The sequence below is a fragment of the Pseudomonas sp. CC120222-01a genome (genome assembly GCF_003097235.1).
In the GTDB taxonomy this organism is placed as follows: domain Bacteria; phylum Pseudomonadota; class Gammaproteobacteria; order Pseudomonadales; family Pseudomonadaceae; genus Aquipseudomonas.
Genome location: NZ_QEQQ01000024.1, coordinates 1 through 55,455 on the forward strand (window position 1 = coordinate 1; position 55,455 = coordinate 55,455).

The following is a 55,455-nucleotide window of genomic DNA, read 5'->3' on the forward strand; positions in this document are numbered from 1 at the left end:
CTGTTCGGGCAACCCGTTCTTCCTGGAGTCTATCCGCAGACAGAATCAGTTGCGCCGCTTCATGGCCTACAAAGCCAACGTGGACAGGCCACGCTGATCCAGCAATGCCGAGAACACATCGAACTGCTCGACCTGATCGAGTCCGGTCAGCGCGAGCAAGCCGCGCAGTTCCTGCGGTCACACCTGGACCATGTCAGCAGGCTGAAAGCGGCGCATGAAGCCAAGTCTTCGACATGAGCAGCATGTGCGCAGTTTAAAACTCGATCGTCACCTCATTTCGAAGCGGCGCGGTTCGCCCGCCAGCACGCGCATGCTGCCATCCACGGCAGAAGACGGGTCGTAGGTGCGATCGAACACATTGCGCACCCCGAACGCCACTGACGTGTCCGCACCCGCCATCTTTGGCAGGTCGAACTTCATCGACAGATCGGTAACGGTATAGGAAGGCAGGTGATAAGAGTCGGCGGCGTCACCTGCCCGCTCGCCTGAATAACGCACCTGACCACCAAAGGCCCAGTCGCGCTAATCATCCAAATAGCAGCACCTGCACGCGAAGCTCTATCCGAAACCAGACTCCCCCAAAAATAAATATTCTGTTAATATGAAAAGAACCGCACCGTAACATTACAGCGCGGTACACTCACATCAGTTAGCCTGACGAGCAATATCTGGCCGCTTGGATTTGACTTTGGTCAATACCGGAACTACTCGGTGATGGGTCGATTGCTCATAAGCATACGCATAACCCAATAGATCAGCCTCGCTCCACATGGGCCCCATGAATAATAAGCCGAACGGCGATCCATTTTTGTACTGCCCCGCAGGAACCGTTACACCCGGAGAACCGATGATGTTAATTTCCGAAACCGCAGTTTCTGGATATCTCGATTGTTCGTACACCGTTGGGATCTCGGCTGACGACTGGGGGTAAACGAGGAGATCCAAATTGTGTTTTTTGAACGCTCCATTATAAGCGGCAAGATATGCCTCTCGAAGCTGATAAAACTCCGACAGGTCCGGTGGAAGCGCTGGCTCTTTCAGCGATTTTGCCAACTCAGGAAGCACTGTTGGATACCAGCCAAGCGGACCCTCACTTGAGAACGGATCGACCTTGAGGATGGCTTTCAAGCTCTCGATAGAGTGCGCAGCAGCACTGGGTCCAAGTCGTTGGAGATACTGCTCGAAGTCATAAGCCAGGGACTCAGTACCACGAGGATCATACTCAACATTGGGCATCGCCAGTGAAGATATATTACTTCCAGCAAACGGATCTTCAACGACTACGGCGCCCTGTGCTCTCAGCTCCTGAATAGCCCTCTGATAGAGCGCTCGTGTTTCATTAGAAAGCGGTTTGGTTCTCCAGCCAGGGCCATATAAGCCCACGCGCACCCCCTTCAATGCCGTAGTGCTCAGCTTCGATGTGTAACCCTTCGCCGGCACCATGCCGATAGCTGCTACTGTTTTTGCATCCGCGGCAGAGTAACCAGCCAGGACATCTAGTAAAATCGCTGCGTCCCTGACAGTTCGTGCATGCGGGCCAACGACATCACGGGTGGATCCAGCAAGTGGGGCAACGCCAGTGTTTGGAACCAGAGCAAATGTAGGTTTGACACTAACCAAGCTCTGAGCACTGGCCGGGTTCTGAATCGAGCCACCCGTCTCTTCTGCTAGGCCCACTACCGCAAAATTTCCCGAGATCGCTGTGGCGGTGCCGCTGGAACTCGCTCCTGGAGCGATTTCCTTATTTACGACGTTGTAAGTGGGGCCGTCCCAGCTGGTATTGGCACGTGTGGCGTCGTTACTGAAAGCGGGAATATTGGTCTTGCCGAGAATGATCGCACCGGCCTGATGAAGCCTGGTGACCACTGGAGCATCATGCTCAGGGATCAGGTCTACTCCGCCAGTAGCGCTCGAGAGGGGTGCCCAGCCGACCGTGGACGGCATGCCCGCTATATCGATCGCCTCTTTCACAACCACTGGCACGCCTGCAAGCGGCCCGAGCGCCTCACCTGAGGCACGGCGCTTGTCAATCGCACGAGCCGTCTCCAGAGCTTTTGAGTTCATTGAGGTGAACGCGTTGTAGTACGGTTCGTAGATTTTAATGCGATCCAGGTATGCCTTGGTTAACTCTTCCGATGTGAACTTCTTTTCAGCAAACCCGGCCTGAACGTCATCAATGGTTAGTTCAACAACATTAAACTGGGCCGCTCCAACGTGGGGCACAACGCTCAAAAATAGTGCAGCAGCTATGGCACTACATTGCTTGATGGTGATTTTTTCAGGCCGAGCGCTACACCGCATAATGGCCAAGCTTGGATGATTAAGCATTAAATTTTCCTTTGCAGGGATAATTGCCACGCGGGCGCTTGATGTGAGAATTACACCCACACCACCCTTCGATCTACAGAACCTCAGGCAGGTATGAGCCGCAGGCAAGATATAGGCATTAAAGATACAGATAAGCCTGCAAAGGACGAAAACTCTATCCATGACCATGGACAGTTAAATGAGGCGGAAAGGGGTTCCATGCACAATCTGAGCCATCACAACCTGAAGCCTGCAACGAACCTTAAAAATCGACCGTCCCAACTTTATTAAACCACCAACCCCTTAGACTATTAACGAAAAATGAAAACTACATTCACCCTATAAACGAAATCCACCTCACACCAAGAACAACATTTAATGGAAACAACAAAAAACAAGTGAACTTTTCATCAAAAAACATGCGCCCAACAAGGCACTATTTCCTGAAAGCCCAGCCAATGACCTATACATTTATGAATCACCTAAAACACCGACACACTTGCCTCTTACCAAGCGACCGGACAGCAGCAACTGATTGAGCTTAGAGATCTCTCTAACACCAATTCAACGACAAACTCCTAATAGCAAACAAGTTCAACCATCCAGCACCTACTACACTCTCAGTCCTAAACTCGCTCTAACTGACACGAGCCGGACTGGATTGCCAAACAAGCTAGCTAAGTAAAATCCACAACCCCCGCATATCTGCAACGAGGACTACGGACATCCAAACCCTTATAGAGCACCCGCACATAACCTGGAGCACGCTAACATCAGCGCTTATTTCTCATGATGATAGGCAAGCAAGAAATTGCCCCAATCGATGCAATTATCGTGATAGTGATAGCTACTAAGTGCATATTGGGAAGTAGATGCCCACGTACTGCTGAAAAATCAATGTTTCCGAGCAGCGCTGCGGCGATAGCGAGCGACAGTGCACCTCCAATCTGCAAGCTTGTGTTGACCAGTCCAGACGCCAATCCCTGTTCGCTCTCAGCTACACCTTGCGTACCCTGGATATTGATGGCACCGAAGCAAAGAGCGAAGCCTACAAGAACGCACAGAACCGTCGGCAGCATGAAACTCCAATAGGGCATGCCCGGTTCAATCCTGAGTAGTAACAAGAATCCAATCGCCAAGAGAGACATTCCCATGCATATGGATACAGTGGTGCCTAGAGAGGAAAATATCTTTGCGAGAGGCTTGGCGAGCAATGGAACAGGTGCACTTGATGGCAGGAACGCCAACGCGATCATCATAGGTGACCACCCAAGCGACTCCGACAGGTAAAGGGTCATTACAAATTGGTACGCCATGAAGCTCCCTATTAACAACACGGCAGCGAGGTTTGCGTGCACCAGCGACGGATCATTCAATATTCCTAAGCGGATCATGGGATAGGGATGCCGCTTCTCTATGAGAACGAAACTCACCAACAGCACCAGACTCACTCCACCCATGATCAGAGTATGAGCCGCGAACCAGCCTGTCTCAGAAGCCTCTACTAATGTATAAACCAGAAGCAGCAATCCTCCCGTCAAGCTAATAGCGCCGAGAAGATCAAATTGCTTCAGCGACAATCGCTGACGTTGTGCCGAAGGAATCAGCTTGAGGCCTGCGAAGAAGAACAGCAGAGAAATAGGCCCGGGTGCAAAAAGGGTCACACGCCAGCCGATCTCGGTGAAAATGCCACCAAGGACTAGGCCCATCCCGAATCCAAGCGTGCCCATGATGGCATAAATCGTAAGCGCTTTAGATCGTGCGGGGCCCTGAGCGAATGAGGTGGCGATAATAGACATCCCTGCAGGAACGGTAAAACCAGCTGCCACCCCCTTGATGAACCTCAGTACTACGATGCCGACTATGTCATCGAGCATCGCACTGGCGACTGACGCGACTCCAAAGGCAGCCACTGCAACCAAAAAGACAGACCGCCGCCCCAGTAAGTCAGAGGCTCGACCACCCAAAAGTAAAAATCCGCCATAGCCCAGGATGTAGCCGTTGACCACCCACTGCAGCGAGGCCGTCGACAAGCCTAGCTCGGATCCCATCGAAGGCAGTGCGACGCTTACCATGGAAAGGTCAGCAGCATCCAAAAAAAGAGCGCCGGACACCAAAAGGAGCAATACCCACGTGCGCACTCCCCAGTCCGTTGAAGTTATCGGGACCTGTCCACTCATCCCGCTGGTCGATAAATCTAGCTGCATGGCATACCGCCCTCTAGTGACATGAGAAAAGGCGCAGCATAAACGTTCGAGCAAATGGAATAAGCCAGCGAAACTCGAACACTTAATCCATACGGGTAGACAATTGACTTGCAGGTTCCTCCTCTGTGGATGAAGACAGCTCCTAGGTACCAACGCACGGCTCGCCCTACAGAGCTAGCCAGCGCCATCCATCAGCGATACTCGGCGAAACGCTCGATCAACCAATCCAAGAAAACTCTCAACCTGGCATTTAGCTGTTTGGTTGGAGGGTAAATGACCGAGATCGGCATCGTCGAACTCGTGAACTGCTCAAGAACGGGTACAAGCTCACCGCTTGCAAGAAAGCGGCTAGCCACGGACATGTACGTCTGCCCGACCCCCATACCATTTACGATCATGCCTATCTGAGCAGCACTATCATTCGCAGCAATATCGAACTTTACAATTTGCTGCTCTCTACCGCGGTTTCGGAAGCGGAGAGGCCATACCTCCCCATTAGCGGCGCTGAAGTAGCCGACAACCTGATGGTGGCTCTCTAGCTCGGCAGGGGTTTGTGGTACGCCATACTGCTTGAGATACTGAGGACTCGCACACGTGATCAGGCGATCTCGGTAGAGTGTCTTGGCCACTAAGGAAGAATCTGCTAACTTACCCGCTCGAATAACGCAGTCAACTCCCTCCTCTATCAAGTTCACAGGCCGGTCACCAATTCCGAGTGCTAACTGGATATGCGGGTAGCGCTCGCGAAACTCTTCGAGAACAGGTATCAGCACGAAATTAGCCATCGAAGAATGGAGATCGATTCGAAGTCGTCCCCCCGCAGCGGCGCCCATGTCCCGCATAGCTCCCTCAGTCTCATCCAGCTTAGCGACCAGCTGACTGATCCTCCGGTAATACTCAGCCCCCTCAACCGTCAGCGTTACCGAACGGGTCGTACGTTGCAGGAGCTTTGTGCCGAGGTGTTCCTCCAAATCTCTAACTGCTTTGCTCACTGTCGAACGAGGCATAGACAGATGAGCAGCCGCTTTGGTGAATGACCGCGTCTCCACGATGCGCTGAAAGGTGCGAATGGCAACCAAATGATCCATGGGTGGCTCCTAAGTCGTTTACCGTGATTGTGCATCAGGATGGAAAGAGAAGGCGAAAAATTCGGGATTATTCGGAGCAGATTTCTCGCTAGTCTACGATCACCCCTTATACATTCCTGGAGCCCCTAAATGACTGCTTTTGTCGATACCAAAGCTGCACTGCTAGAACAACGCTATGGAGCGAATCAGCAGAAGCCGACCAATATCATTTGGACACCTCAGGTAGAGGCGATGCTGAGCCATAAATCAGTTCGGACATTCCTCCCTGACGCACTACCTGACGGTGCGCTCGAGACGATGGTGGCCAGTGCTCAGTCAGCATCAAACTCCTCAGGCTTTAATCAATGGAGCGTTGTCGCAGTCACGGATCGGGAGCTAAAACAGAAATTGTCGAACACCATCGCGCGCACCGTCCCAACAGATCGCATCCCGTGGATCGAAGAGGCCCCCGTGCTTCTGTTGTGGGTTGCAGATCTATCTCGAAACGCAGAGATCACTCGTGAACAAGGTAGCGAACCAGTGGTATTGGAATACCTCGACTCGTTCCTCATGGCTTCGATTGACGCTACCCTGGCTGCCCAGAACGCTTCGCTTGCTGCGGAATCCATAGGACTCGGTATCGTCTATCTGGGAGTGATGCGCAACGCTGCGAAAGAGGTTGCCGAGATCGTAAATCTGCCGAGCAACAGCTTCGTGACCTTTGGTATGGCAGTAGGGCATCCGGACACAACACGAACCAGCAGCATTCGTCCCCGCCCTGCTCAGCCCGTCGTCCTGCATCACAATAGCTATGAACAAGGCCGCTATCGAGAGTACGTAGACGGGTACGAGGACGCTTGCCTTGCATTCCGTACCAAACAGGAAATGAAGCCAAAAACTTGGCGAGGTGCGGTACATGAGGGTGCTACTAGCATGAGCTACATGGGTGGTCGCGAAAACCTACGTGAAACTGTAATAGCTCGCGGATTTAAACTTCGCTAACGTCTGGCCAAAGCCATTAAATAAGACAACCCACAAACTCGCCCGATTCGTGACCAGCTATTCATCACTAGACCACCTAGCTAGTTGAGCTGGACTTTTCGCAGAAGCTCAAGAAGACTGCTTGCATCAAAAGTGTTTACCATTAAAACTTGATGCAAGCATTACTTACCCACGGACGGACCTGAAATCGATCAAATTATCGAACTTGATTATTGACAAGAAATTGACAGACATCTTTTACAATACGCCTTAAGCAGGAACTAAAACGATAACCTTGATAATGCAAACGACCCTCAACCCTTAGGCAAGCCCCGTACCCACGGTAGACTTACACGCTTCAGGCCCCAGCGCTTGAAATTGAAAACCCATATAACAAAACGCGATTTTTATATCACTTAAAGTCACACCATGCTTTGTGACATTCAGCATCTCGCAACGAAACCAAATGGCATTCTAAGTGTCAACTTAATTGGATCCAATATAAGGGTTCATTGGCTCGTTTGACAGCGGCTTGGGAGAGCCATTGCCAGCGATTCTAGGATGAACGCAGCAGGAGGCTGTGTGCCATGATCTCAATCAGAAGCTCATACCACCCTATCGAGGCCGCAATCCTTTGGTGTGACCTCGTAGACTACGAAGCTGAAATCCTGCGTGTCGACCTCTCTCTACCCGGCAGCCTACTCAAGCGCTTTCCTCAATGGCCGCTTCTGGAAAAATCAACGGAGTGCATCTACGACGCCATCACCTGTGGCGACCTGCCCGCAACCTATCTTGGGTACCCTGTCACATTAGCCAACCATGTGCATCGTGAGTACTGCTGCATTCGACGTGCCGACCTGCTGGTTTGGTTCTTACGCAACTTCCCAGATCAGAAGCCCGCGTTCCTGTTTTCTTCGAATTTGAATCATGCGGAATGCATCAGCTTGAACGCGCATTTGGTTCAGCAAGCAGATCTCCAAGCGTCAGAGCGCATCATCAAAAGTCTGCAGGAAGAACTCAAAACTACCACCGATGAAATGACCGCACTCATCAAACTAAACAATGAGCTTTCAGCGCGACTTGAGGCCTGCGGGATTCCCTCCGAGCTGTCCGAAGGTACGCACAATCTGCTCGTCGGTGCCGTACTGGAGGTCACACTGGGTAAATCGAAAAGCGGCCAGCGTCAGTCGATATACCCAAGTCAGACAGCACTGGTTGAGGCCATTACCATGCGTTTTCCGGGAATGGGTGGCCTGAGCAAACACACCATTGATCGGAGATTTGCCGACGCTCGCCGTCATTTGGCCCAAGTCCTGCGGGGCTGACGTTGTATAGCCAGGCAATGCCGAGCATTGCCTGGCAATGATTTTCGCCCGTTACCGGCCTTCACTGACTGTCACATCCCACTACGCGCCACCCGGTGCTACGGAGTGACATCATGCAACCGACTAGCCCTACCCTTCTGCCAACTGACCGCCACATCATGCGCCGCGATGAAGTGGAGCAGAAAACCGGCTTCAAGCGTTCGCACATCTACAACCTGATGAAGGCCGGCCAGTTCCCGCAGTGCCGGCGCATCGGCACTCGTGCCGTCGGTTGGGACTCACTAGAGATTGAACAGTGGGTCCAGGACCGACTCTCCAGCGGAGACTGAATCATGGACGTTCTCTCGCTGATCTCGACCAAGGGCGGCGCGGGCAAGACCACCGTCGCCGCGAACCTCGGCGGTCTGCTCGCCGATGCCGGTCTTCGTATCCTGCTGCTTGATCTCGACAGTCAACCCACGCTGTCCAGCTACTACGCCTTGCGCGAAACCCGAGAGGCTGGCAGTTACGAGCTCATCGCGCAGCGGCTCACGGCACCTGAGCAGGTGATTTCCGCCACCGTGATCCAACACCTGGATCTGATCGTGTCCAACGATCGCGCTGGGCACATCAGCCCCCTGCTGCTACACGCGGCCGATGGTCGTCTGCGCCTGCGCAACCTGCTGCCGGCCTTTGAGGATTACTACGATGTGCTGATCATCGATACTCAAGGTGCACGCAGCGTGGTCGTGGAGATGGTCATCCTCGCCTCCGATTGCGCCCTGTGCCCGGTCCCACCGGAAATGCTCGCCGCGCGCGAGCTGCGCCGGGGCACGCTGGGGCTGTTTGACGAGTTGGAACCGTATCGCTACTTGGGTGTTGCCTTGCCGTCGGTGAAGCTGCTGCTCAACCAGGTTAATGCCAACCGTCGTGACACCCGCTTGATCATGCAGAGCCTACAAGCCTCCTTCAAGGACGATCCCCATATCAGTATCTGCACCACGGTGATTCCCGACCGTGTGGCCTACACCAATGCCGCCTCGCTGGGGCTACCTGCCCACCGTGTCGAATACACACCGCCGCCTGGCAGTCGTAGCCCTTGCGCCGCGGAAGTCATGCGCGCCCTCGCAGTCGAATTGTTCCCGCAGTGGGCTGAGCGGGTGGTCGCCTCAAGCGCGCATAAACCCGGCGAATCGCCAGTTCTCGGCCGCCGACTGCGCCGTCGCGGCTGACTGGGGGGATAAGTGATGAAGCCGCCAACGTCCGAAGACATCACCCGTCAACTGGAGCAATCGTACTTTCCGCAGAAGCCTGGCCGTGAGGCTTCACCGGCGCCAGTCGGCGACACACCCATAGTGGTCAGCCTCGAACAACTGCGCCCTTACGAGCTCAACCCGCGGGTCGTCCGCAATCCCCTGTATGACCAGATCAAGGCGTCGATCCGCGAACGTGGACTGGACCAGCCGCCTGCGATTACCCGCCGCCCGAATGAGCCGCACTTCATCATTCGCAACGGCGGCAACACACGCTTAAGTATCCTTGGCGAGCTCTGGCAGGAAACCCGTGACGAGCGCTTCTTTCGCATCCACTGCCTGTTCCGCCCCTGGCAATCCGAGTCGCATGCATTGCTCGGGCACCTAGCCGAGAGCGATCTGCATGGCCAGCTCACGTTCATCGAGCGTGCCCTCGCGGTGGCGAAGCTCCAAGACATGTTCCAGGTGCCGGGCACTCCCCTCAGCCAGCGTGAACTCTCCACACGGTTGAGCCAGGGCGGTTACCCGATCTCGCAATCACATATCAGCCGCATGTTCGATACGCTTGAACATCTGCTACCGGTCATTCCGCAGGTGTTATATGCAGGCCTGGGCAAACCCGCCATTGGACGCCTTATCAATTTGAGACGCCGGGCGGAGACGATCTGGAACCAGCATCTGGGGGATCCCCAACACTTCGCGCTGCTGTGGTTTGAAGTGCTGTCTGCGTTTGACAGTGAAAAGCCCGAGCTAGATTCGAGTGAGCTGCAGGACGAGCTGATTGCCAGAATGGCAGTCTTCTTGAAGCAAACACCTCGCTTGCTTGCATTGGAGATGCATCAGGATCCTCGACGCTCATCACCTCCTGCGGACATGCCTCAGGCGCTCAAGCAGGAGACACACGCCGAGTCCTCTCCGCCATCAGCTGCCATCAAGGACACGCCAGAAACTGCCCGTGAGCTGCCCGTAGCGGACCCGGAGAGCAGCACCGATTACAGTTCAACAAGCCCGGAGCTCCGCCTACCCACTATCCGCGAGGCGTTGAGTGGTGACGAGCCGCTTGTCGCGGCCCCGCCAATAATCGTTGCGATCAGCGAATCACCTGCGGGCTCGCTCTCATCCTCTGCCCCAACTCTGGATGACATCAATGCCTTGCGTGAGCGGTGTGCCGCGCTGGCGACGGACTTAGCCACGTATGCTGATGCCAGTGCCATGGTCTGCCCGCACAACGACGGCTTGGGTTTCACCCTCACGCTCGAACACGGCGAAGACCTCAGTCCCCGGCACACCGGCATTCAGCTGTTGCTTTCCGCAGTGCTGCGCCTGCAGGACGACGTGACCTGGCAACAACGCCAGCAGCTACCGGCCGCGCTATTTGGCCAGTTGTTGATAGGCGCCTACGACCTGCCCTTCGCCGAACGCCCTGCTCTGACCGTGGGCCTTGAGCGTCTGCCCGATGCCCAGTTGGAGCAGCTGTACTCCCTGATTCGCCACGCCCGGCAGTTGATCGAGCTGACACTGTCGTCCACTCGTTAACGTGAGGAGCCACCTCATGAGCACGACCTTCAATCTGTTGAACCATGCGATGTTGAATCAGGTGCTGCATGAACTGCGCCATGGCCGCCTGCAGCGCTGCAAAGCGCTGGGCCTGGCCGACGAAGACATCGAGGTCCTGCAATCATTGCCGCCGACCACCCTGTCTCACCTGGCGCACTCTTCGATCGCCTGGGTTGAGGTCAAGGTCGATATCACCGTGTTGCGCCGGCTGATTGTCCAGGCCGAACGTGACGAGCAGAACGAACGCTTGATCAACCGTGCGCTCAAGCTCGGGGCCAGCTCCAACATCATGTACCGCTGCTTTGGTCTGGACCACTCGGAAACGGCGCTGCGCCGTCGCGTGCTGAAAATCGAGACCCATCGCGGCCGGCCCGTTCAGCTCAGCGAAGCTCAGGAACATGCCGTCTGGAATCGCTGGAGCCAGTTGCGCACCGAAGATCCCGACAACGACCCACTGGATACCATGATGATGCTGGCTGAGGAACAACACATCAGCCTGACCCTGGTCTGGCAGCAAATCGAGCTGTACGGAGGAACGCCATGCTGAGCTTCTACGACGTTGACTGGCAGGATGTCGTGCGCCAATGCTACGAAGCCCTTCGCCGCCGCAATGAGTGGCAAGCGGCACAGGCCCGACAATCAGCCGCTGCTGGGGAGCCAGCACTACGCACGATCTACTACGGCGACAACAATCCGTTGCCGCACGCATTACTCTTTGATCGTCGACTGACCCCGCTGGAGCGCAACACGTGGCAGGTGCTGCGCTGGCTGATCACCGAACGCCAAGTCAAAACGCCAAAGTATGAGGACCTGCAGCCATATCTGGCAACCAGCCCCTGCGGCAACCAGGCATCGCGCGAGACCATCGCCCGCGCACTCAACGTCCTGCGCACCACCCGCTGGCTGAGCTTGGTCGACCGCTCGCGTGATGCCCAGGGCTGCCTGCGCGGGTGCGTCTATGTCCTGCACGGAGATCCATTGACCCCAGCCGAGCAGCTAGAACTGGATGGCGGCTACGTAGCACTCCTGCACCAGAACCTCAGCCACGCCACCAAGGGAGTGCGTGATGTAACACAGCATGTGATCGAAGAAATCCAGGCCGACCCGCAGGTGGCTCAGATTGACAAGGACAGGCTCGGCTCATTGCCGCCACCGCAGCAGGGTGCACTGGCGTTAATGAACCAAGGGGCGGATGCAGAAAACTCCGAACCAGGCCAGCGCCACCCTATTCGGAATTCTCAGCCTTCGGCCACCGATCCCGAACCCTGCAGCAATGCGCCGGTTTCGGCTGTGGTTCGGAATGCCGACGCCGGCCGTACAGTACAGAAAGACCAAAGCAAAAAAAGTACGGTACTGGCGCAGGTCGAATTTGGCAGGGCACGTTGGCCGGAGGATTTACCGCTGAATGCGAACGAGCGGCGCATGGCCACCCAGGCAATGCGCCAGCTCGAACCCGAGCAGCAACAAGCAGTGATCAATGAAGCCGCGGTGCGCTGCGCCCGCGGCGAGATCCGAAAACCGGTCGCCTACCTGATGGGCTTGATCAAGCGCGCCTGCCAAGGCGAATTCACGCTGTGGGCGGCTCGCACAGAGACCACAGCCTCCACGACCGCGCCGTCGCGCAAACCGAGTCTCACACTCCCAGAGCCACCCGCCGAGCGAACCAAGCGCAGTGGTCAGCGCACCGCCTCCCCCCTCGCCCTTTCCTGCCTGGAGGAACTCAAACAACGTTGCCGCGGCATCGGCACAGCGACCTAGAGAGTGGAACTCAGTGGACTTGATGCCAATGCCATCAAATCCAGGGACGTCCACCGCCTGAAAATGCGAGCAAGTCAGCTTCGCGTTGATCCGCGTCCAATGCCAAGGATCAGCCCATCGTCGGCGTCATTCCGACGGGGAGGTAACTGGCGATGGCCGATCACTACCAGCTCAACCTGGGCTCACTGCGCAGCAGCATCACCCTCACCCTGCACACCCATCACGCGGCGCGGCTGTGGCAAGGCCGCATGGGCCGCGAAGGGGTGCACCCGATCATGGGCATGGCCGGCTATATCGGCGTTACCAACCTGCTCAAGCATGCCAGCAGCCAGGATGATCCGTTTGCCGACTGGTTCATGCTGCAACTGGAGGACAAGCTGCTGCAGGCCAAGGCCGAAATGCGCGCGCTGACCAAACAGGTCAGTCGAGTGGAGCGCGCCCTGCCCACCCAGATCGATATCGGCGAAAACCTCAACATCCACCCGGTCACCCTGCCGCTGTTCATCGGCAGCCAGCTCGGCTTTCTCGCGGTCTACCTGCTGACCGACTACGACACCCTGGTGCGCCGCGTATTGCTCGCCCACCACACCGCGTTGATCGGTCGTCCTGACATGGAAACCTGGATCGATCGCGGCGCCCACGAGCTGCGCAGCCTGTTCGGTGTGGCCCAGCGCTATCGCCTGGCGGGCGTGAGCCGGGATGACATGGCCGCCAACAATGCTCGCGCCCGTGAAGCTATCGACAAGTTCGGCACGCCCCCGCGCAAAGTGCTCGAGGGCAGCCACCGCTCCCAATTCGCCCCACCGATCACACGAGGCACTAGCGCCCCGACTCCCGATGAGCTGGGTGATCCAGATCAATCGATTCAACCAGAGGCCGAAGCCCTCCCGACACCGGATCAACCCTCCGATGGGAGTGAGCCATGACCCTTGCCGATGCGATTGCCCGACGGTTGTCAGCAGATGCCTATCGCGAGCTCGCACAAGGTGCCTCCCTAAAAGGCCTTTTAAAGCCTTTTAAGGGTAAGGGGGAGCTGCAGCAGTTCGCCGAGTCGATCCTGCGCCTGCGCACCCAGGTCGCCGAGTTGATGGCCGTGATGCTGGCGATCATGGCGCAACCACCCTTCACGTTGCTGGACCTGCGATTAGTCGTGCAGCACAGCGCGACGGGCACCGATTTCCTGCGCTGGCGCAGCCCGGACTTTCAGCGCATGGGCGTACAGGTGTGGCAGGAGACGGTGGTTCAGCCGCATCTGCACCCTGAGCTGCGGCAGGCGCTCTACCAGCTGGAGACCAACCGCGTGGTGCTGAACCTTCAGATGAGCAGCCTGCAGTCGCTGTATCGCCAAGCCATTACCGGTGTCAGCAAGCTCCAGGCCGCTGAGCTCGCCCTTTCCCGTTCCCCCACCGAGGAGTAATCCGCATGAGTACTTTGTTTGTTGGTGAAGGCAACATCGGCAGCGTCCCCGAGTTTCAGGAGTTCAACACCAACCCGGATGAACCGCGGCGCCTGCTGCGGCTCAACGTCTATTTCGACAACCCGGTCCCACGCGAGAGCGGTTACGAGGACCGCGGGGGGTATTGGGCGCCCGTCGAGCTCTGGCACCGCGATGCCGAACACTGGAGCACGCTGTTCCAGAAAGGCATGCGCGTCCTGGTCGAGGGCCGCACGGTCAAGGAGGAATGGGAGGACAGCGAAGACAACGCGCGGGTGACCTTCAAGGTCGAAGCGCGGCGCATTGGCATCTTGCCGCACCGCCTGGCCTCCGTGACCATGCGTGAGAAAGCCCAGGACAAACCCAGCGCCAATGGTAAAGGCGGCGGCAAGAAAGCCCCGCGCAAAACCGGGTGACCTATGGAACTCAGTGGAACCACCGGTCACTGCGCGATTTCGCAGGGACTACGCCGCTCACCCGGCGGGCAGTATTGCACCTTGTAGCACGTTCAACTTCGCCGGGCTCTCCCACGCCGCCCACTCTCCAGCAACTGCTTCACTTCTGCCAGGCACTGGTCCAGGGCAAGGAATGCCCGCCAGTGAGCCGGGTCTTCCTGCACCCAGGCGATCAACTCGGCTCGCACTCGCGGGTTGTCGGGTTCCAGATGGGTGGCCATGAACAACTCGTAAGCCTTGATCGCTAACTTATCTGCCTCGCTCTGGTGTGATCCGTGCAAGTTGATGCCTCCGTGTGGACGGGTCGGTCATACACTTATTTTTGGTGATACGCCTCATAAGGTTGTCAGTCAACTCTTTGAGTCGTTCATGTCTATGGGTGGGTAGTCAACCATATGGGTCGAATTGGAGAGCGCCCCGTTGCCCGTCAAAGAGCCTAGCCCACATCACATTGGCCGCCAGCTGCAGAGGTACCGTCGCGACCGTGGCCTGACCCAGGAGCAGGTCGGCGAGCATCTTGGCATTACCGGCGAGGCCGTGTCGCGCCTCGAGCGTGGCCTGGTCGAGCTCTCCGTGACAAAGCTGCTGCAGCTGGCTGACTTGTACGGCTGCCCGGCCGACGAGCTGCTCTTGGCCATCAGCCCTCGCCCCCAGGACCAGGGTCAGCAGATCACCTCGATCCTCAAGGAGCTGGGCGATGCCGATAAGCAGTTCGCCTTGGAGTTTCTGCAGACCCTGGCGAGCCATCTCGCGCAACGCAAGTAACGTCTAGCCAGCCGCTGTACTGGCGAACTGATCTGGCCAACTTCGGCTTTTCCCTAGCGTTCCTCATCCATACCCCCACCCTGTCGGTAGCCACCGAGAGGGTCCGCGTATGCGCCTGTTCATTTGCGAGAAACCATCCCAAGCACGCGACATCGCCCGGGTGCTACAGGCCAACCGGCGGGGCGATGGCTGCCTACAGGGCCAGCATGTCACCGTCACCTGGTGTGTTGGCCACCTGTTGGAAACCGCCCCACCAGACGCCTATGGCGATTACAAACGCTGGTCTTTGGACGATCTGCCGATCATTCCCACCCGCTGGCAGCTGGTGCCCAAGCCAAAGGTCGCCAGCCAGTTGAAGGTGATCAGTCAGCTGCTGCGCACGTGCGCCGAAGTGGTCATCGCCACCGATGCGGATCGCGAGGGTGAGATGATCGCCCGGGAGATTCTCGAGCGCTGTCAGTACCAGGGGCCGATCCTGCGCCTATGGCTGTCCGCCCTGGATGAATCTTCGATTCGCCGGGCGCTGGCCTGCTTGCGTCCGGGTGAACAGACCTTGCCGCTGTATCACTGTGCGCTGGCCCGATCCCGCGCGGACTGGCTGGTAGGCATCAACCTGAGCCGACTGTTCACCCTGCTCGGCCGCCGCGCCGGCTTTGATGGACTGTTGCCGGTGGGTCGCGTGCAGACCCCGACCTTGCGCCTGGTGGTCGAGCGCGACCGGGCAATCGCGAGCTTTGTGCCGCAACCCTTCTGGAGAGTTGACGCTCAGCTGGAGGCTGACGGCGTCAGTTTCAAAGCTCAGTGGCAACCTCCCGCGACGGTCGGCGATGACGCTGGCCGCTGCCTCGATGAAGCGGCCGCTAAGCAAGCCGCGCTGCGCCTTTGCCAACAGACGACGGCGCGCGTTCAGACCATCGAGGTTGAGCAGGTCCGCGAAGGCCCGCCATTACCATTTGACCTGGGCACGCTGCAGGAGGTCTGCTCGGCCAAAATCGGGCTCGGTGCCCAGGAAACCTTGGGGATCGCCCAGGCCCTGTACGAAACCCACAAAGCCACGACTTACCCGCGGACCGATTGCGGCTACCTGCCCGAGACCATGCTCGATGACGTGCCGCGCATACTCCATGCCCTGGTCGCCGCCAGCCCTTCACTAGGGCAGGCGATTAAGGGGATCGACCCCTGCCGTCGCTCCCGTGCCTGGAACACCAGCAAGATCACCGCGCACCACGGTATCATTCCTACCGCGATTACCCTTGACCTCACACAGCTTTCCGAACCTGAACGGGCGGTCTATGCGCTGATCCGTGCCCGTTACCTCGCCCAGTTTCTCCCTGAGCATGAGTACCTGAAGACCCAGGTGCTGCTGCAGTGCCAGGCCGACCCGCTGCTTGCGCGCGGCAAGCAGATCCTAGCCCGCGGCTGGAAAGCGGTGATCAACGAAACCCACGGCAATGAGCCCGGCGAACAGACTCAACGCCTGCCCACACTCCGCGAATCCGCTTCGGTGGCGTTGACGGACGCTGCTGCCATTGCCCAGCGCACGCAGCCGCCGAAAGCCTACACCGAAGGTACTCTGGTCAAGGCGATGAAGACTATCGCCAACCAGGTGAACGACCCGCGGCTCAAGCAGAAACTCAAGGACAGTTGCGGCCTCGGTACCGAAGCCACCCGCGCGGCGATCATCCAGGGCCTGATCGACCATGGGTATCTGATCAAGAAAAAACGCAGCCTGGCCGCCTCGGCCGCGGCCCACACCTTGATCGAAGCGGTGCCACCGGAAGTGGCCGATCCGGTGCTGACGGCGCTGTGGGAACAGGCACTGGATCGCATCGAATCGGGCCAGTTGAGCGTCGAGAATTTTCTCGCCAAGCAAGCCGAGTGGCTGACCCGGTTGGTGCGCAGTAACGCCTCGCTCACCCTGCGCACACCACCCAGCAAGGGTCCCTTCTGTCCGGTGTGCCGCAGCGCCATGCGCCAGCGCAAAGGTCGCAGCGGCAGCTTCTGGTCCTGCATCCGCTACCCGGAATGCAAGGGTACCAAGCCGGTGGCGAGACCCAAGCGGGCGAAAAACGCATGACTTGACGGCACACCACAGCGCTGGTGTAGTGATCAGGCCCCTCGCCGCTTGGCGACCCCAGACCGATTCGCTCCGGGCAGTTCGGTCAGACTCGTTGAGTTCGGAGCCACCCTCACTGCTTCTTCGGATGCCTTCTCAGCGTTCCAAGTCCTCTCGGCGGATGACCCGTGCAGCTTTGCATTAGGCTGCACGGGTCATCCGCTTCGGCGACGATGCTCAGCCCCGGTGCCCGCCGGCGAAATACTGGGCACCTTTTGTGCGCGGATGCGTGCCAGTTGATTCCGACCCAGGCCACGACAAGGGTCGGTTGATCCAGGTGGATCGGCAGCGGAGATTTAGCGACGAACTCCGGTGCCACATCGCCGGGTCAAAGGTGGTCCAACTCTTCTTAGCCTGATGACCGTCGGGCTATTTTTTCGCCGCTGAAAATCCACTAAGGACCACCCGCTTCCGCTCCGCCAGACCGCCTACATTCCTCGGTTGACGCGCCTTTGGCAGCGTTTTATAGATGAGTTGCACGCCGCTGTCGTTGACAGCCCCCAGGCAGCCAGGACCTTCAAGGCTGCGCCCGCTTCGGGTGGTTCTCCCCAAGTGCGACTCGCGCTCGGCAGCTCGCACGGTCATCGCCCCATCGATGATGAGCGCCCGCCACACCGATCACGTTTTTGCACCTCTCCCTTGCGGAACTCACCAGCCGCCAGGGCCGGTGGATATCCGCGTTTCTGCTGAACAGGAGCTCCACCATGACTACTGCAAGCAATAACGCCCCCACCACCTACTTCAACCTCCACACCCAAGGCATCGGTTACCTCAACCGTGTTCGCGAAGTCCCGGTCCGCCGTGGACAAGCCTTCATGGCCTGTGACATCGCGGCCTTGCACGGTGCCTCGGACGACGTCGAGTACACCCGCTTCGATTGCAAGGTCGCCAGCGGTGAAGCCGACCGGCTGATCCGTGAGCACCTGGAAGACGTCCGCGCGGAACGCAAGGTACTCATCGCGTTTCGCATCGGCGATCTTTGGGTCGATCCGTTCCTGTACGAGAAAGGCGAACGCAAGGGGCAACCCGGCGCCAGCCTCAAAGGCCGCCTGATCTTTATCGAGTGGATCAAGGTCGATGGCCAGTTCAGCTACCGTGCGCCCGCCCGCTCCGACGCTGTCGCCGCTGCTGAGGGAACTGAGCACGCGGAGACGGATGGAGATAAGGCAGACACTGACGCTGACTCCGATCAAGGTCAGCCAACTCCGACCGCCGCGCGCAAACCCACCACAGCCCATCAGTCTGCCTGAGGCAGTTTGACCACCAGCAACTGGCGCTCCCAAGAGCGCCTGTTGCTCATTCACGTCCGAGGTCGCCATGGAAAGCTTCTGGCTCTGTGAGGACTGCCTGCAGGCGGTTGCCTACGACGACTTCAGCGCGCTGTCGCTCTACTACAGCGAGGCTGAAGTAGAACAACGCATCACTCTTATGCGCAACGAACTGCAGGCCTTGCTGCCCCTAAGCGCCGATTTCGATCCGCACACTGGCGCAGGCATTCAGGCCTTTTCCACCCACCCGTGCGAGGGCTGCCATAACCCGCTGCACGGTGCCCGTCATCGTTTTACACGTCTGTGACTCACCTCTCTCATTTGCCTGGGGCACTCCCCCAGGGGGCGCTCCGTCTCCCACGAGGAATTGCCATGAACATTGCCCAAAACCGGGTCGAGCGTCTCGACCCTACATTGGCCCAGCGTGCCCGCGAGGATGCGCTGCTAACCGAAGCACTGGAAGTGCTGGATCAACGTTACTTCCAGCGCGGCGAGCAACTGATCACGCCGTGCGATGCAGCGTCCTATCTGAAACTGCAGCTCGCACCCTATCACCATGAGGTGTTTGCGCTGCTCTGCCTGGACTCACAGCATCGAGTGCTCAGCTTCGACATCCTCTTCACTGGCAGCATCGACGGCGCCTCCGTGTATCCGCGCCAGGTCGTCGTTAAAGCACTCGAGCACAACGCTGCTGCGGTGATCTTCAGCCACAACCACCCCTCCGGCTGTTCGGAACCGAGCGGCGCCGATCGGGTGCTCACCAACCGCCTGATCGAGGCCTTGGCCTTGGTTGAGGTGCGTGTGCTGGACCACATCATCGTGGGTGAAGGCACGCCGCTATCGCTGGCTGATTACGGCTGGATCTGACCATCCCCACCACTTGAAGGGTCACCGCCTGTACGGGGTGACCTTCGCATTTTGGAGCGCCATAATGTCCACTCCTCTTCGCAATCCATTCCTCCGCGGCTTCCAGGACCTGAGCTACGAACGCGTGGTGCAGATCAGCTACGCTGACGATTGCCCGCCCTGCTACCGATCCCTTCACCCTGCGCTGCATGACCTGCCGGATGACGGCATCAATTTCCAGCCGTGCCTGTTCGATGATGACTTCGCGGTGATTACTGACGGCGAAAGCGTGCCCGAGTTTGTCCGCATGCAGTGCCCTGCAGACGGCACCGTCAGCCAGGTGCTCTACCAGGTCACAGGCCTGCATCATGGCCGCCGGAAGCACGTCAGCGACCTCCCCAGCGAGGAAGCTGCACAGGACTTGATTGAGCAACTGTCCTTCGCCACTGGGCACTACAGCCGCAGCTGGGAGATCAGCAGTGCGCACCTACCAGCAGATGAGTTCGAGTTCCTGCAGGTGTGCGCCTGGTGTCGTTCACCGTCGGGTTTCTTCGAGTGCTTCGAGCTGAGCAGCAACAACGCGGTGGGCTGCAAGCTGTACTCGACGCCCTGGCTCAAAAACATTGCCGCGGGCGGCAGCTACTGCAGCACCGAGGAAGTGACTGCACGTCTGCGCGCAGATCACGTGCCACCGGTGCTGCTGCGCCTGCTGTTACTGGCCGGTGAGGCCGACACCCGCCTGCTGATCTTCGACCCCGATGCAACGCCACTTTCCGAGTTACCCATGTTCACCGACGATTGACCTCAAGGCGCCTCCGGGCGCCTTTTTCATGGTTGCGCCAGCATAATTCAGTCGGCGAGATTCGATTTTTCAGTGGGGGCGCGCGCTGGCTTTTCGCCAAGGTGACGGCATCTTTTGTCGAGACCTGGTCATGCATACCCCCACGCTCTTCACGCTCGGACTGATGCTCACGTTGCTGGGCTGCAGCACGCCGCCACCGGTGCACACCCCTGCACCACCCGCACCCGCCCCGCCCCCAGCGGCCAAGCCAAAGTCCCCTCTACCCGCCTGGGTCCGACAGGACCGCTACACCCTGGCCAGCACCCGGCCAACGCTGGAGCAGCGCCAACCGCTGTATCAGCTGATCAACGTCCAGATCGCACCCGCGCTGCACGCGACGGTCGGTGAAGCGCTGCACCACGTGCTGCAGCTCTCCGGCTTCTCCCTCTGCCCCGAAAGCCCCGCTGTAGCTCGGTTGTTTCGTCGACCCTTGCCTGCCGTCCATCACGACCTCGGACCGATCTCGCTGCTGGATGCCTTGGCCATCATTGGCGGCCCCGCCTGGCGACTCGACATTGATCCGGTCGAGCGGAGCGTGTGTTACGCCCTGCGCCTTCCCCCGCCCGAACCACCCTTTTCGACACTGGAGATCGCACCATGAAGGTTCACCACTTTCAGGCCTTGGTGATCGGCGCCCTGTGCCTGGGTGCTGCCGTCCTCGCGGCTGAAACCTACAACCAGCACCAGCAACTGGCCGAGCTGCAGAGCGCCGCACGCAATGCGCCAGCCGACCCCAGCCCGTCACTGCGTCGCGACATCGGTGAATTGCGCACAACGCTGTCCACGCTGTCGCCTCAAGTCGCGGCCCTGAAAGACGCCCAGCACCAGCACACCAGGGCACAGGCAACGCTCGGCCAGCAACTCGACGAGCTGACGGCTTCCATCAGGGTCCTGCAAGCGGGACAGCCAGGGCCGAGTAGCGCCGATTTGAGCGCCTTGGACCATCGCATCGGCGCGGCAGAAGTGGTGCTCGAGAAACTGTCGAGCGCCCCTAGGGTGCCGGCCGCCGCTGCGTCCCCAACTGCCCCCGTCAGCGAAAAATCAAAAGCCAAGGCACCGCAGCCGCCCTTCACCCTGCAGGGTATTGAGACGCGCGGCAGCATCCGGTTCGTGGCCGCCCTGCCTGCCGGCGCCCACGCACTATCCACCGTGCACCTGCTCCAGCCCGGTGACAGCTTGAACGGCTGGCAACTGCGGGAGATTCGCGAGGACCAGGCCGTGTTCTACGTCCCCGGCCACGGCGATCGGACCCTGCCCATCCCATGAGGAGGTGAACGTGGATAGGTTTTCCGCGGTTGCGCTCATCCTGCTACCGGCTTACGTGTTCGCCGATCAGGGCTCGAGTGTCGTTAAGCATGTCGACGCTCAGGTGCAGTTGAGCGAACAGTCGCCGCTGGCACGGCAGGCGTCTGCAGCAGACCAGGCCAAGGCCTGGGGCCTGACGGATGACGAATGGGCCACGTTTGAGCGCCTGCAGACCGGCCCCCGCCATTACTGGTCTCCGCAACTTGACCCGCTCACCACCCTGGGCGTCGAGGCCAACTCGGATCAGGAGCGGCAACGCTACGCAGAGCTGCAGGTCCGTCTGGAAGCCAGGCGTGCCGAGCGCGAACTGGCCTACCAGAAAGCCTACACCGCTGCCTGGGCGCGGCTGTTTCCGGGTCTGCAGCCCGTGCAGGGAATGAGCGACGATGCCAGCCCCTCGAGCAGCAGCCGCACGGCGCTGTTCGTGGGAGACAAATGCGCCGCCTGCGTGACCAGCCTTCAGCAATGGCTGAAGGCCGGGGCCCGGCTGGATGTGTACCTGGTCGGCAGCCAAGGCAACGACGCGCGATTGCGCCAATGGGCGCAGGCTGCAGGCATTACCGCCTCACAGGTCAGCGGCGGCCAGGTCACCTTGAACCATGACCGCGGCCGCTGGTTTGCCCTGGGCGCCAGCCGGCCCCTGCCAGCCCGCTATCAGCAGGTGGACGGAAAATGGCAGCGCATCGACTGATCCTAGCCCTGGCGATGGTCGGCGCCAGCACCGCTCACGCAGGTGTTTTGCCGCCGCCGGCGTATCAATCGGCGGCCGCGCATGCCGGTATCCCCGCCTCGGTGCTGTTCGCCATTGCCTTGCAGGAAAGTGGCACGCCGCTGCGCGGGCAGCTCATGCCTTGGCCCTGGACCTTGAATGTCGCGGGGTCACCGCTGCGGTTTGCCCGACGCGATGAGGCGTGTACCGCACTGAGGGAGGCGCTCAGCCGCCACGATCCCAAGCGCATTGATGTCGGGCTGGGACAGACCAACCTGGGATATCACCCCGACCGCTACCCCAGCCCCTGCGATGCCCTCGATCCCCGCGCCAACCTCGCGGTCACCGCCGAGCTGTTGCGCGCGCACTATGCCGACACTGGTGACTGGGTTGTCGCCGCCGGCCGCTATCACCGGCCTGCCGGTGGTCCTCCGGCAGCGCGCTATCGCCATCAGTTCACCCGTCACTGGCAGCGTGTCCAGCCCATCGCGACGGCACCCGGACGGACACAGCCATGAGTTGCTTGCGCTTGGTGGCCCTGGCCCTCTTTCCGTGGCTGTCGTTTGCCGCAAGCGCTGATTCCAGCAGTCTGCCCGCCCCCACCACGCTGAACTGGGTGCTGCCGGTGCGCAGCGCTCGCCTCTCGCCCGGAATCGTGCCGCCCAGGGCATTGAGCCTTCCCAGCATGACGCCGCTATTTCTGGTTGGGCAGGACGCGGCTTCCCTGGAGTGGCTGTCGCGACACGCCCAGGCGCTACAAGACTTAGGCGCCAACGGATTAGCGGTCGAGGTAGACGATGTACAGGCGCTGCGTCGCATCCAGACGGCAGCGCCTGGGCTGACTATCTGGCCAGTCAGTGGTGACGACATCGCCGAGCGGTTGGAGCTGGAGCACTACCCGGTGCTGATCACGCCCACCGGCCTGGAACAGTGAGGGCACATCATGAGCGAGCACGCGATGGAATCCCTGCTGCGCCCGGCGGTGGAACTGTACACCGTGGGTATCTGCACCGGCGCCGGAGCCTTGTGCCTGCACTCGCCCTGGGCCGTGGCCCTGTCGCCTGAGGTAGGGACTGGCATGGCACTGGCCTACACTGCGTTCGGCCTGAAGCGACTCAACGAGGCACGGATTGTCCTGCGCTACCGGCGCAACATCCGCCGCCTGCCCCGCTACTCGCTGACCAGCCGGCAGATCCCGGTGAGCAGCAAGCGCCTGTTCATGGGCCGTGGCTTCCGCTGGAGCCGCCTGCACACGCAGCGCCTGCTCGAAGCTCAGGACCCGGCGCTGGCCCACTATGTCAACCAGTCGGCTGCCCACCAGTGGGCGCGGCGGATGGAGCAGCTGCTGGAGAAGGCTCCACCGGGGCTGTCGCTGCTACCTCGTATGACCGCCTGGGACAGCCCGTTCAACCCGGTGCGTCCGTTACCGCCGGTGGGAGGCTCGCCATTACTACACGGCGTCGAGCCGAAGGAACAGGAAGCCAGCCTGCCGCTGGGTGAACGGGTCGGACATACACTGGTGCTGGGTACCACACGGGTGGGCAAGACGCGCCTGGCTGAGGTGTATATCACCCAAGACATCCACCGACCGAGCCAGGAAGTGGTCATCGTCTTCGACCCCAAGGGCGACGCCGACCTGCTCAAGCGCATGTACATCGAGGCGCGGCGCGCCGGCCGTGAGCACGAGTTCTATGTGTTCCACCTGGGCTGGCCGGAGATCTCCGCGCGCTACAACGCCATCGGCCGCTTCGGGCGCATTTCAGAAGTGGCCACCCGGATCGCCGGCCAGTTGAGTGGCGAGGGCAACTCGGCGGCCTTCCGCGAGTTCGCCTGGCGCTTCGTCAACATCATCGCGAGGGCGCTGATCGAACTCGGCCGCCGCCCGGACTACCTGCAGATCCAGCGCCATGTGGTGAACATCGATGCGCTTTTCATCGAGTACGCCCAGCATTTCTTCGCCAGGCATGATCCACTGGCCTGGGAAGCGATCGTGCAGATTGAAGGTCGCCTGAACGAGAAGAACATTCCGCGGCACATGGTTGGCCGGGAAAAGCGCGTGGTCGCCATCGAGCAGTACCTGACCGCCAAGCGCATCTTCGACCCCGTCATGGACGGACTGCGCTCGGCCGTGCGCTACGACCGCACCTACTTCGACAAGATCGTGGCCTCATTGCTGCCACTGCTGGAAAAGCTCACCAGCGGCAAGACCGCACAGCTGCTGGCACCGAACTATTCCGATCTGGATGACCCGCGACCGATCTTCGACTGGCTACAGGTCATCCGCAAGCGCGGCATCGTCTATGTCGGCCTCGATGCCTTGTCGGATGCTGAAGTGGCCGCCGCCGTCGGTAACTCGATGTTCGCCGATCTAGTCTCCGTCGCCGGCCACATCTACAAGCACGGCATCGATCACGGCCTGCCAGGCTCCTCCAGCGCAGCGGATAAGGTGTCCATCAACCTGCACGCCGATGAGTTCAACGAACTGATGGGCGATGAGTTCATTCCGCTGATCAACAAAGGCGGCGGTGCCGGTATCCAGGTCACCGCCTACACCCAAACCCTAAGTGACATCGAGGCGCGTATCGGTAACCGCGCCAAGGCCGGTCAGGTCATCGGCAATTTCAACACCCTGCAGATGCTGCGCGTGCGAGAAACCGCGACCGCAGAGCTGCTGACCAACCAACTTCCCAAGGTCAACGTGCAGACACGCACCCTGGTCTCCGGCGCGACGGACACTGCCGATCCTGATGCGCGTACCGACTTCACCTCCTCCTCGCAGGACCGGGTCACTACCACTGCCGTGCCATTGATCGAACCGGCGCACATTATCGCCTTGCCTAAGGGGCAGATGTTCTCGTTCCAGGAAGGCGGACAACTGTGGAAGGTCCGCATGCCGCTGCCCAAACCGGCCAGCGATGATGCGATGCCGGCGGACCTTCAGACCCTGGCTGCACGCATGCGCGAGTCCTACAACGTCAATGCAGGGAGTTGGTGGAGCAGCGCGGGAGGTGCCCCCACGGCCGATTTCGATCCCGAGATACCTCCACTAGGGCGCAGGCACGCGCCTTAAGCGAGCGAGTACTGCGGAGCCCCCTATGCCGACCACTCCAGCCAGCCAACATCCTGCGCAAAGACGTCCGGGGTTTATCTTCGGCACGCTTGAGCTTTGTCTACGGCTGCTCGGTTTGCTGTTCGCTTCGCTGATCTTCTCTATCTTCCTGGAGTTCGCGGGCATGTTGTGGTTCTGGCCCGAGCAGGGCTGGCATCACAGCCATGCCATGTGGCTCAGTGAGTTGGGATGGCTCAGCGATCATTTCAAAAACTCGCTGCTCGTGGAGAAGCCCGCGCAAGCCACCGCCAAAGTCCTTCAGCACCTGAACGAATGGGTCGTGGTCCGCTCCGGCTGGTCGCAATCTGCCACCCAACTGAAACTGATCAGTAGAGAAGCGACAATGCAGGGGCAGTTCGCCCAAGCCTACGTTGTGGTGGAAGATTACCTACTGGCAGCGCTGTTCACCGTATTCACATTTGTAGTGCGCCTAGCCGTACTCACCCTAGCCATGCCGCTCTTCCTGCTCGGCGTGATCACGGGTGCCGTCGATGGTTTGATGCGCCGCGACCTCCGCAAGTTCAGCGCCGATCGCGAGAGCAGCTTTGTCTACCATCGTGCGAAGCGAACCTTGTTGCCATTGATGGTAAGCCCTTGGGTGATCTACCTCTCCCTTCCCACCTCAGTAAATCCCAATTGGGTGCTATTACCATGCGCTGCGTTGCTTGGGTGGATGGTGTCAATCACGGCTACAACCTTCAAAAAATATCTCTGACTTTCCGCTACCGACCCAAGACGTTATTGAGTTTGACTTAATTTTTGTAGTAACGGGCTTGCACCGCGAAGCTGCCAGCCCATGAAATGAGCTGTTGTGCACCGCCTTCGCCCGTGATTGCGGGCAAGCCTCGCTCCCCAAGAACTTCTTTGAAGCAACAATTACAAGCGTTTGAGAGAATCCTCCAACCTGGCGAACCGGTATGATTCGCTGATCTGACCATCAACTTTGAGCGCGGCGCGATTGCGCTCGGCCTGCTCGCGAATGGCCTCGGTGATGTTGGCGTTTAGTTCCAGCTGGCGCGGCATGAAATCGACATCGGTCTCCTTGACCGGCACCGCAGTCTTTTCCATCTGGGCGATGCTTTGCTCGGAGAGTTGTGCCGGGTGGATGATCCGCTGCACATCCCGTTCACTGCGCCGGTTGTTGCTCCTGATGGTGAAATCCGGCGTGGCAACCCGCCCCGTCGGGCTGTACATCACCGCCGTCACCAAGCGGTCCAGGGCGCAGTCCTCTTCCTTGCGCCGATGGGTGATGTCGCGCAGCGGGCGCTCCGGCAGCGCCAGGCGCGTGATACCGAAATCGTTCAGGGCGCCGAGCACCTCACGTGGGTCGGCAGACACCTGCACCTCGCGCCGGGGTGGCCAGAAATCGAAGTTGCCGTGCCCTCCCCACCAGCCCCCCACGTGGATGGCGAACATCTCCGGATAGATCTTGCGTTCGGTGCGGCGAACCGGCTTGGAATCATAAAAGCACATGCATGCCAGCTGGATCAGGTGGGTGGCGCCGAGTGCTGCCAGCGGTTCGTAGATCAGTACCCCGAGACGGTCATGGGCGTTCCACTGGGCAAATACATCACCACTGCTGGCAGGCTTGCCGTCCAGCTCTACATCGTAGAAATCGGTTCTCAACGCGTCGATAACATGCATAAGGTTTCCTCGTGGATGGGCGTTCAGCTCAGGCCGGGATGATGCACTGCACTTCACCCGCTTCGATTCGCACGGCGTAGGTTTTTAGGGCGCATTCGGCCGGCCCCTCGAGAACCGCGCCGCTCTGGATATCGAACCGCGCGCCGTGCAGCGGGCATTCGATCTCAGTCCCTTCCAGCCAGCCGTCCGATAACAGCGCATAGGCATGCGGGCAGACATTCTCGGTGGCGAAGTAACGGTCTTCGACCCGGTAGATGGCGATCATCCTGCCATCGACCTCACAGGCGAATGCTGAGTCAGGTTGCACGTGCTGCGCATCGCAGACTTTGGTCCAGACAGCGTCCATAAGACAACCCTCCGTTAAACGACAGATTCCATACTCAGGCTTTGCGCCGACGCCAGGGCCGACGCATAGATATCGGCCAGCGGCTCGTTGCGCTTCATCCCGCGCCTGATAGCCGAGATGTCCCGGTTGCGGTTGGCACCGATGGCGCAGACCAGTCGATCATCGAGGCTCCAGCCCAACGCCAGCCATTGGTTAGCATCGGGGTCACCGAGGCAGGCGTACTTGTCAGCCAACTGCGGGATACCCAAGCACTGGAGGGTGCTGCTGTACTGGTCGGACCACAACCAGGGCATCTCGCCATAGGCGGCCGCTGCATCGCCCGCGGCGGCGCGGCCGGCCACGCTGCCCTGCTCTCCGGCGGCCGTCCAGGACTCGGAGCGGGTGCGCACACCGAGCTGCGTCACCGTGTAGCGAGTGACCTCGCCGGCTGCGAAAATCGCGGGGTCCCGGGTTGCACAGGCGCTGTCGACGAGGATGCCGTCGTCGACGTCCAGGCCACAGGCCTGAGCGAGCTCCGTATTCGGCTGTACACCGATGCCCACCACCACGACATCGGCGTGCACGGGGCCGGCAGAGGTTTGCACCAGGGTGTTGCCGGAGGGGCCGGGTTCGATCGCGTCGACCTTCACGTGCAGCAGCACATCCACCCCGTTTTCGGCATGCAGCGTCCGGGCCCATCGGCTCAGCACCGCGCATCCCGTGCGCGCCAGCAACTGCGCTTGCGCCTCGATGACCGTCACCCGGCACCCACGCTTGCGAGCGGCAGCGGCCACTTCCAGGCCGATGAACCCGCCACCGATGATGACCACCCTGGCCTGGTCGACCAGCAGGCTGCGCAGCGCCCGCGCATCCTCGAACGTCCTCAGGTAATGGACCGGTGCCTGGGCCACTTCGCCAGAAAATGGCCTGATGCGCGAACCAGTGGCGATCACCAACTTGTCATAGCCCAGCGAGACGCCGTTATCGAGCCGCACACACGCTGCCCGGCGGTCGATTTCACCCACCGAGGTGCCGCCCATCCACTCCACGCGCGGCTCGCTGTACAGGCCCTCTCCTGCGAGCAAGGCCGGCAATGCGGCGTTGCCAGCCATGAAGCCTTTGGACAGATCAGGCCTGTCATAGGGCAGCCGAGCCTCGTTGCTGACCAGCGAAAGCCGCGCTAGCGGCCTGCCTTGCAGAATGCTTCTTGCCGCCTGATGGGCGGCCGGCCCACCACCGACGATGACGAACTGCTCCATGGGATCCTCCCGACGCTACAGGTTGAAACGACTCTAGCGAGCCGGCAGCTGTACTACAATGCACACATTTTCGCGATTGTAAGTAGTACAGATGGGGAGGTGACATGCAGCGTTTCAGAGCGCTCGCCGAGTTGCTGCGCAAGCGCATCGATGCCGGCCTGCTGGTGCCGGGCGACAAGCTGCCGTCCCTGCGCCGCCTGGCCAGCGAGACCGGCTGCAGCGTGGTCACGGTGTACCGCGCCTACGAATTGCTCGAGTCCCAGGGCCTGTGCCAGTCCCGCGACCGCTCCGGCTTCTACCTGTGCGATACGGGCAAGGCCAGCTTTCATCGCTTCGCCCAGGACATGCCGGTCATGCCGGCTGACAACGTGCGGGCGCTCGACGAGTCTCTCGCGCGCCCGCACTTCTACGCACAGGCCTCGGCGGCCACCTTGCCGGCGGACGACTGTGTCGACAGCGAGGGACTCAACAAGCTGTTGCGCCGCGCGTTGCTGCAAACACAGCCAAGCCCGCCACACGCGGCTGACGGCCATCCGGCACTGGTCGCGGCCCTCCTGCAACGGGCCGGGCGCAGGGACCTCTACCACGAGCCGGAGCAGGTGATCGTCACCCGCTCGGCCATGGAGAGCTTCAATCTGTGCCTCGACAGCCTGCGACAGAGCTGCGCCCCGGTGCTGGTGGAAAGCCCATCGTTCCACCCGATACTTGAAAGCCTGCGCCACCGGGGCATCAAGGCCCTGGAAATCTACTCGCACCCGCAGCAGGGCATCGACCCTGAACAGTTCGAGCACATCCTCAAGAGCACCGACGTGAAGCTGTGTGTGCTGATGGGCTGCAACCGCTTTCCCACCGGCGTGACCTACAGCCGGGATACCTTGGGGCGCCTGGTGGCCGCCGCGCGGCGGCACGAGGCAATCATCATCGAAAACGACATGACCGCTGAGCTGGGGTATGGCGAGCTGCGCAGCCCCTCGCTCGGCGAGTTCGACAGCGACGGCAGAGTCGTGCAGTTCGGCGGCACCACCTCATACCTGTCTTCTGCCTTCGAAATCGGTTGGGTCATGGCCGCAAGGCATGCGCCACAGTTGAGTGCCAACCGCCACCTTGGCGCCACTCACTTGCCACACCCGGCGATTCAGGGTGCGCTTGCCGAGTACCTGAAAGGGCGCAAGATCGAGCGTGACATGCGTGCAACTTGCCGCAAGCTGATACAGCGGATGGACCAGGGCATCGCGCTGCTCAAGGACATGTCAGCTGGAAAGGTAGCGGTCTCCGCTCCCGACGGTGGCTACATGTGCTGGCTCAGGGGCCCGCGAGGCTTTGACTCGATGAAGTTGGCCATGACCGCCACCCGCAACACTTTCGCCTTCATCCCCGGCCCGTTCTTCTCGCCAGCGGGGGCGTTCTCAAATTTCATGGCACTCAACTTTTCAGCACCATGGACACCTGAACGAATCGCGCAACTGCGACGGCTCATGGACAGAGTGTACGGCCAGCAGGAATGAACATGGCCCGAAGTGCACAACACTTCGACCTTGCTGATCCAGATTGGATAGTCGTCCCTACCTGTCAAAATGAGAAGGTGGGCGGTCGAGCAGCTCGAGAGGCAGGAGCAACTCAGCGAACAACCAAACTTTATATACAGAACGTTCAACCAATGAGCTCATTACGACCCTCGGAGATGAAATCAGAGACCTGGAACAAGATGAGTGCATTCCAGGTCTTCGGGCTAGGTTGGGCGATGAGCCTATGACCGTTAGTGGGGCTCATGTACTTCGGAGCTCCTCCGCAATAGCGCCAAGAGCCAAGCACGCGGACGTGATGCAAACGAAGCTTCCCTTTTTAGACTGAGACATCTCGCCCCTGCTAGCGACTGCGCTGCCGGTGCGATAAAACCGACCCCTCTGCATTCCCTTTAGCGCAAGCCAGCGCTATCCCAATTGATCATGGTGAAGACCAGTTACTCAGCTGGAATTCACCATGATGCTTTCACCCTACCCCTTGCTCATAACCTACCTGGTTGCCCTTACGGCCGCTGCTCAGGACGTGCACGAGCGCTTGGATCTAGGACTGTTGCAGCGGCAGATCGACGCCATCGAGCTCTTGGCTGATCGAGCACGTAGCAGTGCTACCGGTACTGACCAAGTTCGTTATCGCTTCGACTACCCCAGGTTGACTGCAGACTTGGAGCGCGTTCGGCACGGGATCAGCAAATACCTGTCCCCCTCACGCGCACAGCCGGCCGATCTGGTCGAGCTGACCGGTGATTACCGGGCTGAAACACCTGACTCGGGCCCTCCCCATGAGCATGACTGACGCCCAACTCAGCGCGTTCTCCGCCGTGGCCGGGTTTACGCCGCAACTCAGCTCGGTGCTGTGGCGCTCATCGGTGTTGGTGCTCGCGTTGCTCTGGTGTACCTGGGCACTGTGGACCGGCTACCGCGGTTGGGCGGCCGGTAACCTCAATTTTGGAGCGCTCGGCGGCAGCACGCTGCGCCTAGCCCTCGCCCTGATCGTGCTCATGTTTTTCATGCTGTCGTAACCCGGAGACCTTGCCATGAAACTCTTACGCCATAGCCACCGTCCGCTTCTCCTGCTGCGCGATACCTATTCGAAAGCCGTGTGCGGCAGCCTGGTACTGCTGAGTTCGACGTTTGCCAGGGCCGACCTGCCGACCATGGAGGCGCCCTCCCGGGGTGAAGGTTCAGGGCTGATCGATACCATCAAGAACTACGCCTACGACGGCGGCATCCTGCTCGGCCTGTTGATCGCCACCCTCGCCTTTCTCGGCGTGGCCTGGCATTCGCTCACCGTCTACGCCGATGTGCAGAACCAGCGCAAGACCTGGAAAGACCTCGGTGCCGTGGTTGGGGTCGGCGCGCTGCTGGTGGTGGTGATCCTGTGGTTCCTCACCAAAGCCGCGACGATTCTGTGAGGTCCTCATGTCCGACGTCCCTGCCACGCTGCCTGACGGCACACTGACCTTCCTCCCGGAACGCCTCAACCGTGACCCGGCCGTCCTGCGCGGCCTCACCAACGACGAGATGTGGGTCGCCCTGATCGTTGGTGCCGCGCTGGGCGTGATCCTCGGTGCACCGCTGGCGGTGGCCACCGCCTCCATCGCGACTTTACCCACCTGCATGTTCTTGTGCACGGCGTTGGTGTTGCTCGGCGGCGGCAAGCTGCTGCGCCGGGCCAAGCGTGCCCGCCCCGAAACCTGGTTGTACCGGCGCCTGCAGTGGCAACTGGCGATGCATTGGGGAATCGGCACCCACCAGTTGATCCTGCATTCGGGGCCATGGAGCGTACGCCGGACTCGCCGGCACGTGAGGACTACGTCATGAGCCGCTTCCGCAACAAGGTGGATGCGCAGCAGGCGCATATTTTCAGCCTGCGCCTGGCCGTGGCAGTCCTGGCGCTGCTGTGCGGCGGGCTGTGGTACGGCTGGCAGGCCGCGCCCTCCGAGCTCACCGTTCACGTACCGCCTGATCTGCGCTCGGGCAGCACGCGCAAATGGTGGGACGTGCCGCCGGAAAACATCTACGCCTTCGCCCTGTACATCTTCGGCCAACTCAACCGCTGGCCTACCGACGGTGAGGTCGACTACCACCGTGCCATTTTTGCCCTGCAGCCTTACCTGACGCCGGCGTGCAAGACGTTCTTCGACGGCGACTTCGAATATCGCAAGGCCGCCGGCGAACTGCGTGGCCGGGTGCGCGGGGTATACGAGGTGCTGGGCCGCGGCTACAGCGACGACCCCGACCTGCGGGTGAAGCAGCTGGATAAGCACAGCTGGCTGGTCAAGCTCGACCTCAATGCCGACGAATACTACGCCGCCGAGCCGGTGAAGCGCGTGGTGGTGCGCTATCCGCTGCGGGTGGTGCGCTTCGACGTCGACCCTGAACGCAACAAATGGGGCCTGGCCCTGGACTGCTACGAAGGCACACCGCAGAAGCTGACACTGCCGGGAGGTGCGTAATGATGCGTGTCTTGATCCTGATTCTAGTGATGGCCAGCGGCTGGTGTTCTGAGGTCGGCGCCGTCGAGGTCAAATACTGGGACCGCCTGCCCTTGGCCGTTCCGCTCACGGTGGGCCAGGAGCGGGTCCTGATGCTGGATGAAGATGTTCGTGTCGGACTGCCCAGCGCGATCGCTAGCAAGCTTCGCGTGCAGTCGGTCGGCGGGACGGTGTACCTGCGCGCCGCGGAAGCGCTGCCCCCTACCCGGCTGCAGCTGCAGTCGGTGAAGACGGGCGACATCATCCTGATCGATATCGAGGCGCTTGAGGGCAGCGAGGCGCTGGAGCCGGTCAAGATCGTGGCCCAGGCGCAGTCGCCGGACATGGAAGTCGCGAAGGATGCCGCACCCGCGGCAACGCCAATCCCGGTGGTGCTTACCCGCTATGCCGCACAGAACCTCTATGCGCCTCTGCGTACCGTGGCGCCCTTGCCCGGTGTGCGGCGTGTGCCGCTGACCGACTCCATCGCATTCAGCACCTTGCTGCCCACCGAGCGGGTTTCGATCAAGGCGCTTGCTGCGTGGCGGCTGGGCGACTACTGGGTAACGGCGGTAAAGATCGTGAATCGCGGGCCCGGCAAGGTCGCGCTGGACCCGCGTCACCTGCAGGCCACGCTGTACGCCGCAACGTTCCAGCACCCGGACCTTGGCCTCGCCGGCACGCCTGAAGACACCACCGTGGCCTACCTGGTTACCCGCGGCGGGGGCTTGAAGCACGCGCTGCTGTTACCCCTGCCAAAACCGGAGGCTGACGACCATGAAAGCTAACGGCCTGCTGAAGTGGTTGGTGCCCGGTATCCTGCTCGGCATCGTGCTGATCATCGGCAAATCTTGGGTGACCACGCCGGACGGCCAGCCCGCTCATGATCCGGACAAAACCACGCTCAGCGCGGAACAGGCCAAGGCCTTGGGCATCGCGGGCGACACCCCGCGCGACACCGTGGCCACTCTGATCGGCCAGGTCAAGGCGATGCGCAGCGAGATGCAGACGCTGAAGAAAGGCAACGATGCGCTGCAGACCGAAAACAATCGGCTGCGCTCGCGCGAAGGCAATATCGACACGCGCATCCAGAGCACTTTGAGCAGCGTCACCCAGCAGGTCACCGAGCAGCGCCAGCAGGCCAATGATGCCCGGCAGAAGGCCGAACAGCAGCACCGCGAAACTCAGGGCCTGCTATCCAAGCTCAAGGACCAGCTCACCAACAAGCCGGCCGCGAAGTCGGATCTCCCCGAAGGCTTTGGCCTTGAGCCCGGCGACGAGCAACAGTTTTCGGGTGCGCAATCAGCGCCTGACGCCGTGCAGTGGATCGAGCCGTCGAATGCGCGTACCGGCCAGGACGACGCCAGCAAAGCTGACGGTGCGCTGTCATCGCTGACGTCGACGTTCAAGGACCTGCACGGCCTGGACAACAACGCCATCGACCGTGGCCAGGACCGCTTGCGTGCCGTCGCCAAAGGCGAGCGTGACCTGGAGAACGCTCAGGACCGCGCCGAGGGAGCCAGGCCCGTCTACACCCTCCCGGAAAACTCGACACTGATGGGCTCGATCGCCATGACCGCGCTGATTGGCCGGGTCCCAGTGGACGGCACCGTGAACGACCCTTATCCGTTCAAGGTACTGGTGGGCCCGGACAACCTCACCGCCAATGGCATTGACCTGCCGGACGTGGTTGGCGCGGTCATGAGCGGCACCGCTGCCGGCGACTGGACGCTGTCCTGCGTGCGCGGCCAGGTCGAGTCGATCACCTTTGTCTTCAGCGACGGTACCGTCCGCACGGTGCCACAGCCGCAGAAGGTCGTCAGCCGCAATCGCAGCAACGCCCAGACCTCGGACACCGAGAAGATCCGTGGCGGGCTGGGCTACATCTCCGATCCCCACGGCATTCCCTGCATCTCCGGCGAGCGCCGCTCCAACGCCCAGCAATACCTGGGCAGCCAGAGCCTCATCACCGCGGCCGGCGCCGGCTTCGCCGCAGCCCTGGGCAGCGAGCAGACCAACACCTCGTTCATCAACTCCGCCAGCGGCAGCCTGGGCATGACGCAGAACAGCGGCAACAGCGTACTGAACTCAGTCATCAGCGGTGGTATTGGCGATATCCGGGAGTGGATCAACAAGCTCTATGGTGAAGCCTTTGCCGCCATCTACGTGCCGCCGGGGGCCAAGGTGGCCCTGCACCTGGATCACGAAATCAGCATCGACTACGAGCCGAAAGGCCGGAGAGTGAACCATGAAAGCCCATCCGTTTCGGTACTGGATCTGGATTAGTCTGCTGCTCGCCCTGCAGTTGAGCGGCTGCTCCACCAGCAAGGAGGAAATGCTGCCCCACGGCGATCAAACCATGCTGGACATCTGGAACGGCGGTGGCGCCATCGGTTCCCAGCAGCAGTTGCAGGAAGCGCGCGGCGAACTGCGCCGTCCAGTGCTCGACCCTGAGCGCCTGATAGGCGACCAAAGCGCTTACACCCGCACCGCCGCCAACGAGATCCGCGCTCAGTTCCCGCGCCTGCCCAACCCGGACCTGGTTATGTACGTGTACCCGCACCTGGCCGGTACCCAGCAGACCCCGGTGCCAGGCTACTCGACCGTGTTTCCGCTGTACGAGAAGGTCCAGTACGCGCTGCCCGGCGAACGCCTGGACGATCTGTGATGACCGATGACGCAAGTAGCAACCCGCCACGCTGGAAGCCCTGGCGCACGGCGCAGCGCCGGCGCGCTACGCTTGCCGACGAGGCCGCCCAGTATGCGCACAGTCCCAGCTTTGCCGATCACCTGCCTTGGGTTGAATACCTCGAGGACGAGCAGTGCTTTCTGCTCGACGACAACCGCTCGGTGGGCGCTGTGTTCGAACTGCAGCCGATCGGGACCGAGGGTCGTGAGCCCGAGTGGTTGATGGCGGCCCGTGACGCGCTAGAGGATGCGCTGCAGGACAGCTTCGACGAACTGGACCAGGCGCCCTGGGTGGTGCAGTTTTTCTGCCAGGACGACAGTGACTTTGCACCGTACCTCGAACGCCTGGAGCGCTATATCGCGCCGAGGGCTCGCGGCACACCGTTTACCCAGGCCTTCTTCACGTCGATGCAGCGTCACCTCGACGCCATTGCTAAACCGGGTGGGCTGTTCGATGACCATGTCGTGTCCCACCTGCCCTGGCGCGGCAGCAATCGGCGGATTCGCCTGATGGTCTACCGCTGGCTCGGGGACCAGGGTGACGAAGACGGGCAGAGCCCGACTCAGCTGCTGAGCCGCACCTGCGACCGCCTGGTGGCCTCGCTGCAGGCCTGCGGGGTCAGCCCTCGACGGTTGACCGGACGCGACTTCTACGCCTGGTTGCTACCCTGGTTCAACCCGTCCCCTGCCTTAAACGACGAATCCCCCGCAGCGTTCTATCGACGCGTGCCCTATCCGGAGACGGACGACGGTGAAGACCTGCCGCTGCCGTTCGACCACGATTTCGCCGAGCGGCTGTTTTTCCAGGAACCGCGCTCCGATAGCGAACAGGGCCTCTGGTACTTCGATCAACAGCCCCATGCGGTGATGGTGGTCGACAAGCTGCGTAGGCCGCCGCATATCGGCCAGCTGACCGGCGAAACGCGTAAGGGCGAGGCGTTGAACGCCTTGTTCGATCAATTACCCGAGCAGGCGGTGATGAGCCTGACCCTGGTGATCACGCCCCAGGATGTGCTCGAGGAACAGCTGAACCGCTTAGCGCGCAAAGCCATCGGTGAGAACCTCGCCTCAACCCAGACCCGCCAGGACGTGGAAGAAGCGCGCGCGTTGATTGGGCGCCAGCACAAGCTGTACCGCGGCACGTTGGCGTTGTACCTGCACGGTGCGGATGAACAACAGCTGCGCCAGCGCTCGATTCGGGCCGCCAACGTACTGCTCGGCGCCGGCCTGCAGCCAGTGCGCGTGGGCGACGAAGTGGCCGCCTGCAACAGCTACCTGCGCTGGTTGCCGATGGTCTACAACCCGGCACGAGACACACGCAACTGGTACACCCGGCTGCTGTTTGCCCAGCATGTCGCCAACCTATTGCCGCTCTGGGGCCGCAGCATCGGTACCGGCAACCCGGGCATCACCTTCTTCAACCGTGGGGGTGCACCGCTGTCGTTTGACCCGCTGTCGCGCTTCGACCGCTCGATGAATGGCCACCTGCTGCTGTTCGGGCCGACCGGCGCCGGCAAATCGGCCACCCTGGTCTCGATCCTGATGCAGGTCATGGCCGTGTACCGGCCGCGGCTGTTCATCGTTGAAGCGGGTAACTCCTTTGGCCTGCAGGGCGACTACTTCGCCACGCTCGGCTTGTCCGTCAACAAGGTGCAGCTCAAACCAGGCAGCGATGTAAGCCTGGCGCCGTTCGCCCATGCCCGGCGGCTGATCGAGCACCCGGATCAGGTGGCCAGCCTGTCGACCGAAGACCTGGATGAAGCCGCGCCGGACAGTGATGAGCAGCGCGACGTGCTGGGCGAATTGGAGATCACCGCGCGACTGATGATCACCGGTGGTGAAGCCAAGGAAGAGGCACGCCTGACCCGTGCGGACCGCAGCCTGATCCGCGAGTGCATCCTTGATGCCGCCCAACACTGCGCCGCGACCGAACAACAGGTACTGACGCGGCATGTCCGCGATGCCCTGCGCCAAGTCGCCAGCGACGCCCATTTGCCTGACAAACGCCGGGAGCGCGCCCAGGAGATGGCCGAGTCCATCGACCTGTTCTGCCAGGGTTTTGAGGGCGCGCTGTTTGACCGGCCCGGCACGCCCTGGCCAGAGAGCGATGTGACGATAGTCGACCTCGCCACCTACGCCCGTGAGGGTTACGAGGCGCAGATGTCGATCAGCTACATCAGCCTGATGAACACGGTGAACAACCTCGCCGAGCGCGACCAGTACCTCGGGCGGCCGATCATCATGGTTACCGATGAGGGCCACATCATCACCAAGAATCCGCTACTCGCCCCCTTTGTGGTCAAGGGCACGAAGATGTGGCGCAAGCTGGGCGCCTGGTTTTGGCTGGCGACGCAGAACCTGGCCGACTTCCCCGACGCGGCGCAGACCATGCTCAACATGATCGAGTGGTGGATCTGCCTGAACATGCCGCCGGCGGAAATCGAGGAAATCGCCCGCTTCAAAAAACTCACGCCGGCGCAAAAGGCGCTGCTGCTCTCCGCGAGCAAGGCCTCGGGCAAGTACACCGAGGGCGTAGTCCTGTCGAAGAACCTGGAAACACTGTTCCGCGCGGTGCCACCGAGCCTGTACCTCGCACTGGCCATGACCGAGCCCGAGGAAAAAGCCCAACGCTGGCGATTGATGGAGGAGCACCAGCAGTCCGAGCTGGAGGCCGCCCTGCAGATCGCGGCGGAGATCGATCGCCTGCGCGGCATGTTGTGAGCGATACCGCCAAAACTGTTCGCAATCCCTTAGTTCAGCAAAAAATCGCCAAGAGCACATTTGTACTCTTTCGGTGTTTTGCCTGACTCGCTCTGCCAGATCAGCCGCCAGACGAAATCGATAAACCCGGGCTCAGTTTGTTTCCCGTCCTCCCGTGCCGGATCCGAGATGCTGAAACTTGGCGCATGGATGCACACCGCTGCCACCTGCCGAGTGTTGCCCATGAACGTGACCGCCTCCACCGCCTGCAGATCACCGAAGCCCAGGAAGGCCGGCCGAAGTCGTGCCTTCACAGCGGCAGTTCTGCTCCTCGCGACCGAGCAGTGCCTGGCACTGACCACCCCGACCATCATCGCCTCCGTCACTTCGCTGCAGTGCCTGGAATACCGGGTCGTCGGCATCTGCTACTGGCTGCTGTGCACGCCGTTCGGCTGCACGGTGCGCACCTCGCCGAAGGTTCGGCACTTCATTCCTGAACTGGTGGTGTCGAGCTACGCCGACACCGGGGGCAATCCCTGGAGCGAGATGTCCGCACTGTCGATGCAGACGTCAGCATCCCAAGGCGGTGGCAACCTCATAACGCCTTCGCCGCAGCGCGATAACCTGCCTCGGTTCAAGAATGTCGACGGCATCGGGCACCCCGGCGGGGCTGCCCTGACGGCAATGGCGCACACGTTCGGCTATGCGTGCCCCAGCGGCGCCGTGCCGTTTGCGCCCTACTACCTCAGTACGCTCGACCCGCTGGCGTGGCGCCAGGCCATCCCCGAATCCATCTACCCGCAAGCACTGGTCCCAGGACTGCGCGAGATCGGCTATCAGGCACTCGGCGACACGTGGGGTAGCGTCTACCCACGCCACGGTTTTCTGGTGCAGCCCGACGACTTCAAGGCCGGTGCCGTGATGGCTCAGCGCGCCAGCGATTTCATCACTCGCGTTGGCCAGCCGCACGTCTATCGACCGCTGCAGCCGATGCCCGCTCCCGGCTACTGGCCCCCGCAGCCGGTGCTGGAAAACAACGTCAACAACCACCGCTGGCAGTTGCTCGTCCCTTTGATTCAGAACACCTGCGCCATCTTCCCCAGCCCAACGATCCAGAGCGCCGACGGCGCCTATGCCTGGTCGCTGTGGCGGCCCTACCGCTGTTGCCAGCGCATGGGCCAGACCTTCCTGTTCAGCATCGACTTTGACGGAGGCCAATGATGAAGACCCTCTCGCTCGGTTTGCTGTGCTTCCTCGTCTATGCCGTGGGCCATGCTGCCGAGAACGGCTACCACCTCGGCGACCAGGCCGAGGTCCTGGACGACCGGGTGATGTACACCATCGGCGGTGGTTCGGCGGCCGGCGCCCCCTCCTCGCTCTACCGACCCAATGGCCTTGGCGTGGGCATGTCTTGGCGCGCCAACATGATGTGCGGAAACATGAACCTCTCGAACACCCTGCAGAACCAGCTCAATGGCGCCACCCAGGGTTTCCAGCAGATCATGGGCAACGTCATCCAGAACGCCACACAGGCGGTGATGTCGCTGCCGGCGATGATCATCCAGCGCGCCAACCCCGGGCTGTATGAGCTGCTGAGCAATGGGGTGCTGCAGGGACGGATCGATTTTGATCGTTCCAAGCTCACCTGCCAGGCAATGGCGGCGAAGATGGCTGACAAAGTTGACCAGGCCGGCTGGGGTGCGCTGGCGCAGAACCAGGAGATGCAGCACAACCTCGAACAGTCCGGCGGAGACGCCGTGATGGCGGTGAAGGACACCGAATCGAACAACGGCAACAACGGCGTCAGCTGGGTCGGCGGGCAAAAAGCCGGTGGGAACGGTCAGCAGCCCATCCGGGTGACGTCGGACGTGGTCAAGGCCGGCTACAACCTGCTGCACAACAGAGCGGTCGGGGATACCTCAGCTCTTGGCTCGAGTTGCCAGAATGGCGCCATCTGCCAAGCCTGGTCGAGTCCCGCAGAGTCCTCCGAGTGGGCGACGCGCGTGCTCGGGGAAACCGAGGTGAAGACCTGCGACGACTGCGAGACGCTGCGGGTAACCGCCGGTACCGGGCTGTCGCCGCTGATCCAGGAAACCTACACGGAAAACCTTGAAGGCTTGCAACGCATGGTTTCAGGCGCCGAGCAGCCAACACCGGAGAACCTCGGTAAAGTCTCCAGCCCGTTGTTGCAGGTCTCTCGCGGTGTCATTGAGGGGCTACGCGACGACCCCGACCAAAACTTGCTCGCCCGGCGCTTGGCCAGCGAGACCGCGCTGTCCAGCGTGATCTACAAAGCGATGCTGTTACAGCGCACGCTGTTTGCCGGCAGCCACGAGCCCAATGTGGCCTCGGCGCAGCCCGCCACCAGCGCCCTCAACGGCAACGTCGAAACCCTCGAACGCGAGATCCGCCTGCTGCAAACCGAGCTACAGGTACGCCAGTCGCTGGCCACCAACACCGCCAGCCTGGTCCTCGATCGCCACGCCGGCGGCGCCGATGCCTCGCGCAACATCAATCAGCGCGATCCGGAGCCGGATCGTCTGCGCCGAGCCGAACAGGAGAGGAGTACTCCATGATCTCGTTTTCGGTGAGTTCCACGCTCGCGCGTGTACTGATGATCCTCGGCGCCACGCTGGGCATTTTGTTGATTGCCTGGATGGCGCTGCACCTGTCTGTGGCCCAGTTGAATTGGCTCGAACCGGCACGAGCGACAACGCCGTACTTCGCGTGTTGGCGCGCGCTCTTGTACACCCTGATTTTTGCCGGTTGGGCCGCAGCACTGCGCATGCAACCCACCCCTGCAGATCAGCAACGGTTGAAGCGCCTAGGCTTAATCGGCTTCAGCTCGATCATCCTGGTCGAACTGTCTCGCGTGTGAGGTGCAGACATGAACATGAGCACCAATAGCTATCTCGAGTATTACCTTTCGCTGCTGGCCTGGATCATCAATAACGGCATCTGGAACACATTGGCGGACACCGGGCTGTTCGCCGCTCCGTTCGGCGCGATCATCCTGCAGGAATGGCTATCGGCCCGTCAGCAAGGCGCCGACGAGGGCAACAAGGGGCTGTTGTCGATCCCACGCGTCGAGAACCGGCTGTGGATGAGCTACGTGGTTATATTGTTTGGCTGCATGCCGTTATTTCCGCTCAACCTGTCCTCCGTGAGCTTTGACGATGCTGCGAGCCAGCGGTGTGGCGTATCCATGGCCAAACCTGCGGATACGGCTTGGGGCACAACCTTCAACACCATCGGCGAGAAGTCAGCGAACGTGCCGGTGTGGTGGTTCCTGGTGCATGCCATGAGCAAAGGCATCACCGCCGCCGCGACCGCATCGATCCCCTGCGCACCTGACATCCGTGCGATGCGCATGGAGATCGACAGCTCGCGGATCAACGACCAGATACTGCTGCAGGAGGTCGCCGACTTCACCCGAGACTGCTACGGCTTTTCGCGCTCAAGGCTCTTTACCAATCGGCCCGATTTGGACGAATCCCAGAGCTACGACGCGTCCTGGATTGGCTCGACCTACCTACTCAACACACCGGGCTACTACGATACCGATCGCTCGCGAATGCCCAGGGTCGATTGGCCATACGACGAGACGAGAGATACCTCTCTGCCCCAGCTCGACAACGGTGCTGGTTATCCCACCTGCAAGCAGTGGTGGGGTGATGCCACAGTCGGACTGCGCGATCGACTGGTGGCCGAGGTCGATCCTTCGCTGATGTCGCAACTGCGGGGCTGGCTGACTGGGCGCACTTCCACCGAAATCGAAGACGCTACCTTGCGAGAGCTAGTGAGCCCGCGACAACAGTCATTGAGCATGGCACCCGGGCAGGTGTTCCAGGACTACGGCAGCAGCGCCCGGGGCGGTTCATTGACGCAAGGTCTCAATAACCTGGCCACCAACACCGGCTTGGCCCTGGGCTCGTTCAGCAACTTCCCGGCAATGAATGCCTTGCGTGCAGCCTTACCGATGGTTCAGGCCTTCCTGATCATGGGCACAATAATCAGCTTGCCACTGGTGCTGCTGATCAGCACCTACCAGCTCAAGGCGCTCATGACGATCACTTTCGCACTGTTCACTCTCCACATGCTCACGTTCTGGTGGGAACTGGCGCGCTGGGTCGACTCGAGCATGCTGGAAACGTTGTACAACCAAGTCTCCGCCACCGACCAGGCGCTCCTGTCGTTACCGACGGCAGGATTCATGGACGGAACGGTGACCGCGCAGGTCATCGAGTACGTGATGGGAGCTATGTTTGTGTTGTTACCAATGTTTTTTATTGGTGCGATGAGTTGGGCAGGATATAACGTTGGAAGTGGTATTCAAACACTTCTCACTCGTGGAACAGAGGGCGCTCAGACACAAGCAGCAAGAGGCACCTCACAGATTATGAGCGGCGGCCAGAAATTTAAATGAGACATTATCTTAGCGACCCATATTCGTCATACAGCTCTGGATATTTGTGCTGATGTCGAGGGTGACTAACCTCATGCACTCCGGGTTCATCGTTATCAGGTGCACTGATAGGCAGTGCCGTCATGATCCACATAGCAACGATTCCCATCGCCAATGCAAGCGCGACAGACGCAACTGCAAGGATGAACGCTAACTTGAACAGTCGCATACCAACCAGGCGATACTTGAGCGGGACAGATGCCAAAATTCTGGATTCTAAAACTCTCGTTTCGAGTCGGCGCACCATTCGCCCGGTTCCTACCGCAGCGGAAATAAAAAACTTGCCGATGCGGGTCCGACCGGAACTGGAAGAAGCTAGAGTCGACATTTGATCACCTCCCTAGCCGTCACTTCGCTCAAAGCTGAGCCGCTACAGCTAATTTGGATCCAAGCTTTAGCTTACTCCTGTGCCGCTGATTTCAATGACCGTTGATCACCTGGAACACGCCGATTATCGCCAGTGGCGCTCAGCGGACCTGCACCTGAAACTCATACGAATAGCACCATTGACGCCAGGTCAGTTCGCTTGTTAAACCAGTTGTGCAATCGCTGGTTTTCCAGCACCCCAGGTAGCCATAACCTTTGAGGCTACGTCACGCACGTGATGGTTATCCCCAAATGCGATTCGCGTTCGGCAGCTCGCATGGTCACCGTCCCCGGTGATGAACGCCTTCCAATCCCCCATAGCTCATTGAGCCTGCGTCATTGACGCCCCCAAACCCAATCCATACCAGTGCTGGGAATTCTCCCGCATGGGTGGCATTCCTCCGCACCTTCTGGAGGATCTCATCATGCTGCGTTTCACAGGCACTGAACTTCACGCCGTGTTAGCAGAGGCCGGTATCAACGGTTGCAGAGTAATATTGGTCAAAGACCACGGCGTCTACCTCATGTCAGAGGTTGGCGAAAGCAAAGCGGATGGCGGTGGGCGTAAACGCGTGGCCTATGCAACCGGTTGCAACCCTGCCGTCGACGACTTCGACACCTGGTGGAACCGCGCCCGCGATGAATTCGGCGGCGATGATTTTGCCGAGTACTTTGACATCAATGATCCCGTTCTCGCCAGCCTTCGCGGTACTGCAGGATCGCTAGTGGTGGAGGCCACCTCCACCCACCTGTACCTGGCCGCCGAGGTTGACCCTGCGGGAAAACCTTGAACGCAAAAGCGAGCACCTCGCGCTTCCCGAGAGGCACCTAACTGGCCTCTCAGGAAGCGTTTCGCACTACGTTCAGACTGACCGGAGACCGCCGCTGGTCAGGAACTCAAGGCCGATAGTCTTCCTTGGAACGCCCTGGATAGACCCGTTCAAAAGAGGTGAGGACCGGAGATTGACCCCACATTCAGGCGCGTTTTAATGGACGGATGCTCCCTGCTCGGCGGGTTGATCGGATCGGGCAAATCCACACCAAACCTCAGAAAGGTGACGCGGAACCTGCTAACCGGAGGCTACCATGTCCAGGATAAATCACCTCTCCACTGCCATTGTGCTGAGCCCAGGTGTCTGGCGACAGTTCATTGAACCTGCCACAGGCGAGGAGCCGGTGGGACAGTCCGCACTGCGCTTGGCAGAACTACTCAATAGCGCGCTGACGTCTGCACCGCTTGCCTTGCACCATCCCGTAGCACTGCAGCTCGACCTGCAGAGCAACGGCACTTCAGTAGTTGCCCATTTGCCGCAGCTTCAGCTGGCTCGCGTCACACCACACAGCGGCCCGGCTTTTTTGCTGGTCCGACTGCCAGATGAGAGCGCGGTAGACATCGCCGCCCTCTGACCCACTCAGCACCGTCGCAGCCTCCTCTACCCCCACCGGGAACCCTTCCCGGCCGGGCAGCGTTCCCCCCTTCACGACCGGAGAACGTAATGTCCGATATCTACCTAGACGTCACCAACAAGATCGTCAGTGCCCTGAGCCAAGGCGTGATTCCCTGGATCAAACCTTGGACCACCGCAGGTTCGAGCGCTGACTCTCCATTTCCCATCAATGCCATTACCCGGCGGCCCTACGCCGGCATCAACGTTCCACTCTTGTGGGCTGAGGCCCGCCTGCGAGGGTTCACCCAGGATCGCTGGCTGACCTTCAATCAGGCACGCAAGGCTGGCGGCCATGTGCGCAAGGGCGAGCAATCCACCCTCGCGGTGCTATACAAACCGATGAGCAAGGAGGCGCATGACGAGGACGGCCAGGTCGTTCGCGATGAACAGGGCAACATCAAACTGGTGCAGTTCGCACTCCTGCGCACGCACTGCCTGTTCAACATCGAGCAGACCGAAGGCTTGCCTGACGAGGAGCCAGCCTTCGACGAGCACACTGAACCCGCGACCTTCATCAATCATGAACCGGCCGAGCAACTGCTGGTCGCCAGCGGGGCGCGTATCGAGCATCGCTACAGCGATGACGCGTTCTATCAGCCGATTCGTGATCTGATCCAACTGCCAACGAAGGCGCAGTTCGAAGACGTCGGCAGCTACTACGCAACGGCGCTGCATGAGCTGACGCACTGGTCGGGCCACCGTACTCGTCTGAACCGTGAAGGTATCACCGGCGGGCATGCATTCGGCTCCACGGCGTATGCGTTCGAGGAGCTGGTCGCAGAAATGGGCGCCGCGTTTCTCTGTGCACTCACCGGTACCCAGGGTGAGCTGCGTCATGAGGAATACCTGGCGTCCTGGCTTAAGATACTCAAGGAAGACAAACGAGCCATTTTCCGTGCCAGTGGTCAGGCCCGGGAAGCCTCTGAGTACCTGTTGGCGTTGCAGTCTGATCAAACCACGGAGACGCCAGCTCGTCTCACCGCGTGATTCCACCCACCAACAAAAAGGCCCCGATCCGGGGCCTTTATTTTGCCGCGCGACTTTTTCCGCTGTCAGCAAGTAAGTGATTACTGTACCCAGCTCTCAACGGTGTCCGAGCCGTGCTCCTGCTTCCACTGCTTAAGGATCTTGTGGTTGCCGCCCTTGGTTTCCACAATCTCACCGCTCTGCGGATGCTTGTAGCGTTTCACCTCGCGAGGCTTGCGCTGGCTGCTGCTGGACGCACTCACGGTCGGTACGCTCAGGCCCTTGGCCGGATCCAGAATGCTGATCACCTGGCGCAAGCCCATACCGTACTGTTCCAGCAACGCTTTGAGTTTCTGTTCAAACTCGATTTCCTGCTTCAAACCGGAGTCGTTTTTCATGGCATCCAGCTGTTGCAGCTGCGCGGCCAGTTGCGCTTCCAGTGCTTTGAACTCGGCAAGTTTGGACATGAATGATGTTCCTAGGTGTGGGACAAGTGCTGGGATAATAACTGAGACTGCGGATTTAGCCGAGGGTTTACTTAAAGCGCACGCGCTCTTGCGAGATGCCGGTAAAAACGACCTCGCCTGGTTACTCAATCAGACAAGTGCTGACACAGGTGCGCCACAAGTTGCCTTGGGTTTGCGCTGTTCCCGACTTTGAACAAAATATCGCGCTGGCTGCGGGGCAGTTTTTTCGCACAGCGCTTGGCTGCAGATCGGATGGCCGCATCCGTGCCATGAATCCGATCGGCCAATAACACGACCAATACCGCATCACTCAACGTCATCCGCGCCCCTGCTCTAGCAATCATGCTGGGCAGTCTACCCCCTGAACAAAGGGTCCGCTATTCCGATAGGCTGCCGATCCCGATGTGCCTGGCTTCGAATTATCACACGCGCAAAAAAGGCCAAGGCGGTAAAGGGTAACGGCGGCAATGGAAGGGGGCGCAAGGGTAAGAGCTCTATCCGAAAAGGGAAAAGGACCTTCCGAACGAACAGCAGGTCATGCGATGAAACGCTGGTGGTTAACATTTCAAAAAGGTGAGGCGGCAGAGCCCCCTCCCACGCCCATCGCCGAGGGCATCATACTCCCCCGGTCGGCCGAATCTCTACTCGCCGCCGATCACCGGAGAAAGCTGCTCGAACGCATCTGGCAGTACACGGCCCTCTCCGAAGCGCAGTTTGATCGGCTCTACCTCGAGCCCATTCGCCGCTACGCCAGCTTCGTACAGCAACTCCCGGCGAGCGAAAGCCATCATCACGCCTATCCCGGGGGCATGCTCGATCACGGGTTGGAGCTGGTGGCGTGCAGCCTGAAACTACGACAGTCCTACCTCCTCCCCAGTGGCGCAGCACCGGAAGACCAGGCCGCACAGGCCGACGCGTGGAGCGCCGCGATCGCGTACGGTGCCCTGCTCCATGATATCGGCAAAATCGCGGTAGACCTGCAGGTCGAGTATCAGAATGCCGAACGCTGGCACCCCTGGCACGGCCCGCTGAACCAGCCCTACCGTTTCCGCTACCACCCAGGCCGCGATTACAAGCTGCACGGCGCCGCAGCGGGGTTGCTCTATACGCAGATCCTATCGCCCGCCCTGCTCGACTGGCTCAGCGATTACCCCGAATTGTGGAGTCAATTGCTGTTTCTGCTCGCCGACCACTACGAGCACGCTGGGACACTCGGGGAATTGGTGCTGCAGGCTGACCGTGTCTCCACCGCGCAAAACATCGGTGGCAATCCTGCGAAGGCTTTGCAGGCGCCCAAGCACTCCCTGCAGCACCACTTGCTAACGGGACTGCGCCATCTGGTGAAGAACGAGTTCAAGCTCAACCAGCCCGGCGCGGCCGGCTGGCTCACCGAAGACCACCTGTGGCTGGTCAGCAAGACCACGACCGACAAACTACGCGCGCACCTACTGGCTCAGGCTGTGGACGGTATCCCCTCCTCCAACATCGCCTTGTTCGATGAACTGCAGTCACATGGACTGGTGGAAGCGACACCGGAAGGCAAGGCGGTTTGGAACGCCATTGTCACGGACGGTGACTGGCAGCATCGCTTCACCTTCCTCCGTCTGCAGCCGAACCTGGTCTGGGCCGATGAGCTCCGACCTGAATACTTCAGTGGCACGGTTGAGGCGACGATGGACCCACCCCTGACCGGTGAAGCCGGGGAGTCGGCCCTGGGTAGGCCGCAAATTGCAGCAGTAGAACAACAGCCTACCACTGTGCCGCTGACTCAGGATATCGACTACCTCGACGATCTGGTGGACATGTTGCAGGGGCCAGCCGAGCTCGAGGATGGACCGGTTGCGGAAAGCTTCCAACCTACCACTTCGCCCGACCCAAACGACGCGGGATTAGCCTTTATGAAGTGGCTGCGCGAAGGCATTCACAGTCATCGCTTAGTAGTCAACGACAGCAAGGCCAAGGTCCACACCGTGGACGGCACCTTCTTCTTGGTCACGCCGGGCATTTTCCAACGCTACGCTGCTGAGCACCCAGACTTGGCCGAAGCAGATCGTAAGAGCGATGCCTGGCGGCGCATCCAAAGACAATTTGAGAAGCTGGATGTTCATCTGAAAAGACCTGATGGACAGAATATTTGGGGTTGCAGCGTACGAGGCCCGCGGCGAGCCTCGTCGCTTAACGGCTACATCTTGCGTGATTTCAACCTCCTAGGCATGCCGCCTCCTTCAAATAACCCGTTCCTGTCGCTACGACATCCGACGCCCTGAGTATCTTCGTCTGTTAACAGCCAGTCGATCGTGAGCTGGCGCAATATACCCCGCCAGCAAGAATGAAAGCATTTGCAGATAAGCCCCAGCAGGCGCCGGCCGGGCACAGACAATGCCCCACGAACAGAGCCACCGATTCACCGGCCAGGTGGGCCGCCGATGCGGGGTTGATCCACTTTGAGTGAACAAACCTGCTAAGAAATCCACCGAGAGTGGAAAATTAAATAGCAATACTGTTTGTCTGCCCCAAAAAACAGAATTCCTGTTCACGATGTGTGGATTCAATACACGTAAAGTGTATTTTTTACATATTGTAAAATCACTCCCCGGACATTGAACCCCTTGTAGATCGTGGCCTCCAGCGATTTTCTAATAAATTGCTTGCCCATCAAGATTTTCTCGCTAGAGTATTCTCCACACGAATCAGATCCATAGGTTATCCAAAAGGCCGGCCTCGCTGCGCACTTTTTAAATCAACTGGGGAGCCCGCTAGTGGGAGAGTGGTCGAAAAGTATTGGTGAGCACGGGGAAGACATTGTCTTCTCTTTCCTGAAATTCATCGGTTGGAAAGCAGCCGTCCGAGGCATTGACGTCAGCTGCATACACCCTGATGGGCACAAGAAAACGGCATCAGCATCCGAGCGGACAAGCCACGGGATTGACTACGTGTACACGGCCCAGTCTCCCCTAGAGGATGGCGTCCTCAAGCACCTCTGTATCTCGTCGAAATTTTCGACCAAGGCCTATCTCCGCCCCTTGGGGAGCACTTTCAAGAGCCATTTCAGCGACCTGGCCACAGCCATTGAGTGCTTCAAACGGTCAGCGCAGAAAAAACAGCTCAATGGTGGCTATACTGGGATCAGCGCGGAGGTCGTAGCGGGCGTGTTGTTCTGGATCAACGGTGAGGACGTCAAAGATTTTGATGCCGTATCTGAGGTTGCGTCCAGCAAGAAGCTGGAGGATTCCAACTTCGGCACCATCTATGTGGTCGACAACCGACGCGCCTGCTTCCTGTACGAGGCCATCTCGTACATGCGCAACACATACGGCGCCGCCAACGTTAGATTCCTCTACCCTTCCACTGGCAAGAATGTTGACCCCTCCCACCGCATAGCTGCCGGTGACGTACTGCCCGCTGAGTACCTCACAAGCGGGATCATTCCCTTCTTCGTTCAAGTAGGTGATGCGAAGAGCTTAGCCATCTGCTGCGACGATGAATTTAGCGAAGAAGGTCTGCGCCGGCTCATCGGCTATTTGTCTTCGGTAGCGTTGGACTTCCCGCAGAAGGTGGTCATCGCGTTCCCTGATTACAATTTCGGTGATCATAGCCGCCAGGCTGCGCTAGCAAAGGGATCTATCGCCAACAAGCACTTTGCCGAACTTGTTGAAGTGGTCAGCTACCGTTCGGATTTTAGGGGTATTGCATAATGCATCTGGATGATGAAAATGCGATCTTGCCTCAGGGCGAAAATCTTAGGGCCTATCTCGTCCAACCGTTTGTGTCCAAGGGCGATCTAAAGCATCTGCTCCGCCGTCGCGGCGTCTTTATGTCACAACAGGATAAGGAACAAAGTATCCCCTCGCTGACGCTTTCACTACTCAAGCCCAGCGAGTTCGTGGAACTGCAGCAGCTGTACACTGCGAAAGAAGACAACCCTAAGATCACAACGCAGATCATCGAGTGGTCGGGTACTGAAACCTTGATCAGCAGTATCCCCGACGACATCGACATCAACAAAGTGCTGGATCTTGATTTCAAAAATTTCAAAGTCTTGAACGCTCCCAGCTTCTACCCTGCTCCTAACAGCGGCGACGCCATACGCATGGATTTTGAAATCGAGCGCCTGGATCGATCCAAGAGCTGGGCTGATTCGCACAAGCGGTTCAAAGCTTCAATCGAAATCCAGAAGAGCAAAGACAAAGACGAGCTGATCATTATCAGTACCCATACCGCCCCAGAGACAAAGCAAACGAACCGGGCTATATCAAGGCATCTGATCAACCACTTCAAACTTGAGGGCCAGATCGCTCAGAAGGCCAAGGTGCGGCAAATCCGTTTTCGCGACTTCACGAATGCAAAGCGGTTTGACTATCTATTGGGGCTCACGCGCGATAGCAGACACTCGTCTATCACCTTCAAAGAGGTGGTGGACATCGGCCTAGTGCCAGACGAAGACCACACCCTGCCGGAGCAGTTGGAATGGATGGAGGAGCGGATTCGGGGGCTGGATTTGCGCGGCACTGGCCTTGAGGACTCCGACTTTTTAAGCAACCTCGCCTACCGGCCTTGCCTACTGATCCATCGCCTCGACGCCAAATTCAGGTTCAGTCTCTCCGGCATGGACGGCCACTGCGTCATTTCACTCGGCTTCCCCGACTTCAACAATGGTCATAATCGGGATAGTGAAATCGAACTGCGTATTAAAAAAATTGACTTCGATGAGCCTCGCCGCAGCTTGGATAAGAACGAAGCCAAGCAAACGATCCTCAAAGAGCTCGAATTTGAAAAGATCGAAACATTCAAAAAGCTCGCCAACCTCGAAGAGACTGCGTAGCGCAAGCAAAACCATTCCACATTAAGCACAGCGTGGGGCTTTTGCTCCGCGCAGCTGGATTATCTGCTCTCTATCTGCTGAATTCGTACTGATCCAACTGTCGACGAAGAAATGGCTCGTGCAAAATCGTTGAGAAGGAGAAGGTCAGCTTAACCATGAGGCAGGTGATAGTCCTGAAAAAAGCCACCCGACCTCAAGGGATGTCGAATGGCTTTTTACACAAGCTGTCAGGTAGCTCAGGAGCAAAGGGCCCAAGCCACCCTAGGACTAGCATCAACCGACTTCTTCAAGCTCTTCGATTGCCGTCCACTCAAGGCAATTTGCTGGCTTCGGTTTAGAGGCATCAAGCAGATAATCCAGGAGAGACTTCACCTTCTCGGCTGATTCTGCATCCTCTTGGATGCGGACAAACGCTCGGTATGGCTTTTCGTCCTTAGATTCCTTGCCAAACAACGCCGTTTCGAAACATGTCCGGCACGCAACGAGCCGGACACGACCCTCTGCGTTGTCGAGATTCAGCACTGAGGCGATGGTTCCATTCATACCCCAAGCCGGGTTGCCCTTGCCAGCAACCGTGAGCGGGCTGTCGGTATCGTGCAGGATCGTAAACTGCTTGGAGAACTGCAGAAGAACCTTTGCCAGGGATGGAATGATTCCTTTGCCGCGAGCCCGAATGATCTGGACGTCCTTGTACTCGTCTATGTACATGTCCCGGATGATCGAGAACGCCGTGTACTCAGTGTCGCCCTCTACGATGATCTGTCTGCCACCGAAGAAGAACTCGTTCACGTAGGGATCGCAAACGTTGAGCATCTTGAGATTTTTCTTGTCGTCATTATCCAGCTTGGCTCGGGTGGGCCTGTAGAGCGTCGTGCTCTCCACTTCGTTGCCCTCTCCACGATAGACCCGAACGATAGTGGTGTTGTCCTTGGACAGATCAATGAAAATCGGTGAGTGCGAAGTAATCATCACCTGCCAGTTACCCGTCTGCGGCAGATCGTAAAGCACTGCTCTGGCCTCCCGGATGGCAGAGGGATGCAGGCAAATCTCAGGCTCATCCAGAAGCAGGACATGCGGCCTCGTACCCTCGCTATCCTTCGCCTCGGACAGGTACTTCAAGGCAGCCCATAACAGCGTTCGACGAGCGCCGCTCCCCTGGTTGGCAATACCTGACAGGTAGCCATCCTTCGGGCCCATCAGCAGGTCGGCAGTGGTTTTGAATGGGGTGTAGGCCTTTTCGATGTCCAACTCAGGTTTGGCATCAAACTTCACATGGTGGTTCGGGAACAGCCGGTCAAGATACTTGGTGATCTCAGACTCGATGGACGTGACCTCTGCCTCAGTCGCTTCCACAGCTTTAGTCTGGAGCTCTTTGATCTTCTCGATGACAAGTTCGTAGTCAGAAAGCGCTTGAGTGGGATCCGACTTGATCTGTTGGACACGCTCTTTGAGCAAGGAGCTGATCAGGTTGACGATCTCATTCGCTTGGGCGTCTGGTGAAGCAAATGCATCAATGCGATGGGGACGCGGACGTTTGGCGTTAGCCACGTTCGGAGCCCCCCAAGGCACTTGGGCATCCCAGTCACCCTTTTGCACATCGAAGCCTTGCCGTACCGGATCCCTAGCCGGGCTGTCCCAGATCCAGCGCTCGCGGATTAAAAACTCTCCATTGGCCTGCACGTCGACCCACCTATCCCCTGGCGCATTGCTGAAGACGATGGTCTGTAGCTCAATGGTTGGGAGCGCATCCCTGTCGACCTCTCCATTGGGAAAGTCACTGATGCTGAGCTTGCCTGCGGTAGATCCATGAGACATTACGATTTCATAGGCTCGCAAGATACTGCTCTTGCCAGCGTTGTTCGCACCAACCAGTACAACGATGTCATCCAGCTCGATCTCTACCGGGATTGAGCCAATTGAACGAAAATTTTGGATGATGAGTTTATGCAGTCTTGGTCGAGGTGTGCCTTCTTCAATCAGTGAAACAATTTCAGCTACTGCGGGCTTCTTGGCCATACACAAATCCCTGTAATCGTAATTTGATACCCAAGACTGCTGGACTTTGGGCCAGGCTAATATCATCGCCGCCATCAAGCATGTCAATATGACATCATTGCAAATGTTTTCGGCATTTTACCGGCACCGAATAAATGCTGAGGACGTTTACAGCGAGTGACCACGGGGCAAAATCTACCTCTCCCCCTACCATCAATAAGCTTCCAGCTTGAGTTCCCTGATCAGAGGCAAGCGGAGCGCACAGGTCAGGAAAGCCGACGGCGTGAAGGATGTCAGCCCGAGAGGGCCGAGACTGGGCGGGGCGCTAAACCCCGGTTTAGGACAGCCAGGACGCTGACAGCGAGAATGCAACGCCTGCTGATCAGGGAAAGCAAGTCCGTGAAACGCGAGCCTGCCTCAAAAACTTGAGACCGCTGGGCAGAAAATTCCAGGGAAGCACACTGAGAGCCATCACCCAAAGTATGGGCTAGGGTATGGGCTGAAAACGAGCAGACACAAAAAAACCCTGAAATATCAGGGCTTTAATGAAAATTAGTGGCGGAAGCGTAGAAATCTGTGCTGTCGGGCTGAAATTCAGAATACAGCGTTCAGTTCAGCGCCGCTGCCTCATTCAGGCTCATCGAGTTGGTTTCAGGGGCGTACATCTGGTTCAAGGGCTTGGCCACTGTGGCAGCTGTCATACACCACGCGCCCTGACGCTTCAGGAAAAATCGTTGGATGAACGAGATCCGACCTATCTTGCAGGAGGCCAGCTCATCGATGGCTGGGTTGCCATCAGCCTCCGCGGCAATGCCCCGGACGGCTTGGGAGGGTAGAGCGAAGAGGACATCGTCCAAATACTGCGCAACGGTCGCAATGCGCATTTCTCGTCCATAGGCGCCATGAACAACGTCATTCAGCACAGTGGGCAATACTTGACCGATCAAGACCTGACCGCCATCGCCTTGTACTTGAAGTCGCTTCCGGCAACCACAGGATCCAACCAGGTAGCATTCGAGCCGAACGACACGTCAGCCAAGGCGCTCTGGTCTGGCGAATCGCCAAACCGTGGCGCCGAGATCTACGTAGACAACTGCGCGGCGTGCCACCGCGCCGATGGCCAAGGCTACAAGGAGGTGTTCCCACGACTGGCAGGTAACCCATCAGTACTTTCCGAGGATCCAAGCTCAATGATCCGGGTGATATTGAGTGGAGGCAGATTGCCTTCCACGCAACAAGCGCCCTCCGACCTTGTAATGCCTGATTTCCCCTGGCGATTGGACGATCAGGAAGCTGCACAGCTTGTTACGTTCATCCGCAACAGTTGGGGTAACAAAGCTTCAGCCGTGACGACGAATGCGCTCACCAAGGTGCGAGAAGCGATTGCTGAAGAGCACCACGGGCTGGTCAGCGACGCTCAAAAAAATGTGAAGCACTGAATGCAAGGTAGGAGCTACTTCGGTGGCTCCTACCTTGCATTCCACCACTCTGGCAAAAGTAACGCCCCCTAGACCGCCAGCGCTCTTTCTCGCAGCTCGCTGTTGAGAATGCGGTCGTTCTCGCTGTAGTCGACCGGGCAGTCGATCACGTGCACGCCCGGGGTCTTGATGCAGTGCTCGAGCAGCGGCAGGAAGGCTTCGGCGCTTTCCACGCGGTGACCGTTGGCACCGTAGGCTTCGGCGTATTTGACGAAGTCCGGGTTGCCGTAGTCCAGGCCGAAATCGGTGAAGCCCATGTTGGCCTGCTTCCAGCGGATCATGCCGTAGCCGTCGTCACGCAGGATCACCACGGTGATGTGCATACCCAGACGTACCGCGGTTTCCAGTTCCTGGCTGTTCATCATGAAGCCGCCGTCGCCACATACCGAGATCACCGGGCGGTCCGGGTACACCAGGTGCGAAGCCATGGCCGATGGCAGGCCGGCACCCATGGTTGCCAGGGCATTGTCCAGCAGTACGGTATTCGGCTTATGCGCCTTGTAGTTGCGCGCGAACCAGATTTTGTAGATGCCGTTGTCCAGGGCGACGATGCCTTCGGACGGCAGGGCGCGACGGATGTCGGCGACCATGCGCTGCGGGTAGACCGGGAAGCGGTTGTCGTCGGCGCCTTCGATGATCTGCGCTTCGTTGGCTTCACGGATGGCCATCAGGCGGGTGAAGTCCCAGTGGCTGGTGTCGGTCAGCGCTTCGCTGATCTGCCAGACGGCGTTGGCGATGTCGCCGATCACTTCCACCTGCGGGAAGTACACCGCATCGACTTCAGCCGAACGGAAGCTCACGTGAATCACTTCGGTGCCGCCACGCACCATGAAGAACGGCGGCTTCTCGATCACGTCGTGGCCGATGTTGACGATCAGGTCGGCGGCCTCTACGGCGCGGTGCACGAAGTCACCGGACGACAGCGCGGCGTTGCCGAGGAAGCGCGGGTGACGCTCGTCGACCACACCTTTACCCATCTGGGTGGTGATGAACGGGATGCCGGTCTTGTCGATCAGTTGCTTGAGGACCTTGGCGGTCATCTTGCGGTTGGCGCCGGCGCCGATCACCAGGATCGGGCTGCGGGCCTTCTTCAGTTTCTCGACGGCAGCTTCGATGGCCACGTGCTCGGCCAGCGGACGGCGATGCAAGCTGCGCGGGATCGGCAGCGCGTCGGTCTGCTCGGCGGCGATGTCTTCCGGCAGTTCCAGGTGCACGGCCCCCGGCTTTTCTTCTTCCGCCAGGCGAAACGCTTCACGCATGCGCGCCGGGATGTTGTCGGCCGAGGCGAACTGGTGGGTGTACTTGGTGATCGGCGCCATCATGCCGCACACGTCGATGATCTGGAAACGGCCCTGCTTGGACTTCTTGATCGGCTTCTGGCCGGTGATCATCAGCATCGGCATGCCGCCGAGATACGCGTAGGCGCTCGCAGTTACCAGGTTGGTCGCGCCAGGGCCCAGGGTCGACAGGCTGACGCCGGTCTTGCCGGTCAGGCGGCCATAGGTGGCGGCCATGAAACCTGCGGATTGCTCGTGGCGGGTCAGTACCAGCT

The 55,455-nt window shown here is 59.7% G+C and carries 58 protein-coding genes and 2 pseudogenes (1 of these 60 only partly in view); 45 read left to right on the top strand and 15 right to left on the bottom strand.

The annotated features are described in order from the left end of the window. Window positions 1-237, top strand: a pseudogene (locus N430_RS23825) (FCD domain-containing protein); the annotation flags it as partial. 30 nt (window positions 238-267) lie between these two features. On the opposite strand, the pseudogene N430_RS23830 reads toward N430_RS23825, so the two are convergent. The 4 genes and pseudogenes from N430_RS23830 to N430_RS23845 all read right to left on the bottom strand — a co-directional run. Beyond that, a pseudogene (locus N430_RS23830) lies at window positions 268-504 on the bottom strand (TonB-dependent siderophore receptor); the annotation flags it as partial. 141 nt (window positions 505-645) lie between these two features. Further along, complete coding sequence (locus tag N430_RS23835) at window positions 646-2,328, bottom strand: amidase (protein WP_256592177.1); 1,683 nt, start codon at window positions 2,326-2,328, stop codon at window positions 646-648. Window positions 2,329-3,080: 752 nt separating this feature from the next. Next, entirely contained in the window at window positions 3,081-4,514 is a 1,434-nt protein-coding gene (locus N430_RS23840; protein WP_110639346.1) for an MFS transporter, read from the bottom strand. Window positions 4,515-4,705: 191 nt separating this feature from the next. Next, entirely contained in the window at window positions 4,706-5,602 is an 897-nt protein-coding gene (locus tag N430_RS23845; RefSeq protein ID WP_110639345.1) for a LysR family transcriptional regulator, read from the bottom strand. Between the two features lie 129 nt (window positions 5,603-5,731). On the opposite strand from N430_RS23845, the gene N430_RS23850 reads away from it, so the two are divergent. The 10 genes from N430_RS23850 to N430_RS23895 all read left to right on the top strand — a co-directional run bounded on the left by N430_RS23850 (window position 5,732) and on the right by N430_RS23895 (window position 14,285). After that, on the top strand, window positions 5,732-6,583 hold the full coding sequence (locus N430_RS23850) for a nitroreductase family protein (protein WP_110639344.1): 852 nt from the start codon (window positions 5,732-5,734) through the stop codon (window positions 6,581-6,583). A gap of 566 nt (window positions 6,584-7,149) precedes the next feature. After that, window positions 7,150-7,887: a hypothetical protein gene (locus N430_RS23855; RefSeq protein WP_110639343.1), complete on the top strand. Its 738-nt coding sequence runs from the start codon at window positions 7,150-7,152 to the stop codon at window positions 7,885-7,887. 113 nt (window positions 7,888-8,000) lie between these two features. Then, the gene (locus N430_RS23860; RefSeq protein ID WP_110639342.1) at window positions 8,001-8,216 is read left to right on the top strand and encodes an AlpA family transcriptional regulator; all 216 of its coding nucleotides are present in this window, start codon (window positions 8,001-8,003) and stop codon (window positions 8,214-8,216) included. Between the two features lie 3 nt (window positions 8,217-8,219). Then, entirely contained in the window at window positions 8,220-9,098 is an 879-nt protein-coding gene (locus N430_RS23865) for a ParA family protein (RefSeq protein ID WP_110639341.1), read from the top strand. 15 nt (window positions 9,099-9,113) lie between these two features. Next, window positions 9,114-10,655 (top strand): ParB family protein, encoded by a 1,542-nt coding sequence (locus tag N430_RS23870; protein ID WP_110639340.1) that lies wholly within the window; start codon window positions 9,114-9,116, stop codon window positions 10,653-10,655. Between the two features lie 16 nt (window positions 10,656-10,671). Beyond that, entirely contained in the window at window positions 10,672-11,223 is a 552-nt protein-coding gene (locus N430_RS23875; RefSeq protein WP_019098991.1) for a DUF2857 domain-containing protein, read from the top strand. After that, the gene (locus N430_RS23880; RefSeq protein WP_110639339.1) at window positions 11,217-12,434 is read left to right on the top strand and encodes an STY4528 family pathogenicity island replication protein; all 1,218 of its coding nucleotides are present in this window, start codon (window positions 11,217-11,219) and stop codon (window positions 12,432-12,434) included. The genes N430_RS23875 and N430_RS23880 overlap by 7 nt, the downstream gene beginning before the upstream one ends. A 152-nt stretch (window positions 12,435-12,586) precedes the next feature. Beyond that, window positions 12,587-13,360, top strand: coding sequence for a PFL_4669 family integrating conjugative element protein (locus tag N430_RS23885; RefSeq protein ID WP_110639338.1), 774 nt, complete (start codon window positions 12,587-12,589; stop codon window positions 13,358-13,360). Next, window positions 13,357-13,851 carry a DUF3158 family protein gene (locus N430_RS23890; protein ID WP_110639337.1) on the top strand — a complete coding sequence of 165 codons (495 nt, stop codon included), beginning with the start codon at window positions 13,357-13,359 and terminating at the stop codon, window positions 13,849-13,851. The genes N430_RS23885 and N430_RS23890 overlap by 4 nt, the downstream gene beginning before the upstream one ends. A gap of 5 nt (window positions 13,852-13,856) precedes the next feature. After that, window positions 13,857-14,285 carry a single-stranded DNA-binding protein gene (locus N430_RS23895; RefSeq protein ID WP_110639336.1) on the top strand — a complete coding sequence of 143 codons (429 nt, stop codon included), beginning with the start codon at window positions 13,857-13,859 and terminating at the stop codon, window positions 14,283-14,285. 92 nt (window positions 14,286-14,377) lie between these two features. On the opposite strand, the gene N430_RS23900 is transcribed toward N430_RS23895, so the two are convergent. Then, on the bottom strand, window positions 14,378-14,545 hold the full coding sequence (locus N430_RS23900; RefSeq protein ID WP_256592178.1) for a hypothetical protein: 168 nt from the start codon (window positions 14,543-14,545) through the stop codon (window positions 14,378-14,380). Between the two features lie 199 nt (window positions 14,546-14,744). Here N430_RS23900 and N430_RS23905 point away from each other — a divergent pair, with 199 nt between their 5' ends. The 13 genes from N430_RS23905 (at window position 14,745) to N430_RS23965 (ending at window position 25,998) form a co-directional block, all read left to right on the top strand. Then, window positions 14,745-15,089, top strand: coding sequence for a helix-turn-helix domain-containing protein (locus tag N430_RS23905; protein WP_110639334.1), 345 nt, complete (start codon window positions 14,745-14,747; stop codon window positions 15,087-15,089). Window positions 15,090-15,198: 109 nt separating this feature from the next. Next, complete coding sequence (locus tag N430_RS23910) at window positions 15,199-17,166, top strand: DNA topoisomerase III (protein ID WP_110639333.1); 1,968 nt, start codon at window positions 15,199-15,201, stop codon at window positions 17,164-17,166. 743 nt (window positions 17,167-17,909) lie between these two features. Next, a complete protein-coding gene (locus tag N430_RS23915) occupies window positions 17,910-18,455 on the top strand; it encodes an STY4534 family ICE replication protein (RefSeq protein ID WP_110639332.1) in 546 nt (181 codons plus the stop codon). Between the two features lie 67 nt (window positions 18,456-18,522). Further along, window positions 18,523-18,780, top strand: a complete 258-nt coding sequence (locus N430_RS23920) for a hypothetical protein (RefSeq protein WP_104961214.1) — start codon at window positions 18,523-18,525, stop codon at window positions 18,778-18,780. Between the two features lie 65 nt (window positions 18,781-18,845). Beyond that, a complete protein-coding gene (locus N430_RS23925; RefSeq protein WP_110639331.1) occupies window positions 18,846-19,340 on the top strand; it encodes a JAB domain-containing protein in 495 nt (164 codons plus the stop codon). Between the two features lie 64 nt (window positions 19,341-19,404). Then, window positions 19,405-20,121, top strand: a complete 717-nt coding sequence (locus tag N430_RS23930) for a hypothetical protein (RefSeq protein ID WP_110639330.1) — start codon at window positions 19,405-19,407, stop codon at window positions 20,119-20,121. Window positions 20,122-20,251: 130 nt separating this feature from the next. After that, on the top strand, window positions 20,252-20,761 hold the full coding sequence (locus N430_RS23935) for a PilL N-terminal domain-containing protein (RefSeq protein WP_110639329.1): 510 nt from the start codon (window positions 20,252-20,254) through the stop codon (window positions 20,759-20,761). Next, window positions 20,758-21,426, top strand: coding sequence for a hypothetical protein (locus N430_RS23940; RefSeq protein ID WP_110639328.1), 669 nt, complete (start codon window positions 20,758-20,760; stop codon window positions 21,424-21,426). The genes N430_RS23935 and N430_RS23940 overlap by 4 nt, the downstream gene beginning before the upstream one ends. A 40-nt stretch (window positions 21,427-21,466) precedes the next feature. Next, complete coding sequence (locus N430_RS23945) at window positions 21,467-22,156, top strand: TIGR03759 family integrating conjugative element protein (RefSeq protein ID WP_371922794.1); 690 nt, start codon at window positions 21,467-21,469, stop codon at window positions 22,154-22,156. Beyond that, complete coding sequence (locus N430_RS23950; protein ID WP_110639326.1) at window positions 22,138-22,692, top strand: transglycosylase; 555 nt, start codon at window positions 22,138-22,140, stop codon at window positions 22,690-22,692. Before N430_RS23945 ends, N430_RS23950 begins: the two co-directional genes overlap by 19 nt. Further along, entirely contained in the window at window positions 22,689-23,108 is a 420-nt protein-coding gene (locus N430_RS23955) for an integrating conjugative element protein (protein ID WP_110639325.1), read from the top strand. The genes N430_RS23950 and N430_RS23955 overlap by 4 nt, the downstream gene beginning before the upstream one ends. Window positions 23,109-23,117: 9 nt before the next feature. Continuing rightward, on the top strand, window positions 23,118-25,244 hold the full coding sequence (gene traD / locus N430_RS23960) for a type IV conjugative transfer system coupling protein TraD (RefSeq protein ID WP_110639324.1): 2,127 nt from the start codon (window positions 23,118-23,120) through the stop codon (window positions 25,242-25,244). Window positions 25,245-25,269: 25 nt separating this feature from the next. After that, entirely contained in the window at window positions 25,270-25,998 is a 729-nt protein-coding gene (locus N430_RS23965) for a TIGR03747 family integrating conjugative element membrane protein (RefSeq protein ID WP_110639323.1), read from the top strand. Between the two features lie 161 nt (window positions 25,999-26,159). On the opposite strand, the gene N430_RS23970 is transcribed toward N430_RS23965, so the two are convergent. Genes N430_RS23970 through N430_RS23980 form a run of 3 tightly spaced genes read right to left on the bottom strand, consistent with a single transcriptional unit; the run spans window position 26,160 to window position 28,511 of the window. Then, window positions 26,160-26,927 (bottom strand): hypothetical protein, encoded by a 768-nt coding sequence (locus tag N430_RS23970; protein ID WP_110639322.1) that lies wholly within the window; start codon window positions 26,925-26,927, stop codon window positions 26,160-26,162. A 28-nt stretch (window positions 26,928-26,955) separates the two neighbouring features. Then, window positions 26,956-27,273: a non-heme iron oxygenase ferredoxin subunit gene (locus tag N430_RS23975; RefSeq protein WP_110639321.1), complete on the bottom strand. Its 318-nt coding sequence runs from the start codon at window positions 27,271-27,273 to the stop codon at window positions 26,956-26,958. Between the two features lie 14 nt (window positions 27,274-27,287). Beyond that, window positions 27,288-28,511, bottom strand: a complete 1,224-nt coding sequence (locus tag N430_RS23980) for an NAD(P)/FAD-dependent oxidoreductase (protein ID WP_110639320.1) — start codon at window positions 28,509-28,511, stop codon at window positions 27,288-27,290. Between the two features lie 104 nt (window positions 28,512-28,615). Here N430_RS23980 and N430_RS23985 point away from each other — a divergent pair, with 104 nt between their 5' ends. The 10 genes from N430_RS23985 to N430_RS24030 all read left to right on the top strand — a co-directional run bounded on the left by N430_RS23985 (window position 28,616) and on the right by N430_RS24030 (window position 37,917). Next, complete coding sequence (locus N430_RS23985) at window positions 28,616-30,016, top strand: PLP-dependent aminotransferase family protein (RefSeq protein ID WP_110639319.1); 1,401 nt, start codon at window positions 28,616-28,618, stop codon at window positions 30,014-30,016. Window positions 30,017-30,491: 475 nt separating this feature from the next. Further along, window positions 30,492-30,827 carry an RAQPRD family integrative conjugative element protein gene (locus tag N430_RS23990; RefSeq protein ID WP_110639318.1) on the top strand — a complete coding sequence of 112 codons (336 nt, stop codon included), beginning with the start codon at window positions 30,492-30,494 and terminating at the stop codon, window positions 30,825-30,827. Then, window positions 30,814-31,053 carry a TIGR03758 family integrating conjugative element protein gene (locus N430_RS23995; RefSeq protein WP_041167230.1) on the top strand — a complete coding sequence of 80 codons (240 nt, stop codon included), beginning with the start codon at window positions 30,814-30,816 and terminating at the stop codon, window positions 31,051-31,053. The genes N430_RS23990 and N430_RS23995 overlap by 14 nt, the downstream gene beginning before the upstream one ends. Before the next feature lie 15 nt (window positions 31,054-31,068). Further along, window positions 31,069-31,446 carry a TIGR03745 family integrating conjugative element membrane protein gene (locus N430_RS24000; protein WP_110639317.1) on the top strand — a complete coding sequence of 126 codons (378 nt, stop codon included), beginning with the start codon at window positions 31,069-31,071 and terminating at the stop codon, window positions 31,444-31,446. A gap of 7 nt (window positions 31,447-31,453) precedes the next feature. Further along, a complete protein-coding gene (locus tag N430_RS24005; RefSeq protein WP_110639316.1) occupies window positions 31,454-31,855 on the top strand; it encodes a TIGR03750 family conjugal transfer protein in 402 nt (133 codons plus the stop codon). Continuing rightward, on the top strand, window positions 31,852-32,490 hold the full coding sequence (locus N430_RS24010) for a PFL_4703 family integrating conjugative element protein (RefSeq protein WP_110639315.1): 639 nt from the start codon (window positions 31,852-31,854) through the stop codon (window positions 32,488-32,490). The genes N430_RS24005 and N430_RS24010 overlap by 4 nt, the downstream gene beginning before the upstream one ends. Continuing rightward, on the top strand, window positions 32,490-33,296 hold the full coding sequence (locus tag N430_RS24015; RefSeq protein ID WP_110639314.1) for a TIGR03749 family integrating conjugative element protein: 807 nt from the start codon (window positions 32,490-32,492) through the stop codon (window positions 33,294-33,296). The genes N430_RS24010 and N430_RS24015 overlap by 1 nt, the downstream gene beginning before the upstream one ends. Beyond that, complete coding sequence (locus tag N430_RS24020; protein WP_110639313.1) at window positions 33,286-34,794, top strand: TIGR03752 family integrating conjugative element protein; 1,509 nt, start codon at window positions 33,286-33,288, stop codon at window positions 34,792-34,794. The genes N430_RS24015 and N430_RS24020 overlap by 11 nt, the downstream gene beginning before the upstream one ends. Further along, complete coding sequence (locus tag N430_RS24025; protein WP_110639312.1) at window positions 34,757-35,176, top strand: TIGR03751 family conjugal transfer lipoprotein; 420 nt, start codon at window positions 34,757-34,759, stop codon at window positions 35,174-35,176. The genes N430_RS24020 and N430_RS24025 overlap by 38 nt, the downstream gene beginning before the upstream one ends. Next, complete coding sequence (locus N430_RS24030) at window positions 35,176-37,917, top strand: conjugative transfer ATPase (protein WP_110639311.1); 2,742 nt, start codon at window positions 35,176-35,178, stop codon at window positions 37,915-37,917. The genes N430_RS24025 and N430_RS24030 overlap by 1 nt, the downstream gene beginning before the upstream one ends. A 29-nt stretch (window positions 37,918-37,946) precedes the next feature. Here the strand turns inward: N430_RS24030 and N430_RS24035 are convergent, their stop codons facing one another. Then, window positions 37,947-38,141, bottom strand: a complete 195-nt coding sequence (locus N430_RS24035) for a hypothetical protein (protein ID WP_110639310.1) — start codon at window positions 38,139-38,141, stop codon at window positions 37,947-37,949. Between N430_RS24035 and N430_RS24040 the strand changes: the two genes are divergently transcribed. The 4 genes from N430_RS24040 to N430_RS24055 are packed head-to-tail and all read left to right on the top strand — an operon-like array spanning window position 38,140 to window position 42,322. Further along, the gene (locus N430_RS24040; RefSeq protein WP_110639309.1) at window positions 38,140-39,117 is read left to right on the top strand and encodes a TIGR03756 family integrating conjugative element protein; all 978 of its coding nucleotides are present in this window, start codon (window positions 38,140-38,142) and stop codon (window positions 39,115-39,117) included. The two genes, N430_RS24035 and N430_RS24040, sit on opposite strands and share 2 nt — an antisense overlap. Beyond that, complete coding sequence (locus N430_RS24045) at window positions 39,117-40,472, top strand: integrating conjugative element protein (protein ID WP_110639308.1); 1,356 nt, start codon at window positions 39,117-39,119, stop codon at window positions 40,470-40,472. The genes N430_RS24040 and N430_RS24045 overlap by 1 nt, the downstream gene beginning before the upstream one ends. After that, entirely contained in the window at window positions 40,469-40,774 is a 306-nt protein-coding gene (locus tag N430_RS24050; protein ID WP_110639307.1) for a hypothetical protein, read from the top strand. The genes N430_RS24045 and N430_RS24050 overlap by 4 nt, the downstream gene beginning before the upstream one ends. Before the next feature lie 9 nt (window positions 40,775-40,783). Continuing rightward, window positions 40,784-42,322, top strand: coding sequence for a conjugal transfer protein TraG N-terminal domain-containing protein (locus N430_RS24055; RefSeq protein WP_110639306.1), 1,539 nt, complete (start codon window positions 40,784-40,786; stop codon window positions 42,320-42,322). A 4-nt stretch (window positions 42,323-42,326) separates the two neighbouring features. On the opposite strand, the gene N430_RS24060 is transcribed toward N430_RS24055, so the two are convergent. Next, a complete protein-coding gene (locus N430_RS24060) occupies window positions 42,327-42,689 on the bottom strand; it encodes a hypothetical protein (RefSeq protein ID WP_110639305.1) in 363 nt (120 codons plus the stop codon). A gap of 463 nt (window positions 42,690-43,152) precedes the next feature. Between N430_RS24060 and N430_RS24065 the strand changes: the two genes are divergently transcribed. From N430_RS24065 to N430_RS24075, 3 genes are all read left to right on the top strand, one after another. Then, window positions 43,153-43,518: a DUF3085 domain-containing protein gene (locus tag N430_RS24065; RefSeq protein ID WP_110639353.1), complete on the top strand. Its 366-nt coding sequence runs from the start codon at window positions 43,153-43,155 to the stop codon at window positions 43,516-43,518. Between the two features lie 295 nt (window positions 43,519-43,813). After that, a complete protein-coding gene (locus tag N430_RS24070) occupies window positions 43,814-44,134 on the top strand; it encodes a hypothetical protein (protein WP_256592179.1) in 321 nt (106 codons plus the stop codon). Window positions 44,135-44,223: 89 nt separating this feature from the next. Next, window positions 44,224-45,162 carry an ArdC family protein gene (locus N430_RS24075; RefSeq protein ID WP_110639304.1) on the top strand — a complete coding sequence of 313 codons (939 nt, stop codon included), beginning with the start codon at window positions 44,224-44,226 and terminating at the stop codon, window positions 45,160-45,162. 80 nt (window positions 45,163-45,242) lie between these two features. On the opposite strand, the gene N430_RS24080 is transcribed toward N430_RS24075, so the two are convergent. Both N430_RS24080 and N430_RS24085 read right to left on the bottom strand, forming a co-directional pair. Beyond that, entirely contained in the window at window positions 45,243-45,608 is a 366-nt protein-coding gene (locus N430_RS24080) for a histone-like nucleoid-structuring protein, MvaT/MvaU family (RefSeq protein ID WP_110639303.1), read from the bottom strand. 125 nt (window positions 45,609-45,733) lie between these two features. Then, window positions 45,734-45,928: a hypothetical protein gene (locus tag N430_RS24085; protein WP_082426382.1), complete on the bottom strand. Its 195-nt coding sequence runs from the start codon at window positions 45,926-45,928 to the stop codon at window positions 45,734-45,736. Window positions 45,929-46,150: 222 nt separating this feature from the next. On the opposite strand from N430_RS24085, the gene mobH reads away from it, so the two are divergent. From mobH to N430_RS24100, 3 genes are all read left to right on the top strand, one after another. Beyond that, the gene (gene mobH / locus N430_RS24090) at window positions 46,151-47,875 is read left to right on the top strand and encodes a MobH family relaxase (RefSeq protein WP_110639302.1); all 1,725 of its coding nucleotides are present in this window, start codon (window positions 46,151-46,153) and stop codon (window positions 47,873-47,875) included. Window positions 47,876-48,367: 492 nt separating this feature from the next. After that, the gene (locus N430_RS24095) at window positions 48,368-49,303 is read left to right on the top strand and encodes a hypothetical protein (RefSeq protein ID WP_110639301.1); all 936 of its coding nucleotides are present in this window, start codon (window positions 48,368-48,370) and stop codon (window positions 49,301-49,303) included. Next, on the top strand, window positions 49,303-50,430 hold the full coding sequence (locus N430_RS24100) for a hypothetical protein (protein WP_110639300.1): 1,128 nt from the start codon (window positions 49,303-49,305) through the stop codon (window positions 50,428-50,430). Before N430_RS24095 ends, N430_RS24100 begins: the two co-directional genes overlap by 1 nt. A gap of 273 nt (window positions 50,431-50,703) precedes the next feature. Here N430_RS24100 and N430_RS24105 read toward each other — a convergent pair whose 3' ends face one another. Next, window positions 50,704-52,446, bottom strand: a complete 1,743-nt coding sequence (locus N430_RS24105; protein ID WP_110639351.1) for an ATP-dependent endonuclease — start codon at window positions 52,444-52,446, stop codon at window positions 50,704-50,706. Between the two features lie 587 nt (window positions 52,447-53,033). Then, window positions 53,034-53,309 (bottom strand): hypothetical protein, encoded by a 276-nt coding sequence (locus N430_RS24110; protein WP_110639299.1) that lies wholly within the window; start codon window positions 53,307-53,309, stop codon window positions 53,034-53,036. Window positions 53,310-53,327: 18 nt separating this feature from the next. On the opposite strand from N430_RS24110, the gene N430_RS24115 reads away from it, so the two are divergent. Further along, window positions 53,328-53,864: a cytochrome c gene (locus tag N430_RS24115; RefSeq protein WP_110639298.1), complete on the top strand. Its 537-nt coding sequence runs from the start codon at window positions 53,328-53,330 to the stop codon at window positions 53,862-53,864. Window positions 53,865-53,932: 68 nt separating this feature from the next. Here the strand turns inward: N430_RS24115 and N430_RS24120 are convergent, their stop codons facing one another. Then, window positions 53,933-55,455: the 3' portion of an acetolactate synthase large subunit gene (locus tag N430_RS24120; protein ID WP_110639297.1), read on the bottom strand. 121 nt of this gene lie beyond the right edge of the window; only the last 1,523 of its 1,644 coding nucleotides appear in the window; its start codon lies off the right edge, out of view; its stop codon occupies window positions 53,933-53,935.

What these genes read in the sequence shown, in the direction of transcription:
- N430_RS23835 (WP_256592177.1), bottom strand. Translation starts at nt 2,328, where the DNA reads ATGCTTAATCATCCAAGCTTGGCCATTATGCGGTGTAGCGCTCGGCCT.
- N430_RS23840 (WP_110639346.1), bottom strand. Translation starts at nt 4,514, where the DNA reads ATGCAGCTAGATTTATCGACCAGCGGGATGAGTGGACAGGTCCCGATA.
- N430_RS23845 (WP_110639345.1), bottom strand. Translation starts at nt 5,602, where the DNA reads ATGGATCATTTGGTTGCCATTCGCACCTTTCAGCGCATCGTGGAGACG.
- N430_RS23850 (WP_110639344.1), top strand. Translation starts at nt 5,732, where the DNA reads ATGACTGCTTTTGTCGATACCAAAGCTGCACTGCTAGAACAACGCTAT.
- N430_RS23855 (WP_110639343.1), top strand. Translation starts at nt 7,150, where the DNA reads ATGATCTCAATCAGAAGCTCATACCACCCTATCGAGGCCGCAATCCTT.
- N430_RS23860 (WP_110639342.1), top strand. Translation starts at nt 8,001, where the DNA reads ATGCAACCGACTAGCCCTACCCTTCTGCCAACTGACCGCCACATCATG.
- N430_RS23865 (WP_110639341.1), top strand. Translation starts at nt 8,220, where the DNA reads ATGGACGTTCTCTCGCTGATCTCGACCAAGGGCGGCGCGGGCAAGACC.
- N430_RS23870 (WP_110639340.1), top strand. Translation starts at nt 9,114, where the DNA reads ATGAAGCCGCCAACGTCCGAAGACATCACCCGTCAACTGGAGCAATCG.
- N430_RS23875 (WP_019098991.1), top strand. Translation starts at nt 10,672, where the DNA reads ATGAGCACGACCTTCAATCTGTTGAACCATGCGATGTTGAATCAGGTG.
- N430_RS23880 (WP_110639339.1), top strand. Translation starts at nt 11,217, where the DNA reads ATGCTGAGCTTCTACGACGTTGACTGGCAGGATGTCGTGCGCCAATGC.
- N430_RS23885 (WP_110639338.1), top strand. Translation starts at nt 12,587, where the DNA reads ATGGCCGATCACTACCAGCTCAACCTGGGCTCACTGCGCAGCAGCATC.
- N430_RS23890 (WP_110639337.1), top strand. Translation starts at nt 13,357, where the DNA reads ATGACCCTTGCCGATGCGATTGCCCGACGGTTGTCAGCAGATGCCTAT.
- N430_RS23895 (WP_110639336.1), top strand. Translation starts at nt 13,857, where the DNA reads ATGAGTACTTTGTTTGTTGGTGAAGGCAACATCGGCAGCGTCCCCGAG.
- N430_RS23900 (WP_256592178.1), bottom strand. Translation starts at nt 14,545, where the DNA reads ATGGCCACCCATCTGGAACCCGACAACCCGCGAGTGCGAGCCGAGTTG.
- N430_RS23910 (WP_110639333.1), top strand. Translation starts at nt 15,199, where the DNA reads ATGCGCCTGTTCATTTGCGAGAAACCATCCCAAGCACGCGACATCGCC.
- N430_RS23915 (WP_110639332.1), top strand. Translation starts at nt 17,910, where the DNA reads ATGACTACTGCAAGCAATAACGCCCCCACCACCTACTTCAACCTCCAC.
- N430_RS23920 (WP_104961214.1), top strand. Translation starts at nt 18,523, where the DNA reads ATGGAAAGCTTCTGGCTCTGTGAGGACTGCCTGCAGGCGGTTGCCTAC.
- N430_RS23925 (WP_110639331.1), top strand. Translation starts at nt 18,846, where the DNA reads ATGAACATTGCCCAAAACCGGGTCGAGCGTCTCGACCCTACATTGGCC.
- N430_RS23930 (WP_110639330.1), top strand. Translation starts at nt 19,405, where the DNA reads ATGTCCACTCCTCTTCGCAATCCATTCCTCCGCGGCTTCCAGGACCTG.
- N430_RS23935 (WP_110639329.1), top strand. Translation starts at nt 20,252, where the DNA reads ATGCATACCCCCACGCTCTTCACGCTCGGACTGATGCTCACGTTGCTG.
- N430_RS23940 (WP_110639328.1), top strand. Translation starts at nt 20,758, where the DNA reads ATGAAGGTTCACCACTTTCAGGCCTTGGTGATCGGCGCCCTGTGCCTG.
- N430_RS23950 (WP_110639326.1), top strand. Translation starts at nt 22,138, where the DNA reads ATGGCAGCGCATCGACTGATCCTAGCCCTGGCGATGGTCGGCGCCAGC.
- N430_RS23955 (WP_110639325.1), top strand. Translation starts at nt 22,689, where the DNA reads ATGAGTTGCTTGCGCTTGGTGGCCCTGGCCCTCTTTCCGTGGCTGTCG.
- traD (WP_110639324.1), top strand. Translation starts at nt 23,118, where the DNA reads ATGAGCGAGCACGCGATGGAATCCCTGCTGCGCCCGGCGGTGGAACTG.
- N430_RS23965 (WP_110639323.1), top strand. Translation starts at nt 25,270, where the DNA reads ATGCCGACCACTCCAGCCAGCCAACATCCTGCGCAAAGACGTCCGGGG.
- N430_RS23970 (WP_110639322.1), bottom strand. Translation starts at nt 26,927, where the DNA reads ATGCATGTTATCGACGCGTTGAGAACCGATTTCTACGATGTAGAGCTG.
- N430_RS23975 (WP_110639321.1), bottom strand. Translation starts at nt 27,273, where the DNA reads ATGGACGCTGTCTGGACCAAAGTCTGCGATGCGCAGCACGTGCAACCT.
- N430_RS23980 (WP_110639320.1), bottom strand. Translation starts at nt 28,511, where the DNA reads ATGGAGCAGTTCGTCATCGTCGGTGGTGGGCCGGCCGCCCATCAGGCG.
- N430_RS23985 (WP_110639319.1), top strand. Translation starts at nt 28,616, where the DNA reads ATGCAGCGTTTCAGAGCGCTCGCCGAGTTGCTGCGCAAGCGCATCGAT.
- N430_RS23990 (WP_110639318.1), top strand. Translation starts at nt 30,492, where the DNA reads ATGATGCTTTCACCCTACCCCTTGCTCATAACCTACCTGGTTGCCCTT.
- N430_RS23995 (WP_041167230.1), top strand. Translation starts at nt 30,814, where the DNA reads ATGAGCATGACTGACGCCCAACTCAGCGCGTTCTCCGCCGTGGCCGGG.
- N430_RS24000 (WP_110639317.1), top strand. Translation starts at nt 31,069, where the DNA reads ATGAAACTCTTACGCCATAGCCACCGTCCGCTTCTCCTGCTGCGCGAT.
- N430_RS24005 (WP_110639316.1), top strand. Translation starts at nt 31,454, where the DNA reads ATGTCCGACGTCCCTGCCACGCTGCCTGACGGCACACTGACCTTCCTC.
- N430_RS24010 (WP_110639315.1), top strand. Translation starts at nt 31,852, where the DNA reads ATGAGCCGCTTCCGCAACAAGGTGGATGCGCAGCAGGCGCATATTTTC.
- N430_RS24015 (WP_110639314.1), top strand. Translation starts at nt 32,490, where the DNA reads ATGATGCGTGTCTTGATCCTGATTCTAGTGATGGCCAGCGGCTGGTGT.
- N430_RS24020 (WP_110639313.1), top strand. Translation starts at nt 33,286, where the DNA reads ATGAAAGCTAACGGCCTGCTGAAGTGGTTGGTGCCCGGTATCCTGCTC.
- N430_RS24025 (WP_110639312.1), top strand. Translation starts at nt 34,757, where the DNA reads ATGAAAGCCCATCCGTTTCGGTACTGGATCTGGATTAGTCTGCTGCTC.
- N430_RS24030 (WP_110639311.1), top strand. Translation starts at nt 35,176, where the DNA reads ATGACCGATGACGCAAGTAGCAACCCGCCACGCTGGAAGCCCTGGCGC.
- N430_RS24040 (WP_110639309.1), top strand. Translation starts at nt 38,140, where the DNA reads ATGAACGTGACCGCCTCCACCGCCTGCAGATCACCGAAGCCCAGGAAG.
- N430_RS24035 (WP_110639310.1), bottom strand. Translation starts at nt 38,141, where the DNA reads ATGGGCAACACTCGGCAGGTGGCAGCGGTGTGCATCCATGCGCCAAGT.
- N430_RS24045 (WP_110639308.1), top strand. Translation starts at nt 39,117, where the DNA reads ATGAAGACCCTCTCGCTCGGTTTGCTGTGCTTCCTCGTCTATGCCGTG.
- N430_RS24050 (WP_110639307.1), top strand. Translation starts at nt 40,469, where the DNA reads ATGATCTCGTTTTCGGTGAGTTCCACGCTCGCGCGTGTACTGATGATC.
- N430_RS24055 (WP_110639306.1), top strand. Translation starts at nt 40,784, where the DNA reads ATGAACATGAGCACCAATAGCTATCTCGAGTATTACCTTTCGCTGCTG.
- N430_RS24060 (WP_110639305.1), bottom strand. Translation starts at nt 42,689, where the DNA reads ATGTCGACTCTAGCTTCTTCCAGTTCCGGTCGGACCCGCATCGGCAAG.
- N430_RS24065 (WP_110639353.1), top strand. Translation starts at nt 43,153, where the DNA reads ATGCTGCGTTTCACAGGCACTGAACTTCACGCCGTGTTAGCAGAGGCC.
- N430_RS24070 (WP_256592179.1), top strand. Translation starts at nt 43,814, where the DNA reads ATGTCCAGGATAAATCACCTCTCCACTGCCATTGTGCTGAGCCCAGGT.
- N430_RS24075 (WP_110639304.1), top strand. Translation starts at nt 44,224, where the DNA reads ATGTCCGATATCTACCTAGACGTCACCAACAAGATCGTCAGTGCCCTG.
- N430_RS24080 (WP_110639303.1), bottom strand. Translation starts at nt 45,608, where the DNA reads ATGTCCAAACTTGCCGAGTTCAAAGCACTGGAAGCGCAACTGGCCGCG.
- N430_RS24085 (WP_082426382.1), bottom strand. Translation starts at nt 45,928, where the DNA reads ATGACGTTGAGTGATGCGGTATTGGTCGTGTTATTGGCCGATCGGATT.
- mobH (WP_110639302.1), top strand. Translation starts at nt 46,151, where the DNA reads ATGAAACGCTGGTGGTTAACATTTCAAAAAGGTGAGGCGGCAGAGCCC.
- N430_RS24100 (WP_110639300.1), top strand. Translation starts at nt 49,303, where the DNA reads ATGCATCTGGATGATGAAAATGCGATCTTGCCTCAGGGCGAAAATCTT.
- N430_RS24105 (WP_110639351.1), bottom strand. Translation starts at nt 52,446, where the DNA reads ATGGCCAAGAAGCCCGCAGTAGCTGAAATTGTTTCACTGATTGAAGAA.
- N430_RS24110 (WP_110639299.1), bottom strand. Translation starts at nt 53,309, where the DNA reads ATGCGCATTGCGACCGTTGCGCAGTATTTGGACGATGTCCTCTTCGCT.
- N430_RS24115 (WP_110639298.1), top strand. Translation starts at nt 53,328, where the DNA reads ATGAACAACGTCATTCAGCACAGTGGGCAATACTTGACCGATCAAGAC.